The sequence below is a fragment of the Paractinoplanes atraurantiacus genome (assembly GCF_900215205.1).
In the GTDB taxonomy this organism is placed as follows: Bacteria; Actinomycetota; Actinomycetes; order Mycobacteriales; family Micromonosporaceae; genus Actinoplanes; species Actinoplanes atraurantiacus.
The window spans coordinates 114,498-172,168 of record NZ_OBDY01000014.1; the positions used below are offsets into that span (position 1 = coordinate 114,498).

The following is a 57,671-nucleotide window of genomic DNA, read 5'->3' on the forward strand; positions in this document are numbered from 1 at the left end:
GGCCGCGGCCACGGTGTTCTCGACCTGTTTGGCCGCGGCGGATTTCACCTTGTTGGTGGCTTCCCCGACGACCTTGGTGATGCGCTGCGGGATGCTGGAGAGCGCGGCGCGGGCCGCCTTCAACCGGCCGTACGTCTCGACCAGCCGCCGGCCGACGCCGATCGCCTTGACCGCGACCTTGGCCGCCTTGAACAGCTTGCCCCAGGGCACGGCCTGCAGCGCGGTGGAGATGCAGGCGACGATGTCGCCCTCGGTGACGCACGCCTTCGCGTCGTTGAAGCCGACCAGGTCGAGGATCAGGTTGACGATCTCGTCGCCGATCTGCTTCACGAAACCCTCGGCCTCGTCGACGAGTTTCTTCGCGCTCATCCACTCGGGGTTCTCGACCTCGACCGTCGTGGTGCCGTCGGGGTTGTTGGCCACGACCGTGGTGGCGGCGGCCTCCGGGTTGTTCATCCGGTACTCGGCCGCGGTCGCGCTGCCGAGGAACGGCACCGTGGCGCTGTCCGGGTCGAGCCCGCTCGGGTCGGTCCACACCGTCGGACGGGCATTGGTGTACGAGTACGTCGACACCGCCGGGTCCGTCGCCGGCTGGGCCGCCGGGTCGGCGGAGTCGAACCGGCCGGTGCTCGGGTCGTAGTTGCGGGCGCCCATCGCGTACCGGTCGCCCTGGCTGACGTCGCGGTAGGTGCCGGCGTACTGCACCGGGTTGGCCGGCGCGTCCGCGTCCAGCTTCCTGCCGCCGTCGGTCAGGCCGGTGCCGCGGGCCACCCCGAACGCGTCGTAGTCGTACGACCATTGCGGTGTGCCGTTGGCCGAGACCATGCCGGACACGCCGCCGAGCCAGTCGTGCAGGTAGGAGCTCGTCCCGCCGTTGCCGGCCACCATGGCCAGGGCCTGGCCGCCCGGGTTGTAGAGGTAGCCGCGGGAGACGTCGCCGTTCGCGCCGGTCTGGGTCTCGGCGGCCAGCAGGGGCCGGTCGCTGTTGATGTCCCAGAGCCAGTTCTGCACGACCTGCTGCGCGCCGCTGCCGGTGACCGCCTTGATCCGGTTGCCGACCGCGTCGTACGTGTAATCGGTGGTCTTCCCGTCGACCGTGGCCGAGGTCATCGTGTGGTCGAGGGCGTACGTGAACCGGTTGTTGCCGGCGCGGATCTGGTTGCCCTCGAGGTCGTACTCGAAGGACCGCTCGTTGCTGCGGCTGCCGGTGATCCGCTCATTGGTGAGCTGGTCGGCCGCGTCGTACGTGTAGGACGTCGTGGTGTTCTCGCCCGGCGCCACCACCTTCTTGGTGGTGCGATTACCGACCAGGTCGTACGTGTAATCCGTGCGCTCGGCCGACGAGCCGGCGCAGGACTGGGCGCCGAAGCACTCGGCGGTGAGCCGGTTGGCCGCGTCGTAGTTGTACGCGGTGGCCTCGGTGACCGTCGGCTGGCCCGGCTGCCCCTTGGTCTCGGTGATCCGCGTCGGGTTGCCGACCTTGTCGAGCTGCAGGTCGAAGGCGGACAGGACGGTGTCGCCCTTGCCGGCCGCGATCCGCGTCATCCGCCCGGCCCGGTCGTAGCCGCGTTCCTCGACCACCCCGGTCGACGCCGGGTACGTGGTCTTGATCAGGTTGTCCGAGACGTCGTACCCGAACTCGTACCGGGACGAGCTGCCGCCCTTGGCGCTGGTCAGCGACGTGATCCGGTCACCGTCGTCGTACTCGGCGGAGATCTTCGTGCCGTCCGGGTAGCTGCGGCTGATGATCCGGTCGTCGCCGTCGTAGGTGTAGCCGAACTCCTGGTCGCCGCGGATCACCTTGGTGAGCCGGTCGGTGTTGTCGTACTCGCGCACCTGGGTGCCGCTGGGATCGGTGGCGGCGGTGAGCTTGTTCTTGGCGTCGTAGCCGAACGTGCTGATCGGCCCGTTGTCGCCCAGCTGCTTGCTGATCAGCCGGCCCAGGTTGTCGTAGCCGTAGAAGATGGTCTTGGCCGGGATGTTCGGGTCGGGCCGGTTGGGCTCGACCATCCGCGCGGTGATCTCCTGGACGAGTTGGGAGTTCGCGTCGTACACGTACTCCCGGCGCCGGCCCAGTTGGTCGGTGGTGGCGACCGTACGGCCGGCCTTGTCGTATTCGGTGTACGCCGACCGGTTCAGCGGATCGGTGCGGCGCTCCAGCTGGCCGTTCGCCCGGTACTGGTAGGTCAGCGCCTGCCCGTTGGCCGCGTCGGGGCCGATGACCGAGGTGAGCCAGTCGTTGTCGTTGTAGCCCAGCCGCGTGGTGCGATTGTTCGCGTCGGTGCTGGCGATCAGCCGGTCGTTCGCGTCGTACGTGCTCTTGCTGACGTTGCCGAGCGGATCGGTGACCGTCTCGAGGTTGCCGGCGCGGTCGTAGCCGTACTTGGTGGTGTAGTCGCTCGCGTTGGTGCCCTCGACGTTGCCACGCGGCTCGGTGATCTCGATCGGCCGGCCGTCGTCGTCGTACTTCCAGGTGACCACGCCGCCGGTCGGGGTGGTCTGCTTGACCGGGTTGCCGGCGTCGTCGTACTCGATGCCCGCGTTGACCCCACCGCTCTCCGCCGTGCTGCCGGTGCGCCGGTTGGCGCCGTCGAACGAGCTGGTGAGCTCCTCACCGTTCTCGTTCGTCATCCCGACGACGTTGCCGGCGTTGTCGTAGCGCACGCTGGTCCTGCGGTCGAGCTGGTCGACCTGCCCGTTCGGCCGGTCCAGGGCGTCGAAGGCGGTGTCCACCTTGGCCCGCTTGCCGTCCGAGCCGTACGGCCGGTCGGCCTGCACCAGGTTGCCGTTGAAGTCGTAGTGGAAGCGGCTGGTGTACAGCTCGGCCTGCGCCGGGTTGGCGTTACCCAACGGCGCCACTTCGAGAGAGACCCGGCCCGTCGAGTCGTACGTCCAACTGGTTGTCAGGTTGAGTTCGCCCGGGTTGACCGTGACCGACTTGCGCCGGCCGGCGGGGGTGTAGGCGGCCGCGCTGGTGTTGCCGACCTGGTCCTTGACCAGCACCGGACGGCCGGCCTTGTCGTAGGTGGTGTGCGTCGATCCGGAGAGCGGATCGGTCACCACGACGACCTGGCCGAGTTCGTCGAGAGTCTTCTTGTACGGCGCCTGCTTGCCCGGCTGCCGCACCTCGACGACGGTGTTCTCCTCGTCGTAGGTGTACCGCGTGCGGTAGGCGTCGGGGTTGGCCCCGGAGACCGTGCCCCGCGGGTCGACCACCGAGGTCATCCGGCCCGTCCGGTCGTACGCCATGACGGTCTTGCGCCCCGTCGGCGAGATCTCGGCGGTGCGGTTGCCGTCGGTGTCGTACTCGTACGTGGTGGCCTTGTCGCGGGGGTCGGTCTTCTTGACCACGTTGCCGCGGCTGTCGTACTCGTACCGGTAGCCCTTGGCCTGCTCGGGATCGCGCTGGCTGGTGAGCTCGTTGAACTCGTTGTACGTGTAGATCCACTTGTTGTCGCGGCCGTCGGTGAACTCGGTGAGGTTGCCGCGGCCGTCGAACTGGCTGCTCTGGGTGAAGGAGAAGGGCTCCGGAGCCGTACGCGACCGCGGGTTGCCCGCCGCGTCGAAGGCGGTCTCCTCCTGGTTGCCCTTCGGGTCGACCACCAGGCTCTTCTGCAGCTTGCCGTCGTACCGGGTGTTGACCACGTCGTTGTTGCCGTTGCGCGACCACAGCAGCACGTTGTCGCGGTAGCCGTCGACCACGACCACGCCGTCCGGGTCGGTGGTGGTCGCCTCCTGGCTGCCGGCGTTCCACGCGAACGTGGTCACCGCGTTCTCGGCGTCGGTCTGCCGGCCCACCCGCCCGGCGGCGTCGTACTCGTTGAACACCTGCCGGTTGCCGCGGGCGTCGACCACGGTGGCGAGCCGCCCGGCGGCGTCATAGCCGTACGTGGTGGTGTAGCGGCGCGCGTCCTGCACCTTGAGCAGCCGGGTGCCTTCGTAGTCGAACTGCACCACCCGGTTGTCGGGCATCGTCACCTTGGTGACCAGCCGCAGATCGGCCCGCGCGTCGAAGTCGACGACCCGGCCGCTGGCATCGGTGACCTTGTCGATGACGCCCTGCGCCGTGTACGCGAGGGTCACCCCGTGCCCGCGGGCGTTCTTGATCGAGATGAGCTTGCCCTCGGCGTCGAACCGCAGCACCCGCTTGTCCGGCGGCACCAGCTGCCATCCGCCGTCGACCTTGGTGAGCCGAGCGCGCACGCCGGCCGGCGCCTCGTAGCTGCCGTCGGCGCCGCCGGTGTAGACCGCCTCGGAGCCGTCCTCCGCGCGGACCCGGGCCGCGCCGCCGTCGGCCGAGACGATCCGGATGTCGTACGTGGACGACCAGCCCGGCCCGAACATGCCCGGTGCCGTATTGCCCGACGAGTAGTAGCGGGCCAGCCGGAACGGGATGCCGTACGAGGGCATGCCGAAGTCCTGCTCGACCCGCTGGAACGTGCCCGTGCCCGTGTTGACCATCTGGCCGCGGAAGGCCTGCGCCCGTACGGTGCCGCCCAGCACGGTCGCGCAGCCGCAGCCCACGGCCTGCGACGCGGGCACGGCCGGCGGGTTCACCACGGTGCGCGGCTGCGCCGGCGCGGACTCGGCGCTCGACAGCTCGCCCTCGGCGGCCGCCACGGTGATCGTCACCGTGTACTTGCGCGCCGGGTCGAGCACCCAGCCCTCGGCCGCGCCGAAGGTCCGGCAGAAGGTGGCCGGGTACGAGCACCGGCTCAGATCGGCCCGGCCCTGGTCGGTGGAGCGCTGCTCGGTGCCGGCCTCGACGTCGCGCACGGTGGCCCACCAGCGCGCCCACGACGTCGGGTCACCGTCGGCCACCTGCGCGTCGAAGTACACGACGAGCGAGGTGTCGCCGAGCGTGAACCCGGGCCGCACGATGGGCGTGCCCGGCACCTCGGCTGCTACGGCTTTCGCGTCGGCTTGCACGGCTTTGGCGGTGGCCGTCCGCCGCAGGGCGCGGCCGTCGGTCTTCGCGGGCTTGCCCGCGGATTCCACGGCGGGCGGCACCGGCGGCGCCACCTCACCGGCCGGCCGGCCGTGGTTGGGCGTGGCCTCCTTGGGCAGCCCGCGATCCACCGGATCGGCCCCGGCCGGCGCCACCGGCGGCGGCGCGGCGGTCGCCGGCCCCGGCGGCGACACCGCGAGATAACTGGATATCAGGACTGAGGTCAGGGCTGCGGACAGCAGCCGCCGGCGCCTCGCGCGCATGAGCACTCCCCCGTGACTGTGCGTTAGCTGGCAGCCCACACGCTTCATCATGGATATAAATTCATCAATGGCTCAAACGGTTAAGCCCTGGATCGGCCGAACGGAGGAGGCGACGCACTACGCGAGCTTCTGAACCGTTTCACTCGTATGTGCCTATCTGACCGCGCCACTGAATCGTCAGTGGGAAAGCACTGACCCTGCCTACCGTCGCCGGCAAGACCACCGTCGGAAGGAAGTCAGATGCAGAACACTCGCCGGGCGCTCGTCGTCGGTCTCGGCATCGCGGGCATGGCCGCGGCCGTACGGCTGCGCTCGATCGGCTGGACCACGGTGGTCGTCGAACGCACGCCGCAGCGGCGCACCGGAGGCTACTTCGTCGGGCTGTTCCCGTCGGGTGAACGGGCCGCGCGGGACCTCGGCGTACTGTCCACCATGCACCTGCGCACCCCGGCCGACCACCGCACCTGGGCGGTCGACGGCAGCGGGGCCCGGCAGCGCAGTGTCGGCTTTCTCGACCAGCCTGGACATCCCGACGGCGTGCTGCGCGGCGACATCGAGGCCGCGCTGTGGGAAAAGCTCGACGGGCAAGCCGAGGTGCGCCTCGGCACCGAACCGGTGCACATCGAGCAGACAGCGCGGGCGGCCCGGGTCACCCTGCGCGACTCGGCCACCGGTGAGACCTACGAGCAGGAGTACGACCTCGTGGTCGGGGCCGACGGGCTGCGCTCGACCGTCCGGCGGCTGGTTTTCGGGCCGCACGAGCAGTTCATGCGCTCCCTGCACACGATCATCTGCGCCTTCTCCCTCGACCGGCAGGTGAGCGGCTACGGCGACCATGAGCAGATCGTGATCGCCGAGCCGCGCCGCGCGCTGTGGATCTTTCCGTTCCGCGACCACCCGCCGACGGCCCTGTTCACCTACCGCACCGATGACATCGACGCGCAGTTCCGCGGCGAGCGTGCCGACGTCCTCGCCGCCCGGTTCGCCGGCCTCGACGCCGGTGGCATCGTCACCCAGGCTCTCGGCGCCCTCCGCCACGCGCCGCAGGCGCTGTTCGACTCGGTGCACCAGGTGCGCATGCCGCGCTGGCATCGGGGCCGGGTCGTCCTCATCGGCGACGCCGCGTGGTGCCTGACCCTGTTCTCCGGCATGGGGGCCAGCTCCGGAATGATCGGCGCGGTCGCCCTCGGCGACGAACTGGCCCGGGCGCCCGAATCGATCGGGGACGCCCTCCGGGCGTACGACAAACGCATGCGCCCCCTGGTGCGCCGGCATCAAAGACTGGCGTATGTCAAAGCACAGCTCTTCGTTCCCTCGAGCGTCACCATCGCGAAGCTGCGGGCCGTGCTGCTCCGGATGGTGACGCGGCAACGGTTGCACGCGTGGCTGGGCCGCCCGTCGTGAACTGCCCCGCTAGGTCGCCTCGGGGTTCTTCTCCAGTTGCTCCGCCAGCTGCTGCCGCCGGCTGATGCCGAGCCGGGGATAGAGGCGATAGAGGTACGAGGCCACGGTGCGCGGTGACAATCGGAGCCGCTGGCCGATCTCGCGGTTGCTCAGGCCCCGTCCGGCCAGCGTGGCGATCTCCCGTTCACGGGCGGAGAGCACCGCGCCGACGGCGAACGGGGTCCCGTGGGTCTCGCCGGTGGCGCGCAGCTGCCGGTCGGCGGCCTCGGCCCAGGGCCGGGCGCCCATCCGGTCGAAAGCCGCCCGGGCGGCTCGCAGCGGCTCGCGGGCATCCAGGTAGCGGCGCTGACGGTGCAGCCACCGGCCACGGTGCAGGTGAAGCCGGGCCCGGGCCAGCTCGGCGGTGGAGGGCAGGGCCCGCAGCGCCTCGGTGTACCGGTGCGCGGCTTCCCCTTCGTCGGCGAGGACGGCGGCGGCGTACAGATCCGCCACCACCATCTGCTCGGACGGCAGGCGCCGCGCGAGTTCCGGCAGGTCGGCCAGGAGGCGCCGGGCCTCGGCCTCGGCTCCGGCGGCCACCGCCGCGTCGGCGAGATCGGGCACGATGCGCCATTTGCTCATCGGGTAGGGGCTGCCCGTGGGGAATTGCGAGGACAGGGCCTCGTACGCCTCGGACGCCCGGCCGTCGAAGAGCGACAGCATCCCGGTGGCCTGCCCTTCGAGCCCGGCCGCAAGCGGCAACGTGGCGATGTCCTGCTCGGTGCGCAGTTCCCGCAGCAGTAGGGCGGCCGTCTCGGTGTCGCCGCGGATGGCGGCCACCAGCGCCGCGACGCCGGTCAGGCCCAGCCAGATGTTCGACTCCCCCGAGCGCAGGGCCAGCTCGCGTCCCTCGGCGGCCTCGTCCGCGGCCACCGCGAGCTGTCCTAGATAGACACGAGGCCATGCGGCCATCAGCGACCGCGCGAGCAACCCCAGGCGTCCCTCTTCCCGCCAGCGAGCGGCGGCCCGGCCGAAATAGCGGACGCAGAGGGTGTCCTCGCCGAGGGCCAGGGCGGTGCTGCCGAGGTGGTGCAGCGCCCGGCCGTCCGCCGGGGCGCCGGGCCCGGCCGCGAGAAGCGGGAGCACCGCCGTTCCACGGCCGAACGGGTCGGCGTGCGCCGGCACGGCCAGGGTGATCGTGTTCTCCGGGCCGGTCCGCCATCGATCCAGCTCGGCGGTCACCTGCCGGCGGACCTCGCCGGGCGGGTTCTGGGTGCTGCATCGCATCGCCGCCCGCCACAACAGGTTCTCCGCCACATCGACGGCGCCGGCGTCGTGGGCGCGCGCGGCGGCGGCCACCATGTCGCCGATGCGCTGAGGCACCTCGCTCAGGTCGACCGCCGCCGCGTCCGAGACGACGAGCAGCCGGCCCCGGTCGACCGGCCCGGCCGCCCGCAGGTCGGCCCGGCCGAGCAGGCGGCGGGCGTGGTCCCGCTCGCTCAGTTGCTCGGCCAGCTCGACCGCCCGGATCAGCAAACCGGTGCCGCGGCCCCGATCGGCCGCCAGCGGCGCGGCCCGGCGCAGAGCGGTCAGGGCGGTCGTCACGTCGCCGTCGGCCAGGGCCTCGTCGGCCACGGCCTCCAGCCGTACGGACAAGGGGTCGTCGGGTCCGATGGTGGCGGCGGCCTCGTGCGGCATGGACCGCCGGGGATCGTCGTGCAGCGCGACGGCCAGGGCCCGGTGGACTCTCAGTTGCTCGGTGACGCCGGCCCGCCGGTAGACGGCCGGGCGGCTCAGCGGGTGCCGAAACGCCGGGCGCCGCCCGGTCAGCACGATCAGGTCGGTACCGAGGGCCTCCTGCACGACCTCCGGTGTCACCTCGGCCCCGGCCAGGGCGGCGGTGACCTCGAGCAGCACGTGCAGGGAGGCGTCCGGCTCGGCCGCCAGGGCCAGCAGGAACAGGCGGCACTCCCGCGAGCAGGTGTGCGGATGCGCGCTGAACGCCGTCTCCAGTCGCGGCGTCAGCGGCAACTGGTCGCCGTCGTCCAGCGCCGGGGTCAGCGCCTCGGGCAACTCCGAGAGCGCCAGCGGATTGCCCGCGGCCTCGGCCAGGACCAGATCCCGCAACCCGGACGGCAGGCCCGCCGCGCGCCGGTCGAGCAGCGCGGCGGCGGCGTCCGGGCCGAGCGGGACCAGGCGCAACCCCACGGCGCCGAACGAGTCGTAGTGATGCGGATCGCCGGTGCGCGCCGCGCCGACGACCAGCAGCGCGTGCCCCCGTGCTCGCCGGGCCACGAAGGCGAGCACGGCCCGGCTCTCCACGTCGACCCACTGGAGGTCGTCGATGAGCACCACGACCGGTGCCCGCCCGGCGGCCTCGGTGAGCAGCTCGAAGACGGCCAGCGCGACGCGGTGCACGTCGGCCGCGGCGTCGGGCGGCGCGACCTCGCCGCCGATCGGTTGCAGCAGCAAGTGCAGCGCGGCGAAGGGGAACCAGCGTTCGGCCTCGACTCCCGACGTCGACAGAACGGTGCAGCCGCGTGCCGCCGCCTCGACCTCCGTCCAGCCCATCAGGGTGGACCGCCCCGTCCCGGCCAGGCCGTGAAGGATCAGCGCCGATCCGCGCCCGGCCGCCGCGGCGTCCAGGGCCCGCGTCAGGCGCGACAGCTCCGCATCGCGCCCCACGATCTCGGCGGACGTGCCGCTCATCCCGCCTCACCATCCCGTCTGCCCTGGCCAGCGCCATGATACGAGGTGGGACGGCACACGCATTCGTCTGTCACTGGCACGGCACAACCCCGGCCTAGCGTTGCCGCATGGCCTCACCTTCGTCGCCGCGAACGGACTCCGGCGGCCCGGCGCGACCGGCGAGCGCCGCGGTCCGCCTGAGGCCGTTGGAGATCACCGTCCTGCGGCATCCGCTCGGCGTCCGCCTCCGCGGCGAAGTGGACCTGGCCACGGTGCCCCGACTGGAACCGGTGCTGGAACTGCTTCTCGACGCACCGGGCGACGTCGTGGTCGACCTCGGCGGCGTGACCTTCCTCGACGTGGGCGGCGGCCGTGCACTGGCCCGGACCGCCTTGCTCCTGCGGCCCACCGGCCGCCAAGTCCACCTGCGGGCGGCGAGCCCGTTCGTGTGCCGCGTCCTGTTCCTTCTCGGCTGGGCGGACTTGTTCGTACTGCCGGAGCCCGCATGACATCGCCGGTCCGCCGGTCTTCAGTAATCCGACTGGTTCTTCGGCGGCCCGGCGAGGCGCACCGTACCGGTCATGAAGGACGACGTTCCGCACTTCGGCATCCTGGGCCCGGTGGTGATCCGCCGGGGTCGCACCCGATACCCCTCCACGGGTTTCAGCAACGTCTGCTGATCGCGCTCCTGCTGGCCCGGGCCGGCGCGGCAGTTCCCCTCGACGACCTGATCAGCCTGCTCTGGGCCGAGAAGGAAACTCCGCCGAGCGCGGCCAATGTGGTCCACCGCCACATCGGCCGGATCCGGCGGCTGCTGGAGCCGGGTCTCGCGGTGCGCAAGCCGGGCCGGTTCCTGGTCGCGGCGGCGGGCGGTTATCGACTGATCGCCGCCTCGTCGGACCTGCGGCAGATGCGGACGCTGCGGGATCGGGCGCTCGGTGCCTGGCGTACGGGCCGGGCGCCGGACGCGGCCGGTCTCTTCGCGCAGGCGCTGGGTCTGCGCCGGGGCCGTACGGCGGCCGGCCTGGAACCGGCCTGCCTGACCCACCCGGACTTCACCGCGATCGAGGCGGAATGGCTCTCCGTGGTCCGGGAGGCGGCCGACTTCTTCCTCGGCCAGGGACAGAGCCACCGTGTTCTGCCGGCCTTGCGGCAAGCCGCGGACCTGGCGCCGCTGGACGAGTCGCTGCACTCGCGGCTGCTCCAGGCGCTGAGGGCGGACGGGCGTACGGCTCAGGCCGTCCAGGCGTACGAAGGAATTCGTCTCCGGCTCAGCGCCGAGATCGGGCAGGTCCTGCGATGGCTGGCCGGGCCCATCCCGGTCCTGACCGTCGACGGCGTTCCCGGCGTCGGCAAGACCACCCTGGCCCTCCACCTGCTGCACCGGCTCGCCGGCGAATTCCCGGACGGCAGGCTCCACGTCGATCTGCGAGGCTTCACACCGGGCGCCACGCCGCTGGAACCCGCCGAGGCCCTGCGCCTTCTGCTCGGACAGCTCGGCGTGGTCCGGATGCCGGTCGAACTCCACGGCCTCGCCGGCCTCTATCGCAGCCTGCTGGCCGCTAAGCGGATCCTGGTCGTGCTGGACAACGCCCACGACCCCGAACAGATCCGCCACCTGCTGCCCGGCACCCCGCGGTGCCCGGTCATCCTCACCAGTCGCCGCCGGCTGGGACTGGCACACACCGCCTGTTCCCTGAGCCTCGACCTGCCCACCCACGCGCAGGCCCGCGAGCTTCTCATCGGGCGGCTGGGCGCCACCCGGCTGACCGACGACCACATCGACCGGCTGGTCACCGCGTGCGGGCGGCTCCCCCTCGCCCTGTCCCTCGTCGCCCGCAGCGCCAGGCCCCGCCCGACGCTGCGCCAGGTCGCCCGGCTCGACCGGCTGCGGGCGAGCTTCGATCGCTCGTACTCGGATCTCAGCCCACCGGCCGCACGCACGCTACAGCTGTTGTCGCGCCACCCGAACGGCGACGTCACCGTGGCCGGCACGGCCGCGCTCACCGGCACACCCGGCCGGACGGCCCGCTCCGCTCTGGCCGAGCTGCACCGGTCCGGCCTGCTCACCGAGCTCGCGCCGGGACGGTTCGGGCTGCCCGACCTGCTCCACGCCTACGCCGCCGGCCTGACCGACACCGAAATGTTCACACACTCCCGGCAGCTACGTCGTCAAGTAGCCGATCAGCGGGGGCGGGAAGCCTGGGAGAGCGCGGCGTAACCGGCGTCGGACAACTCGACAGCGGCAGCCGCCACGTTCTCCTCCAGGTGCCGCTGCGACGACGTTCCCGGAATCGGCAGCATCACCGGCGAGCGGCGCAGCAGCCAGGCCAGCGCGAGCTGCGCCGGCGCGGCCCCCGTCCGGTGGGCGATCCGGTCCAGCGGGCCCCCGCCGAGCGCCAGTCGCCCGGTCGCCAGCGGATACCAGGGGATGAAGGCCATGCCCGCCGCCTCGGCGTACTGCAGGACGTCCTCGGAGTCACGGTCGCCCAGGTTGTAGAGGTTCTGCACGCTGACGATCGGTGCTGTCCGCTGAGCGGCCCGGATCTCGGCCACGCCGACCTGGGAGAGCCCGATGTGACGGATCTTGCCTTCCGTTCGCAGCTCTTCCAGGGCCCCGATCTGTTCGGCCAGCGGGACACGCGGGTCGATGCGATGCAACTGGTACAACGGGATCTGCTCGAGGCCCAGGTTGCGCAAACTCGACTCGATCTGTTTGCGGATGTACGCCGGGCGGGCGTCGCCACCCCACCGGTTCGGCCCCGACCGGGTCAGCCCGACCTTGGTGGCGATGACCAGATCATTCGGGTACGGATGGAGGGCTTCCCGCAGCAATTGCTCGGCCGCGTCCGGCCCGTACGAGTCGGCGGTGTCGAAAAAGTTCACGCCCAGTTCGACCGCCCGCCGCAGCAGCCGGACCGCGCCGGCCCTGTCCGCGGGGAAACCCCACACCCCCGGCCCGGTCAGCTGCATCGTGCCGAAGCCGAGACGCCGTACCGGCAGATCCCCGCCGAGGGTGAACGTTCCGGAGTCCAGCGCGCTCGCGTGCGTCATCTCCGGCCTCCCTCGAAGACGTCGACCGTCGGCATCAGGACACCGCGATGTCGGCGAGGCGGATGGAGACGACCAGCGGCTCGGGCAGCCGGACGCCGTTCTCGTCATGGGGATAGATCATCCGAGTGGTTGGGATGATCAGGCCCGAGACCTCGACGAAGTCCGACGTGTATTCGGCGGCGGGAGTATCACCGGCGATCTCCACGGTGTAGTCGCGGCGGCGAATGAGTCCGTCGTCATCGATGTACAGGGTCTGCTGCGTGCTGTGCGTGGCAATGCTCTCCGGATAGGTGATGAGCAGTCGCCGGAAGTCGCGCCCGTCCTCGGTCCAGCCGCTGATCTCCTCGGCCTGCACGCCGGGGAAGGTGAGCGAGATCGGCTCGGTGACGTACGTCCACATGGCGTACCCGGAGAAGTAAGCCAGCTGCAGACGGGTCCACGGCGTCGTGAACTCGTGACCGGCGAACGATGACCGCGGATCGAGCAACTCCTCCACGACCGCACCGCTCTCGTCCTCGACCGCGATGCGGCCCGGCGTGAAGTCGGTGTGGTGCCCCTCGGCGAAGAAAGGCTCCTGGCGGGTGTGCTCCCGGTGCAGGTCGACGGTGACCCGCACGTCGTCGAGCGCGCCCGGGTGGCCCTTCATGGCCCACAACGCGCCGCCGAAGAACTGTCGGGCACTGATCTTGTCCGCGCGTTCCCAGGCGGTACGGCCGCCGTACGCGGCAAGGACGTCATCCAGCAGGTCGGACATGGTCGTGCTCCTTCGGTCAGGGGTGAATCTTCGCCCAGCCTCACGCGCGACCGTGGCACGCGCATACGTCGTTCCACTGGTGCGCAGGTTGCTCAGTCGAGCGACGTATGCCGGCGGTCCCGCCCCTACCTAGCGTCGAGAACGTTCGAGCCACGCAACGATGGGAACCCGCCATGAGCACCCCCTACGACCTGATCGCGACGGTGCCGGCATTCACGGTCACCAGCACCGACGTACGCGACGGGGCCGAGATGAAGCCGGCTCAGGCCAGCGGCGTCTTCGGCGCCGGCGGCGACGACGTCTCCCCGCAGCTGAGCTGGTCCGGCTTTCCGGCCGAGACCAAGAGCTTCGTGGTGACCGTGTACGACCCGACCGCGCCGACCGGCAGCGGCTTCTGGCACTGGGCGGTGGCCGACATCCCGGCCACCGTGACCAGCCTGCCGACCGGGGCCGGCGCCGAGAGCGCCACCCTGCCCGGTGCGGCCTGGCAGCTCGCCAACGACGCCCGGCTTCGCCGCTACATCGGGGCGGCCCCGCCCGCCGGCAGCGGGCGGCACGACTACTTCATCGCCGTACACGCGGTGGACGTCGAGACGCTCGGCCTCGACCACGAGTCGACGCCCGCGTTCCTCGGCTTCAACCTGGCCGGGCACACCCTCGCCCGCGCCGTGATCACCCCCTACTTCAACGGCTGACGGGACTTGTGCCATGACTACCGAACCACGCATCGTGCTCGAGCCGGCCGCACAGGAGATCGCCGACAGCACCTCCAAGCCGCCGTTCCTCTACGAGCTCGGCCCGGACGGCGCCCGCAAGGTCCTCGACGACATCCAGTCGGCGCCGATCGGCAAACTTCCGGTCGACGAGGAGTGGATCACCGTCCCGGCCGCGGTGGGTGACGTCCGGGTGCGCCTGGTCCGCCCGGCCGGCGCCACCGGAACCCTGCCGGTGCTGCTCTACATGCACGGCGGAGGCTGGATCCTGGGCAACGCGATGACCCACGACCGGCTCGTACGGGAACTCGCCGCCGGCGCGAACGCCGCGGTCGCGTTCGTGGAGTACGACCGCTCGCCCGAGGCGCGTTATCCGGTCGCCATCGAGCAGGGCTACGCCACGGCGCAGTGGATCACGGCCGAGGGCGCGGCCAAGGGCCTGGACGCCGCACGGATGGCGGTGGCCGGCGACTCGGTCGGCGGCAACATGACCGCGGCCCTCGCGCTGATGGCCAAGGACCGCGGCGACGTCACCTTCATCCACCACTCGATGTACTACCCGGTCACCAGCGCCGCCCAGGACACCCCGTCGTACACCCAGTTCGCCGACGGCCCGTTCCTGACCGCCAAGGGCATGGCCTGGTTCTGGGACGCCTACACCACCGACCCGGCCCAGCGGGCCCACCGGTACGCCTCCCCGCTCAACGCCACGCTCGACCAGCTGGCCGGCCTGCCGCCGGCGTTCCTGCTGGTCGACGAGGCGGACGTCCTGCGCGACGAGGGCGAGCTGTACGCGGCCAAGCTGCGCGAGGCGGGGGTCGCGGTGACCACCGTCCGCTACGACGGCATCCACCACGACTTCATGATGCTGAACCCGCTCAGCGACACCCACGCCACCCGGGGCGCCGTCGCCCAGGCCATCGCCATGCTGCGCCTGGCCTTCGCCAACTGAATCCGTACCAGCCGAACGGGCCACCGGGGGTATTCACCCGGTGGCCCGTTCAGTTCGTTCGAAGTCAGGGGCGGCGCAAGCGGACCGGCTGAGCTCCGACGTGGACCCGGACCACCTGGTACGGCGGGATGCGGTCGTCGGCGCCGTTGAACAGGGGCGAGCGCGGCAGCTGGTTGAGGCTGACGTACAGGTAGCCGTCGGCGCCCAGCGACAGCGTGTCCGGCCACAGGGCGCCCGGCGTGTGCAGGACGGTCGACCACGTGCCGTCGGCGGCCAGCTTGACCACGGCGCTGTGCTCGTACGCGGTGACGTAGACAGCGCCGTCGGTGTCGGACTCCAGCCCGTCCGAGGCGCCCTTGTCGCCGTGGTCGGTCACCTGGGCCGCCACCAGGTCGTCGACCAGGCCCCGGTCGAGCAGCGCCGCCGTGGGCACGCTGTACAGCTTGCGGCTGGACAGGGGGCAGTAGTAGAGGCGGCTGCCGTCGGCGCTGATCGCGATGCCGTCCGATCCGACCACGTACCCCTCCCGGACCACACCCTGCACGATCGCCCGGAAGCCCGGCTCGGCGTGGGTGCTGACGTGCCCGCGCAGCTTGGCCCAGCTGTCGCCGGTGGCCAGGTCGACCACGATCAGCGAGCCTTCGGGCTGCGAGTCGGTGATGTACGCGTACCCGGCCTCCCCGCGCGAGAGGTCGAAGCGCACGTCGTTCAGGTAGGACGTCGGGGTGACGGCCGACGGCCGGATGATCCGTACGACCTCGTCGGTGGCCAGGTCGACCTCGACCAGTTTGGGCCCGGTGCCGCCCCACGGGGCGAACGCGAGGCTGCCGGTGTCGAGCAGCCACAGGTGTCCGGCGGGATCGACCACAACGCTCTGGACCGAGACCAGGTTCGCGTCGTTGAACTCCTGGCTGGGGTACGGAACCGGCTTTCCGTCGACGATCTCGGCCACGGTGTACGGGACCTGGTCGCCCCATCGCGGCACGGAGATGAACAGGCGGCCGGAGTCGGCCACGGTGACCCCGGTGAGCATGAGGTCGTCGAGTTCGGCGACGACCTCGGCGTCGGGCGCGACCCACGCGCCGAGGGGTGTTGCGGTCATGACGGTCTCCTCCCAAGAGCTGGCTTCTTTGCCTCCACCGTCCGCCCTCGCGGGGATTGCCGTATACGCCGAACCACTGGTCAAGCCGCCAGCAGATCGCGCAGGGACGTACGGCTGCTGACGCCGAGCTTCAGATAGACGTTGCGCAGGTGGGACCCGACCGTGCGGTGCGAGAGCATCAGCCGGGCCGCGATCTCCTTGTTGCTCAGACCCTCGACGGCGAGCTCCGCGACCTGCCGCTGCTGAGGGCTCAGTGAGGCGGCGATCCCCCGGTACGCCCGCTGGTTCGGGCGGCGCTCGGCCGGCCCGGACCCGGCCGCGGTGAGCTCGAATCGCGCCCAGATGGCGAATCCGGCCGCGCCCAGGCTCTCGAAGGTCTCCACAGCCGCGCGCAACAGCACCCGCGCTTCCAGGTAGCGGCGACGGCGGCGCAGCCACGCCCCGTGGTGGTACCGGGCCATCGCACGGTCGAACGGCGCGGAGGTGGCGGCGGCCCGGACGAGCCGGGCCTCGACGAGTGGGTCCTCGACCAGCAGGGCGGTCGCGTGCTCGACGACCGTGCCGGCCCGGTCGGAGGCCGGTTCGCCGTACGTCCCGAGGACCTTCGCCGCGTCGACGGTCTCCCCGGCCCGCGTCGCGCTGATCGCCAGTCCCAGCAGCGCGCGGCCGGTCGGGTCGGGGAACAGCGGCCGCCCGGCGGCGTCGAAGAGCCGCCGGAAGTATCGGTAGGCCGACTCGAAATCGTCCTGAGCCAGGGCGGCCAGCCCTTGCGCGTGGCACAGCATGACGAGCAGCCGGCCGTTCTCGCACAGGTCTACGGCCGCCCACACGGAATCGGCGAGCCTGCGGGCGGTCGCGCCGTCGCCGTGCAGGGCGGCCAGGGCCGCGCGCAGGGCGACCAGCTCGATCTCCAGCAGTGGGTGGTCGGCCCGTACGCACGCCTGCTCGGCCTCGTCCAGGATCGCCGCGGCCTCCGTCCAGCGGCCCAGGTCGAGCAGGCCGGCGACCAGCGGCATCCACATCTCGGGCGCGGTGGCGAGGGTACCGGCCGATCGCATCTCGGCCAGTGTGGACAGCCGCATCTCGACGGCGCCGGCCACGTCCCCGGCGGCGTCGGCCTGATGAGCCGGCAGCACCAGCTCGGGGAAGGCCGCCGACAGCGTGGCGAACTCGCTCCGATGCTCGGGCAGCCCGGAGAGGGTGGCGATGACCCCGGCCGTCGCGGCCACCTGGAAGTCATTCATGTCCTCCGGCGCCGCGCGCAGCCCGCTCAGGAGCCGGTCCATGGCCTGCCGCTGCCGGCCGGCGCGGGCCAGGGCCAGTGCCACCTCGATGTCGACGGCCATCCCGAGCGGCCCGCCGAGGGCGGCCAGCCGGGCCTCGGCGGCGAGCTGGGCGACCCAGGCGGTCTGCCCGACCCGCCCGGCGCCGCGGACGGCCCGGATCTGGCGGGCGCGGGCATCGGTCACGCTGGTGGAGAGCAGCGCCGACCATTCGTGGGCCACCGTGGACAGGAACGGCTGCGTCTGCTGGGCCTCGCCGGCGGCACGGGCCAGGGCGTCCGCCACGACGTCGTCGGGCCCGGTCGCCGTCGCGGCCCGGTGCACCGTCTGGATGAGGCAGCCGTCGGGCAGCAGCGCCGCGAAGGCGCGGTGGATCCGGGTCCGGTCGGCCCCGGAGTGGTGGTTGAAGACGGCGACCTTGACCAGCGGGTCGCAGAAGACCACCTCACCCACGTCCACGTCCTCGTACAGGATCCCGGCCCGGACGGCATCGGCCAGCGCCGCCTCGGCGCGCTCGGCGGGCAGGCCGGTCGCGGCCAGCAGCACCGCGCTTGTCTCGCCGCCGATCTGGGTGCCGGCGTAGTCGACCAGCCGGGCCGTGTCCGGCGGCAGCGCGTCGAGGACGGCGGCGTAGCGCTGCCGCAACGCGAGCGCCTGGGTGAACGGGAGGCGGCGGATGTTGTTGGTCCCGGTTCCGCCCATGATCCGGGCCAACTCGACCAGGGCGCCCGGGTTGCCGCGGGCCGTCCGCAGCAGGTCCAGGCGGCCCCGCCCGACCGGGGACTGCGGTTGCTCGGCCAGCAGTGTGGCGGCGTCCCGTTCGGACAGCGGCGGCAACCGGAACGCGGCCGGGAGCGTGTGCGCGGGGTCGGGCCGGCTCGAGGTGAGCACGACGACCGGCCGGCGGCGCAGCGGCTCGGCGAGAGCCTCGACGACGTGGCGGGAGACCGGGTCGAACATGTGCACGTCGTCGACGACGGCCAGCACCGGCCCGCGCCGGGCGGCCTCGCCGAGCAGCGCGGTCGCGCCGTCGAGCAGCCGCGAGCGCAGGCCGGCCGCGTCCTCGCCGTACAGGTTCAGCGCCCTCGCCGACGGCGCCAGCGAAGCCGGGAGCGGGCCCAGCCGCCGGCGCACCTGCCGGAGGATCTGATGCAGTCCGGACCCGGCGAACGGGTGCTCGTCGGGATAGCCGGCGGCCCGGAACACCTGATAGCCGTGGCCTTCGCCGGTCTCGGCGGCGTGCCGTAGGACGGCCGACTTGCCCATTCCGGGCGGCCCGACCACGGTGAGGGTCGCCCCGTACCGGCGCCGCGGATCCAGCAGGCCGGCCAGTGTCTCGCGGACCGCGTCCCGCCCGCGCAGTCCGCCGGTCATCGCGCCGGCACCATGTCGCGGAGCTGCCCACGCCGCACGACGCCGAGCTTCGGGAAGATGTGGTACAGGTGCGACATGATCGTGCGTGGTGACAGCCCCATCCGGTTCCCGATCTCCTGGTTGCTCAGGCCCTGGGCGGCCAACTGAGTGATCTGCCGTTGCTGCGCCGACAGCTGCGTGAAGGCGGCGGCGTCACCACCGGCCGGGCGGACGCCGGTCGCCCGCAAAAGTTCCTGCGCGGCGGCGGACACCGGGCCCTCGCCGATCCGGGTGAGGGCCTCGACCGCTTCGGCCAGGACCGGGCGGGCCTCGACGTACCGCCGGCGGCCGCGCAGCGCCCGCGCGTAGTGGACCTGGGCCACCGCGTACTCGTACGGGCGGTCCCGGCCCGACGGATCCGCCACCAGCGCACCCAGCCGGTCGACCGCTTCGGTCTCGGGTCCGAGCAGGGCGTACGCGTGTTCCAGCGCCCTTCGGTTCCGCGCCGCCGCGGTGTCGGCGGTGCGCGCCCAGGCCCGGATCCGGCTGCGGGCCGCCTCGGCCTGGCCGCACTCGACGGCCGAGTACGCCAGCTCGGCCAGCGGCCGCGGCGCGATCAGCCAGTGCACCGGGCGGCCGTCCGGGTCGAACATGGCCAGGAAGTGCCCGGTGGCGGTGGTGTGGTCGCCTTCGGCGGCCGCAAGCTGCCCGGCCGCCCGGTGGCCGAGACAGCGCGACATCCGGTCGGCGTAGGTGGACGGATCGCCGAACTGGCCGAGCCGCTCGCGCGCCTCCTCCAGCCGGCCGCGGCGTACCAGCAGGGTTATCCGCTGGGCGGCGGCGGCGTCGGTCATCCGCTCGAAGTGGGTGCCGGCCAGCACTTTGGTCGTCTGGTCGGACGCTGTCCCGGCCTCATCCCACAGTCCGGCCTCGAGCAGGGCTTCAATGAACGGAAAGACCACGCTGGGCGCCCAGAGCAGGGTGTCGGTGGCGAGCAGAACGGCCACCGCTCGCCGCAGGTGACCGACCGCGGTCGGCAGCTCGTCGAGCAACCAGGCCAGGCAGCCGACCTGGATCAGCCGGATCAGCTCGGCCGGGCCGTCGACCGGGCGCATCAGTGGGGACTCGGCCAGGGAACCGTACCGGCCGGGCCAGCCGGCCGGGTCGGCCACCGCCCACGCCAGGGCCAGCAACGGGTCGGACTCCCAGCCCGCGACTTCGGGTTCGCGAGCCAGCTCGACCACCCGCCGCAGAGCGGGCAGCTCGCCGGCGTCGCCGTTCACGAGGACGGCCCCAGCCGACAGCGAGGCCAAGGTCGAAACGACGAAGCGGTCGCGCAGGCCGACCGAGAGCAGCCGTTCGACGAGGCCGAAGGTTTGGGCCGGCGGATCGGTGACCAGGTTGGCGCCGATTCCGGCGGCCGCGGCGGCGATCGCGTGATGGTCGTCGGTCAGCGTCACGACCCGCTGGAACAGTTCCTCGCACCAGGACAGGTAACCGCCCCGGGCCGCTTCGGCCGCGGCGGCGGTGTACCGGACGATGGCGGCGCCGGACTCGGGGCTTGTCTCGGCGGCGATCTGCAGCATCTCGGCTGCGACGAAGTACCGCTGCTCGGCAGTCGCGCCCGCCGCGGCCCGCTCGAGGGCAACGGCCAGTTCCTCGTCGACCGCCCCGGCTGCGGCCTTGGCCAGGTGCCAGGTGCGGCGGCCGGACCCGGCCGGCAGCTGAGCGGCGATCCGGGCATGCGCCGACCGGCGGTCTGCCTCGTGGGCGCCGAGGTAGACGACCGTCGGCACCATCGGGCTGGGGAACTTCACCTCGTCGCCGTTGATGGCGAGCAGTCGCGCCTGCTCGGCGGGGCGGCAGTCGGCCAGGTCGGCGCCGGCTGCGGCCAAGACGATCTCCAGGCCCTCCTCGGTGCCGGCGGCCGCGTACAGCAGGACGCGCCGGGTCGCGACGGGCAAGTCCTCGACGGCGCCGGCGAAGGTCGTCGCGGCCCGGCCGGTGATCTGCAACCAGGCTCGGCCGGTTGACGGGATCCCGGCGCCGCGGGTCAGTTCGATCAGCGCGAGCGGGTTGCCCCCGGCCCGCCGGACGATCTCCTCGCGGAGCCGGCCGGCCGGTGGCAGCGGCTGCCGGTCGAGCAGCAGACCGGCCTCCACATCGTTGAGCGGCTGGACCAGGCACCGGGGCGCCCCGTACAGGCCCGGTGGCAGCGGCACCCGATCGGCGGCCGCGACAAGCAGGACGAAAGCCCGGGGCGGCAACCGGCGGGCGGCGAACAGCAGAACTGCGATCGCCTCGGCGTCCGCCCCGGTGACGTCATCCATGACGGCCAGGATCGGCGTGTTCCGGGCGGCCCGGTCGATCAGGTTCAGCGCGGCCATGCGAAGCGGCGCGGCCGGCAACTCGTCGAGGCCCGCACCGCCGTCGAGCACGCTCAGCACCGCGCGCAACCGGTCGTGCCCGGAGGCCGCGATCACCCGGCGGCCCGCTCGTTCGCCCACCGCCGCGCCGTACCGCAGCAACGCCGACCGGCCACCGCCCGGTTCGGCCGTCACCACCAGAACCGATTCTTCCTCCCCGGCCAGCAGCCGGTCGATCCGGTGCCGTTCGGCCCGGCGGCCCACCAGCGACTCGGGCCGGTCCTCCGCTCGTTGATGCTCTCTGTTCCGCGTAGCTGTCGACATGTGATCCCCCTCGGAGAATCACCCTTCGACATCCCGATCCGCACAGTCATGCGTCGGATGACCGTGAACCCAGGTCGCCGACGTGGCCCTCCTACGGGCCGGTACTGATAAATGACTGCCGTCTCCGTCCAACCGGCCGGGAGAGCGCTTCGCGCCGCTAATGTCGGCCACTGTGACAAGGCAGCCCGACGAGAGCCTGGTCGGGCGCTCGGCCGAGCGGACCCGGCTCGCCACCCTGCTGCGGCAGGCGGCAACCGGCGGGCGGGCCGTGCTCGTCGAGGGCGACGCCGGGATCGGGAAGACCGCGCTGGTACGCGAGGTCGCCGACCGAGCCCGGGCGCGCGGGTTCCGGGAGCTCGGTGCCCGGGGAGTGCACGGCGCGGACACCGCCGGATTCAGCGGGCTGCACCAGATGCTGCACCCGGTCCTCGACCAGATCGGCTCGCTGCCCGCCAACCAGAGTTCGGCGCTGCTGGTGGCGTTCGGGCACGAGGACGGGCCCGCCTCCGACCGGCTTCTGATCGGCCTGGCCACCTCGGGTTTGCTCGCCACGGCCGCCGGCGCGGGCCCGCTGCTGGTGGTGGTGGACGACCTGCACTGGCTGGACCGGTCGAGCGCCGACGTCGTCTCGTTCGTCGTACGACGGCTCGGTGCGGCGCCCGTCCTGCTGGTGGCGACCACCCGGACCGGCGAGACGTACGCCGACCGCAGCGACTCCTTCCCGGACGTGCTGAGGCTGGGGCCGCTCACGCCGGAGGACTCGGCGCGGCTGCTCGACCGGGTCGCCCCCGGCATCGGGGCGCGGGTCCGGCGGCGGATCCTGCACGCGTCGGCCGGGAACCCGCTGGCGTTGCACGAGCTTCCGACCGCGTTCGGCGACCGGGAGACGCTGGTTGACCAGGTGCCGATGACGGCCCGGCTCGAACAGGCCTTCCTGGCCGAGGTCACCCGGCTGCCGGAGCCGAGCCGCCAGGTTCTGCGCGTGGCGGCGGCCGGCCAGGATGCCCGGTTCGAGGAGTTGGTGGCCGCGGTCCGCGCGCTCGGGCACACCGAGGACGAGCTGCACGAGGTGGTCAAGGCTGGGCTGCTGCGGATCGAGGAGGGCCGGGTCTCGTTCCGCCACCCGCTGGTCGGGTCGGCGATCTACGGCGGTTCGCCGGCGCTGGACCGGTCCGGCGCGCACCGGGCACTCGCCTCGGTCACGGCCGATCCGGTCCGTGCGGCCTGGCATCGGGCGTCGGCCACGTACGGCTGGGACGAGGAGGTCGCCGCCGATCTGGAAGCCGGCGCTGAGGCCGCCCAGCGGCTGGGCGCCAACCCGGAGGCGATGATCACTTACCGGCGGGCGGCGGCCCTGTCCCCCGCCCTGCGCGACCGGGTCCGCAGGCTGGGCCGGGCCGCCGAGGCCGCCCGGCGCGGTGGCCTGACCGCCGAGGCGGTCGAGATGCTGCGCGAGGCGTCGCCGCTGGCCGAGGACCTGGCCGACGTCCGCGGACTGGCCCGTACGGAATGGCTGCTCAGCATGACCTCGGACGTGCCCGGTCGCGGCGCCCTCGACCTGGTCGCCCTGGCCGCCCGGCACGCCGGCCCCTCCGGCCGCGGCCATCCCGCCGAGCGGGCCGAGATCCTGCTGTGGGCCGCCATCAAGGCGTGGATCCTGCAGGAGGCCGATGAGGTGCGGACGGCCATCCGGCACGCCCTCGACGCGATCGAACCGGACGGCCGGGGTGCGCCGCACGAGATCGCCCTGACCCTGCTCGACCCGGGGCGGGGCATGGACGCCCTCCGCGCGGACCTGCCCGAGCTCGCCCCGCGAATCCTCGGCCTCTACCCGGAGATGATGAACGTGCTCGCCTTCGCGGCCGAGGGCGCGCTCGACCTGGAGACGGCCGAACGGTGCTGGACCGCCGTCGTGGAGTTCGACCAGGCCTCGGGCCGGATCGGCGACGAGGCGGTGACCCGCTGCGGCCGGGCCATGTCGCGCATCCTGTCGGGCGAGCTGGACACCGGGCTGGCCGACGCCGAGGAGTCGTTGCGGCTGTCCCGGGAGTTCGATCTGGAGATCGTGGGGGCCATGGCCGCCGCCGCGGTGGCGCTCGTGCGGGCGATCCGGGGCGAGACTGCCGGCGCGCGGGCCGCCCTGGCCGAGGTGCGGGCCTTCCCGGGTGGGGCGGACTTCGCCCGCGTACGGGCGGTCGCCTCGTGGGCCGAAGGACTGGTGGCCGGCTGGGAGGGCCGCCACGACGACGCTGTGGACGCGCTGGCGGGCACCGCGGTCAACGACCCGATCGAGATCTGGGCGGGCCCCGACCTGGCCGCGGCGGCCGCGCGGGCCGGGCGTCCCGGCGCCGCGCGGCAATGGTTCGACAAGGTCGCGGCCCATCCCGGCGCGGCCGAACGGCTCCGGCTGGTGTCCCGGCTCGAACAGGGCCCGGGAGCCCTTTGACGGCGTCCCGTCAGTGAAGCGACGCATGACTGAACTCGTCCCGGGCCGCATGGTGTGCAGATGGACACCCTGCGACTCCGCGAGGCCGAACTCGCCCTCCTCGACCGGGCCGTCGCCGGGACACGGACCGGCCCGCACGCCGTCCTGCTCACCGGAGACGCCGGGATCGGCCTGAGCACCCTGCTGCGACACGGCGGCGAGATCGCGCGGGACCGCGGCTTCCGAACCCTGACGGTGAACCCCTGCCGGCCCACGTTGGCCCGGGCGGCCGTGCACGCGCTCCTGGAAGCCGGCGCCGACTCGCTTCCGGGCGAGCTCACTGGGTCCCTACGATCCTGGTTGGACGACGAGCCGGGCGCTCCCGGCCCGACGGCGCTGCGGATGGCCGTGCTGGCGGTCGTGCGGCATCTGTGCCGCACCGGAGGGGTCGCGATCGTGATCGACGACGTCGGCGAGCGGGACGCCGAGGTGGTCTCCCTGCTGCTGTTCGCCGCGCGCCGGCTGCGCCGCGAGAAGCTGCTGCTGCTGTTCGCCGCGCACAGCCTGGCCGCCTTCGGGGCGGCGACCGCCGACCTCACTCACCATCACGTCCGGCCGCTGCCGGACGCCGCCTCGGCCATGCTCCTCGACGAGCAGCCGGAGGCCCCGGCCGGGTTCGTGCGCGCGAGTATCCTGCGGCACGGCGGCGGCAATCCCCTGGCGCTGATCGAGCTCGCCCGGCGGGCCACCGACGCCGGTACCCTGCCGGCCTTCCGGCTCCGGCCGGACGGTCCGCTCGCCCGCCGTTTCACACCGGGCCTGGCCGCCCTGCCCGGCTCGGTCAAAGCCCTTCTGCTGTACGCGGCGGCCGCCGACGAGGGCAGCGTGGCCGACGTGCTCGCCGGGTCCGGCGCCGGGCCGGCCGACGTGCAACGGGCCGAACGCGAGGGACTGGTCACGGTGGTCGCCGGGCGGATCCTGTTCCGTCACCCGATGGCCCGTACCGTCTGCTACTTCACCGCCTCGGCGGCACAGCGGCAGACCGCTCACGCCCGCCTCGCGGCCCGCCTCTCCCCCGGATCCGCCGGCCGCGACCGGCACCTGGCCTGGACCGTCCCGGCCGACGGCGACCGCATGGCCCAGGCTTGCGAACGGGCCGCCGCCGAAGCCTCGAACGCGGGCCACGGCCTGGAAGCGGCCGGCCTGCTGCAACGGGCGGCCGCGGGCAGCACCGACCGGCGGCAGGCGGCACACCGCTACGCGCTGGCGACCCGGGCCGCCCGCAGCGGTGGCGACCCCGTCTGGGCTCGGGAACTGTGGCGGCTGGCGACCGAACACGCCACCGGCCCGGCCGCCCGCGCCGACGCCTGGATCACGCTCGGCGACGTCTTCCCACTCGAGTCCGGCCGGAGCGCCGTCGAACAGGCGACCCGCACGCTCGCCACCGATCCCGGCCACGCTCGAACGCTGGCCGGCATCGCTGTCCGCGCGGTCCTGGCCGACGGCGACCCGGCCGTCCTCCCTCAGCTGCGCGCGCTGCTGCGCGAGATGCCCGGCCCGGCCGAACCGAGCCTCGACGAGGGAGAGTTGACGGTCGACCGTCTGCGCCGGGAGTTGCGGCGGGCCGGCCACGACCCGCTGCTGACGCCGGTCGCCTTGGCCGAGGTGCTGGCCGATCTGGGCCGGTTCGGCGAGGCGGCCGTCGTGCTGGCCGGGGCGCCCGGCAACCGGGCCGTCCTCGCGCAGCGGGCCGCCCTCGCCGTACGCCTCGGCGACCTGGCCTCGGCGCGGCTTCTGCTCGATCGGCTCGGTGGCGCCCGGCCCGGGGACGGCCGCCTGGTCCGGCACCTGGTGCACCGGGCCGCGGGCCGGGCCGCCATGGCCGCCGGCGACCAGGTCATCGCGTACGCCCACCTGCGCCGGCTGTTCGCTCCGGACGGCGCGCCCACGCATGTCGTGTTCGCGCCGTTGTCGGTTCTCGAGGTCGCGTCGGCGGCCCGGGCGGCGGGCCAGGAGGACGATGCCCGTACGCTGCTGACCGCCGCCCGCCGATACGCCGGAGTCCCGGCCCGGCACCGTGCCTGGGCCTGGGATGCGGCCATCGCGATCGTGTCACCCGGCGACGGCCCGGACCGGATCAAGGAGCTGCTGGACGAACCGGCCGGCCGCCCGTACGACCGGGTCGTCCTCACCGTTCACCACGCCGACCGGCTACGTATGCGACGGCGGACCGCGGTGGCCCGGACCCACCTGCTCGCCGCCCTCGACCGGTTCATCGCCCTCGGCGCCACCGCCGACGCCGACCTGGTGAGGGCCAAGCTGCGCGCCACCGGGGTGCGGATGACCGAGCCCGGCGACGACGCCTTCCACCGGTTGACCGCCCAGCAGCAACGGATCGCCCGCCTGGCCGCCGAAGGGCTCTCCAACCGCGCCATCGCCGAGCAGTTCCACGTGTCGCCGCGGACGGTCGGCTTCCACCTCTACCAGATCTATCCCAAACTCGGCGTGGGCGGCCGGGGCCAGCTGCGCGACGTGGTGCCGGCGCCGTGAGCAGGATCAGACCTGCTCCCCACCGTCCTCCCCGAGGGCCGCGACCAGCTGCGCCCGGCTGGTCACACCGAGCTTCGGGAACGCCTTGTAGAGGTGCGATCCGACGGTTCGCGGGGACAGGAACAGCCGGTCGGCGATCTCCTTGTTGCTCAGCCCGGTCGCGGCCAGCCGCACGATCTGGGCCTCCTGCGGGGTCAGGTCGGCCACCGCGCCGGCCGCCGGGCGCTCGTCCACGGCGGTCACGCCGGCCGCCCTCAGCTCGGCCGACGCCCGTTCGGTCAGGTCGGCCGCCCGGATGCGCCGAAACTCGTGGAACGCCGCTCGCAGCGGCTCGCGGGCCTCGATGATCCGGCGCCGGCGGCGCAGCCATTCGCCGTACGCGAGGCGGCCGCGAGCCAGCTCGAAGCCGTTGCCGGCGGCCTCGGCGGCCTTCAGCGACTGCCGGTACGCCTGCTCGGCCTCGTCGCCGTCGGTGAGCACGGCCCGGGCCCGGTGGACGATCGCCCACAGGTGATCCGAGCCCAGCGCCGCGGCCTGCGCCTCGGCCGCCGCGCAGCGCTCCCGGGCCGGTCCGGTCCGCTCGGCCCGAAATCCGGCCTCGGCCATGTCGGCGGTCGCCCACAGACCGGTGGTGGGGTGGGCGGCGGTCTCCGTCAGCTCACGCCAGGCGTCGGCGTACCGGCCGCCGGCCAGGGCCAGCACGCCGGCCGCCCACGCCTCACGGGCGGTGATGAGGGCGTACGGTTCGTGGTCACGCGCGCGGGCGCTGACCGCAAGACGGTCCTGAGCCGCCGACCGGTCGCCGCGCCAGGCCAGCGCCAGCGCCGCGACCGACGCCGCCACACCCGCGACCCTGGTCAGCCCGCTCTGCTGAGCGATCCGCAACGCCTGCTCAGCGTCGGCCAGCCCGGTCGTCAGCTCGCCGCGGAGCAGCCGCAGCATGCCACGGCCGCCGAGCGCGGTCGCCTCGTCGTCGAGCGCGTTGCCGGCCGGGTGGTAGCGCCAATGCAGCTCCCAGCTCTCCTGGGCAACGGCCAGGGCCTGTACGGACTCGGCACAGCGCGCGAGCAGCGGCAATCCGGGTCCGGTCGGGTGGTCGCCGGCCAGGATCTCCCGCCGGGCCGAGGCGAGCAGCTCGGGCAGTCGCTCCCGGACCGCACCGGCGTGGGCCGCCGGGTCGAGCATGGCCGGCAGGATCTCGTCGGCCGGGTCGAGCGCACCGGCCAGGAGACGGGCCGTGGCCGGCGACCCGTCGACCGTCCACCAGTAGTCGACGGCCGCCGTCAGCAGCTTCCCGCCGCCGGCGCCGGCCAGCCGGACGACCTCCTCCGTCCTGCGGACCGGAGTGCCGTACGTGATCCCGAGCGTTCGTTCGATCGCGGCCAGCGCGGCCCGGCCGGCGGGCTCCCCGGTAAGGGAAAAGGCCTCGGCGAGCAGCGCGTACGCCTCGTCCGGCAACCCCGCCTGGCGGGCCACCTCGGCGCCGGCGGCACAGCGGCGCGCCCGGTCCTCCGGCCCCGGTGACAGGTCGGCCGCCCGGCGCAGGGCCGCCACCGCCTCCCGCAGAGTGCCGCGCTGCTGCGCCAGACCCGAGGCGGCTTCCATCGCCCCGGCCACCGTCTCGTCCAGCCGCAGCGTGGCGGCCGCCCGGTGCCAGGCCGCCCGCACCGGGTCGGTCACCACATCGGCCAGGTGCCCGTGCGCGGCGGCCCGCTCGGCCAGCGACGCCGAGCTGTACACGGCCGACCGGACCAGTGGGTGATCGAAGGTCAGGCGCCCGAACCGTACGGCGAGGAGCCGTCCGCGTTCGAGCGGGCTCAGGTCGGCCGGTCCCGCCCCGGCCCGGGCCGCGGCCGCGACGACCTCCGGCAGCGTGCAGTGCTCATCTCCGGCGGCCGCGATGAGCAGCAACATCCGGCTGGCCGCCGGCAACGACGCCAGGTCGCCGATGAAGGCCCGTTGCAGGCGGCGGCTCACCGGCAATCGGGCCGGCAACCGGCCCGGGGTGGCGGCACGGCCCACGAAGCGCCGGGCCTCGGCCGCGAACTCCCGCACTGCCAGCGGGTTGCCGCCGGCCTCGGCCAGCACTTGGCGGCGCAGGTCCTCGCCGATCTCGGGGGCGGTGGCGCTGAGCAGCAACCCGGCCGCGTCGTCGTCGAGCGGCCCGAGCGTCAGCAGCGTCACCTCACGCCCCGCGAACAGCGGTGTACGCAGCATCCCGGGACGGGTGGTGGCCAGGATCGCGATCGGGGCGTTGCTCAACCGCCCGGCCACGAAGTCGATGGCGGCCAGGCTCTCCGGGTCGAGCCGGTACACGTCCTCGGCGACCACGAGCAGTCCCCCGGTGCCGGCCGCCTTCTCCAGCAAGCCGAGGGTGGCCAGGCCGACCAGCAGGGGGTCGGGAGGTGGACCGGCGGCGAGGCCGAGTGCGGTCAGCAGCGCCTCGTGCTGGCGCCGGGGCAGGCCGAGGGCGTCCTCGAGCAACGGGTGGAGCAGCTCGTGCAGACCGGCGTGCTCCCCGGGCCCCGAGTCGTCGCCGGTGCCGCCGGTGAGCAGCACCGGCAGGCCACGCCCACCCGCCTCGTCGGCGAGCGTCTCGGTCAGTGCCGTCTTGCCGACGCCGGTCTGGCCCTCGATCAGCACGGCCCGGCCACCGGGGCCCAGCCGGTCGAGGACGCCGGTCAGCACGCTCAGCTCGGCATCTCGCCCCATGATCGGCACGGCAGCAAGCGTAATCCGGGCGGCCCCGCACCTTGTTCAGTCATTCAACGGGTGCCCCCGCACGATCTTCTCCGGCAGATTGGTCGATGACGAAAAGGGGGTGCATCGTGTCTCGGACGCTCATCGGCCGCGAGCGGCAGATCGCGACGCTCTCCCATGCCCTGGACCGGCTCGACACCCCGGTGGCGATCCTCGGCGAGCCCGGCTCCGGACGTACGTCTCTGCTCGATCTCGTCGCCGACCGCGCCCGGCAGGCCGGTCACCTGGTCCTGCGCGGCCGCGACCTGGACGAGCTGCTACGGCCGGTCGCCGACCCGGCCCCAGCGACCGGCCTCGCGGTTCTCGCCCTCCTGCGGGCCGAGGCCCGGCGGCGGCCGGTGGTCCTGCTCGTCGACGACCTGCACCGGGCCGGGCCGGCGACCGCCCGGGTGCTGACCTTCCTGGCCCGCCGCCTCCGTGACGTCCCGATCCTGCTGGTGACCGCCGGTTCGGTGGCCGACGACGAACCGGACTGGCCGGCCGTTCCGGTAGCACTGGGCCCGCTGCCGGCCGAGGCGGCCGGAGAGCTGGTGGCCACGCTGCCGGAGACGTCGCGGGCCCGGGTCATCGACGCCGCACAGGGCAACCCGCTGGCGCTGCGGGAGTTCGCGCGGACCGGCGACGTCCCGCCGTACGAGCCGCTGCCGGTGACCCGGCGACTGGCCGCCAGCGTGCTTGCCGACACCGCGGGACTCCCGGCCGCCGCCCGGCGGTTCCTGCTGCTGGTGGCCGCGGCCGAGCAGCACCGGGTGCCCGAGCTGACCGCGGCCGCCCATCGCCTCGGGCTCGTCCCGGAAGACCTTGCACCGGCCGAGCGGGCCGGGCTGGTGTCCGTGTTCGGCGACCTCGTACGGATCCGCGGCCCGCTGCTGCGAACCGTCCTGTACGGCGCGGCCGACCCGGCCGAACGGCACCAGGCCCACGACGCCCTGGCCGCCACCACCCTCGACGCCACCGTGGCCACCTGGCACCGATCGGCCCGGCGTACCGCCGAGGACGAGACCGCCGCGGCCGGCCTCGAGTCGGCGGCCCGTCACGCGGCCGGCCAGGGTGCGCTGCCGGGCGCGGTCGGGCTGCTCCAGCGGGCGGCGGCCCTGTCACCGAGCCCGGCCGACCGCACCCGCCGGCTCGCCGGCGCAGCCGAATTGGCCCGGCAGGCGGGCCGCAACGCCGAGGCGCACACCCTGGTCGGCACCGCCGCTGCGGCGGGGCCGGCCCCGGCCGTACGTGCGCGGTTGACTCTGACCACGACCAAGCTGCTGTTCGCCGAGGGGGCCGGGCTCGAGCCGGCCAACGCCGCCCCGGAGCCGGCCCGCGACCCGCTGTCCGGCACCGGCCCGTCCACTTCCGCCGACGGGCTGCCCGCTCTCGCCGATCGCGTGGCTGCGGCGTGCGAACGCCTGCGGGCCGAGACGCCCGGCGACGACGTCGCCGATGAGCTGGCCGACTGCGCGCGGGCGGCCGAGGCCCAGCACGCTCCCGAGTTGGCCGGGCAGTGCTGGGACCTGGTCGGAGAAGCCCTGAACGCACGCCCGGGCGCGGTGGCCGATCGCGTCGCCCTGCTGGCCGAGGAGTCGGTGAGCCGTGTGATTCGCGGCCGGCTCGCCGACGCCGAGGCGCGCACTATCCGCGCCGCCCGGCTCGCAACCGAGCTCGGTCTGCCGGGCCTGAGGGCGCTGGCCGGCGCCGGCCTCGCGCTGACCGCGGCCTGGACCGCCGGCCCCGCGTCCTCTCCCGGCCCCGCCTCCTCCCCCGTCCCGGCCGCGACGGCCGCGCCGGCGCTGGTCACGGCCGTCAACGGCTGGGCCGGCGGCCTGGTGGCGCTGCGTGAGGGACGGTTCGGCGACGCCTGGAACGCGCTGCGGGCCCTCGACGGCCACCGCACCATCGCCTGGAACGCGGTCGGTGACCTGGCCTGGGCCGCCGCCGGAACCGGTGACCCGGCTCACCGGGCCGAAGCGGCCCGGCGGGTCGACCAGGCGGCCCGAGCGGCTGCCGCCCTGGACTCCGGCCACCTGTGGACGGTGGTGCTGCGCGGCCGGGCACTGCTCGACGACCGCGACCCCGAGCCGTGGTTCCAGCAGTCGGCGGCCGCGGGCCGCGCGGCCGGCGTCCCGCTCGAGCTGGCCCGCACCCTGCTCGCCTACGGAACCTGGCTACGCCTGCGGGGGCGCATGGTGGCCGCCCGCGAGCAGCTCACCGAGGCCCGCTTCCTGTTCGGCCGGGCCGGCGCCCGCCCGTGGGCCGCGCTGGCCGCTGCCGGGCTGCGCGGGGCCGGAGTCACCGCGAGCACACCGGCCGGCGCCCGTACCGCCCTCACCGCCCTCACCGCCCAGGAGCTGCGGGTAGCCCGGTTGGCGGCCGACGGCCTGACCAACAAGCAGATCGCCGTCCGGATCCACTGCGCCTCCCGGACGGTCGGCGCGTACCTCTACGACGCCTTCCCGAAGCTGGGCGTCACCCGCCGGTCCGGGCTGCGCGCCGCCCTGGCCGCGTACGAGACGTCAGCGGCCGGCCGCCCACAGCACGGCGAGCTGCGACCGCTGGGAGATGCCGAGCTTGCCGAAGATCTTCTGCAGGTGGTCGGCGACGGTGCGCGGCGAAAGGTGCAGCTGACCGGCGATCTCGTTGTTGGTCAGCCCGCGGGCGGCCAGCCCGGCGACCTGCGCCTCGCGCGTGGTCAACAGCCCGGTCGGGTCCTGCCGGGCACGCTGACCGGCCACGCCCGAACCCGCCAGGGCCAGCTCGTTCCCGGCGCGCGCCGCCCAGCTCTCGGCGCCGGCCTCGCGGAGCAGCTCCACGGCGGCGGTGAGCTGTTCACGGGCCTCGGCGACATGCCGGGCGCGGCGCAACCACTCACCGAACAGCAACCGCGTACGTCCGAGGTCGAACGCCGAACCGGCCCGGAGGCCGTGCTCGACAGCAGCCTCGAAGAGCTCTCGCGCCTGTCCATCGACGGCCAGCAGGGCCTGCGCCCGAGCCCGGGCGTGCTGAAGGCTCGTGGCACCCGGCAGCCCGGCGGCAGCGGTGGCGAGCATGGCGAGCCGCCGTTGCGCCGCCTCGGTACGCCCGGCCCGGACGGCCGCCTCGACGCTGTCGGCGGCCGCCCACAACTCGATCGGCTCGTTGACCGAGGTGCCCTCGAGAGCGGTGAGCGCGTCGGCGTACCGGCCCTCGTCCAGCGCGATCAGACCCTCCGCCCAGGCGGTGACAGCCTGAATGCGGGGCACCTCGGCGCCGGGGAACTCGCCCAGTTGCTCGATCGCCGACCGGGCGCGCGCCAGGTCACCGATCCGGGCGCTGCCCAGCGCGACGTCGGCGGCGGCCATCGCCCCGGTGATCCCGAGGTCGAAGTCGGCCGAAAGGCGCAGCGCCTGTTCGCCGTCGGCGAGCCCGCCGATCAGGTCGCCGGCGACGATCCGAGGAGAGGACCGGCCACAGATCGCGGTCGCCTCGTCGCCGAGCCGGCCCGCCGCGTGGTGGTGGTCGGCCGCGATCGTCCAGCATTCCACCGCGGTCGCGAGGTCCTGCTCGCCCTCGGCCGCGAACGCCAGGAAATTCATGATCACCGGGTCGATGGCGAGGATCCGCGGGGCCAGCGCGGACAGATCGCGGAAGGTGGCGCCCCCACCGGGAGCGATCAGCGCCATGCCGACCTGATGCAACTCGTCCCGGTCGCCGGGCGGGATCTCCTCCAGCGCCGCCCGGACCACCCGGCGGACCTCCTCCGGTTCCTGGAAGGTCCGCGAGTTGCTGGCCGCCCAGAGCAGGATCTCGATCTGGTCGGCGGGCCGCGCGCCCTCGGCCCGACCGAGCCGGGCGGCCAGGGCGACCAGGTCGAGCACGCTCGGACCGGCCAGGCTCCCGGTGACACTGAGCAGCCATTCGGCCCGGGCCAGGACGCGGATGTCGGTGGGGTCCTGGGCCAGCGGCAACGCCTCGCGGACCAGGTCGGCCGCCTCGGCCGACAGACCGCCGGCGCGGGCCGACTCGGTGGCCGCGGCCAGGCGGCGGACCCGGTTCGCGACGGCCGGCGACAGCGCGGCCGCCCGGCGGAAGGCGATCATGGCCTCGGGATGGGCGCCGTGCCGGCGGGCCTGATTCGCGGCCGCCTCGAGATCGGCCGCCACGTCTTCGTCGAATCCGAACGCCGCCGCGGCCCGGTGCAGCGCCGCCCGGCCGGGGTCGTGAGCCACGCTCGCGAGCGCGGTGTGCACGCCGGCCCGATCGGTCAGCGAGGCGCCTCCGTAGACGGCCGAGCTGACCAGCGGGTGGGAGAAGACGGCCCGGCCGCCGTCCATCCGCAGCAGGCCGCTGCGTTCGACCGGCTCGAGGTCGGCCGGCGACAGCCCGGCCGCGCCGAGGGCCGCCTCGAACTCGCCGGCGGCCAGATCCTCGCCCGCCGCGGCCAGCAGCAACACGCTCCGGCCGGCGACCGGCAACTGGTTGACCTCGGCCATGAAGGCCTGCTCGAGACGTTCGGTCATCGGCAACCGGTCGCTGTCGTCGAGGCTTCCACCGGCCGTCGCCGCGGCCAGTTCGCGCAATGCCAGCGGGTTGCCCGACGCCGCGGCCAGAAGCTTGCGCCGCGGGCGGGCGCCGAGCTCGGGCGCGACCCGGTCGAGCAGCGCCGAGGCGTCCTCCGGAGCGAGCGTGGACAGCCGGATGACCTCCGGGAACGCCCCGCCGCGATCAGGGTACGCGGCATCGGTCCGGGTCGTGGCCACCAGCAGCACAGGTGCCGCGGCGAGCCGGCGGGCCACGAAGGCGATGACGTCCGCGCTCGACCGGTCCAGCCAGTGCAGATCGTCCACCGTGATCAGGAGCGGGCCCGCCGCGGCGGCCTCCTCCAGCAGGCTCTGCACGGCCAGGCTGATCAGCAGCCGGTCGGGGGCCGGGCCCTCCTGCTCGCCGAACGCCACCAGCAGCGCCGCCCGCTGACTCTCGGGCAGGGCGGCCACCCGGTCCAGAACCGGGTGCAGCACCTGGTGGAGGCCGCCGAAGCCGGTGGCGCCCACGCCCTGGACCCCGCGCGCCGCCAGCTCCCGAAACCCTGATACCAGCGCGCGTGCCGACAAATCCTGTAAAAGGGACGTCTTGCCGATGCCGGGTGTGCCTTCGATCAGAACCGCCGTGCCCCGGTCGTGCACGCCCTCCAACAGAGTGCCGAGCTTTTCGCTCTCGATAGCTCGGCCGACCAGGGCTCCGGACTGCTGCGGCAAGATCACGGACGGAGTCTATTTCAGCGCTGAGCTGGCGTTAAGGTCCGAACGGACCACTGCTGTTGCCCGCGCAACAGTTGTCATTCGACTGATAACCGCCGCGAGTCTCCTCCCGCACAGTCGATCGTGTGGCCGGTCGGCGCCACGCGAGACGGAGGGGATGACCGTGGGGACGACCTTGCTGGGCCGGGACGACGAATGGGCGCGCCTGCGCACCGCCCTCGACGCCGGCTTCGAGATCGGTGTCGTGGCCGGCGCGGGCCAGGGCTTGTCGGCGTTCCTGACAGCGGCGGCCGAGGACGCCCTCGCCCGAGGCCACCACGTGGTGCACATGGCCGGTCACCGCGACGAGCATGACCACGAGGGCGCGGCGCTGCAACAGCTCATCTGGCCACTGCGCGCGGCCGTGGCCGGCATCCTGACCGACGACGACCGGTCGGCGGTGACGGCGGCGGCAACACTGCGCCCGCGGGCCGGCCAGGATTTGGCCGCGGCTCTCGCCGACGGCGCGCACCGCCTGCTGGCCGCGCCCGGGCGGACCGGGCCGCTGCTGATCGTGGTCGACGACCTGCACCTGTGCGACCCGCTGTCGGCCCGCGTCCTGCGCGACCTCGGCCGCCGCACGTACCGCAACCCGGTCGTGTTCCTTCTGGGCGTGCGCCGGCACCGGGCCGCCGACCTGCTGTGGCCGGGCATGTGCACGATCGAGCTCGGGCCACTCCCCGACGTCGACGCCGCGCGCCTGCTGGACCGCCAGGCGGTGGCTCTCTCCGGCCGTGCGCGCCTGCGCCTGCTGGACCGGGCCCGCGGCAAGCCGCGCGCCATCGTGGAGCTGGCCGCGGCATTCGACGGGGCACCGGCCTGGGCGGTCCTGCAACCGCCGCCGTCGCGGTCGGACCCGCTGCGCCAGCGCCACGCGGCCGACCTGGCCGGTCTCGACCCCGCCACGCTGGCCCTCGCCCGCCAGGTGAGCGCCCAACTGACCGACGAGGACGTCACAGCGGTACTCGCGGCGAGCGGGGTGCCCGAAGAGGTCCTGACTTCGGCTGTCGCGTCGGGACTGCTCGAGACCGACGGCCGTACGGTCCGATTCGCCGACCCGGCGGCCGGGGTCGCGGCCTACCTGTCCTGTTCGGCGCTGGAGCGAGCGGCCCTGCACGACAGGTTCGCCGCGGTACTGCCGGGCGCCCCGCACCGGACGGCCACGGCGCCCGAAACGACCACCGCCGGGCCGATCGCCGCCGCGCATCAGGCGGCCGCGGCGGCCGGGCCGAGCGAACCGATCGCCACCGCGCTGGAACGGGCCGCCGACCGGGTCACCGGCCCCGATCGCCGGGCCGACACGCTGGCCTGGGCGGCCGAGCTCTCACCGGATCCGGCCGACGCCGCCCGGCGGTACTCGGCCGCGGCTCTCACCGCCGGCCGTCCCGACTGGGTGCTGGAGCTGCACGCCGCCGCGGAAGCTCACGGTGGCGCCACCCGCGACGCCACGGTGCAAGCCGTGCTGGCCCTGTGCCGAAGCGGACGCACCGACGAGGCCGCCGACCTCGCAAACGACCCGGACGCGGCGTACATCCTGGACGTCTATCGCGGACGAGAGCCGGACGAGGCCGACTCGCGGCTCGGGTTCCCGGAACTGTTCCTTCCCCGCGCCGGTGCGCTGATCAACGCCGGGCGCTGGGCCGCCGCCGACGCCGTCCTCACCGAGGCCGAGAACCTGAGCCACGTATCCGGCCTGGCCGTACTGGCGGCGGAGGTCGCCACTCTGCGTGCGGTCCTGGCCGGGCTCCGCGGCGACCGCGCCGCTGCCCGCCTCCGCCCGGTCATGCGGCCCACCGGCCGGCTCGTCGCCTGGGTCCACGAGGCGCAGGGCCTGGCCGAGTTCGCGGACGGAAATCACGAGCGGGCCTACCAGCACTTCCGTGACTTCTTCGACCCCGGCGGACACGGCCGGCACCTCGACCCGTACGGCCGAATGTTGTCCTTCCTGGCTCTCACAGCCGTCTGGGCCGACCGCGTCGGCGACGCCGGCCGGGTGATGGACGCGGCCGGTGCGAGCGAGCAGGTCCGGGCCCTGCTCAACGGCGACCTCCGCCCAGCCGCACTCGACGCGGCCGGCCCGCTTGAAGGCGCGCTGGCGCACCTTCAGCACGGCATCCGGCTGCGGCGCGACCGGCGGATCCGGCCCGCCCGGGTCGAACTGTCGACAGCGCTGGCTGCCTTCGAGGACCTGGGCGCGGCCGGTTTCGCCGACACCGCCCGCAACGAATTGCGGGCGGCCGGGGCCGACCCCGCCAAGCCGGTCGCCGCGCCTGGGGCCACCGACCCGCTCGACCGCCTCAGCCCGCAACAGCGCAACGTCGTCCTGCTAGCCGCCCGCGGCCTGCGCAATCAGGAGATCGCGAGCCGCCTCAACCTCTCGATGCGGACGATCGGCACGCATCTCCACCACGCCTACCCGAAGCTCGGCGTCGGCGGCCGCCACGAGCTGGCCGCCATGCTCGACGCCGGCTGACCGTTGCCGGGCGCTCCGGGGACGCCCGCTGGGCCCTTCACCGGGGTCCAGCCGGTTCTTTCTGCACCACGACCTTGCCGACGCCCGAACCGGTGCCGACCAGGCGGTGCGCCTCGGTCAGGGTCGCCGCGTCCAGCGGCCCCAGCCGGGTGGTCAGGGTGCTGCGGATGTCCCCCGCATCGACCATGCGGGCGACCTCGTCGAGCAGACGGCCTTGACTGTCGTCGTCCGGGGCATAGGTCGGCCGGGTGAACATCAGTTCCCAATGCCAGGCGATGCTCTTCGCCTTCAACGGCTGAATGTCGTCGACCTCGTCGATCGCCACGACGTGGCCGAACGGTTTGAGGACCCGCGCGTACTCGCCGACGTTGCTGGCGGAGTGCGGCGAGAACACGTATTCGACGCCGTCCGGATGCGACTTGAGCACCTGTCGAGCCAGCCCCTGATGGTGGTCGACAACCTCATCGGCCCCCATCTCGCGGGCCCAGCGTTGCGAGTCGGCGCGGGACGCCGTGCCGATGATCGTGAGTTCGGTACGGGACCGGGCGAGTTGGGTGACCATCGATCCGACACCACCGGCCGCGCCGACCACCAGGAGAGTGCCGGTGCTTTCCGCGGTGAGGCCGAGGTGCTCGAAAAGCGACTCCCAGGCGGTGATAGTGGTCAACGGAAGCGCCGCAGCCTGAGCCATGTCGAGGCCGGCCGGTTTGTGACCGACGATCCGTTCGTCAACCACCTGCAGTTCGGCGTTGCTGCCCTGGCGGCGCACGTTGCCGGCGTAGTAGACCTCGTCGCCGGGGCGGAATCGGGTGACCTTCGGCCCGACCGCTTCGACCACCCCGGCGGCGTCGTAGCCGAGGATCCGAGGTTCGCCGTCGTGCGATCCGCCGCGGCTCTTGACGTCGACCGGGTTGACGGAGACGGCCTCGATCCGCACCAGCAGGTCGTGGGCACCCGGCTCCGGATCGGGCACTTCGACGTCGACAAGCTTGTGGGAGGTGGACAGTATTACGGCTCGCATCGAGGTTCCCTTCGTTGATCCTCAGATGCAGGCCACGATTCCCTTGCTCACTGACGGCGGTATCCGTTGTTCGACTGGCCTACGGTCACGACGGACCCGTCGTACGGATCATCCGGCCGCAGCACGCAGCAGCGTCAGCACCTCGTCGTCCAGCTCTTTCGCGACCGCGAGAGCTCGTTCATCGCCGTACGGCCTCAGATAGCTGACCATGGTGTCGTACGCCAGATTGACCTGGTCGCCGGCCTGCCAGATCAGGATCGTGACGGGGGCGTACGAGCCGGCGTGCGGCACGTACCGGGTCATCCCGCTCATCGTGACCGGATTGCCGGCGATGATCCTTTCCAGCCGGTACGGCGTGATGTCGGGGTTCTTGCGCAGCGCCGTATCAAGGCCGATGTGCATGAAGCGAGTCAGCCCGGACGGGCCCGCCATCGCCCGCACCGCTTCCTCGAAATCCGGGTACGTCCGCGCCTGCGCCCAGGTCTTGGCCTGGACAGCGATATCGGCCTGCCCGATACCGGCGTTCACGTCGGCCAGCACCTCGTCGATCGGCCGGTCCGAGGTCAGCACAACACGTTCTACGCCGACCTGGATCCGATTCTCCTGAGCCATTTCTTGCTCCCTTCGCTGGTCTGTTTCGCAAGGACGTCCGGGCGGCCGGTCAGGCCGGGTCGACGCGGAGGGTCGCCGGTCGTGCCGTGCGGCTGACCAGATTGCGTACGAACCGGGGCTGGTCGGCGTACTTGGTCCGGTAGGCGCTGTCGACGTCGTCGAGGACCTGCTCGTTCTTGACCGGAGTCAGGGTGACCCGCACCGGCCGCCCGTCGACGATTACGGCCAGCCCTTCCGGACCGACCGCCCGCCGATACCAGGCTGCTGACGGGCCGTGCGAGGAGCGGATGTACGAGATCCCGACGACATCGACGGCCCAGATCGGAGTTCGGTGGACCGAACCGTCGGCGGCGACGGTCTGCACGGTCACGGTGTCGGTGTCACGCAGGTGGGCGTGCAACGCGGTAGACATGCCAATGACGATGCCCGGCCTTCCAGCCTGAAGGCATGCGTCGTTCGACTAGGTATCAGCATGTTTCGCAGCACCCCGCGTTTGCTCACGCACGAACGGGCAACCGCGCTCTGCCCGTAGCGGCGCGGCATCAGGTCGCCTTCGTTGCCACCGATGGGCATGGACATGGTCCACTCCAGCCGATTCCTTCAGCCGCGCAGAAGCACCTTGATTGCCGCCGGCTGCAGCCGCAGCTGAGGAATGTCTGAGGCACGCGCTGGCCAGGCCGTCGCGTGGGCTGGCATCGCACCGGTCGACCTACCCACTTCCGAGTCGGCGCACCGGGAGCTCCTCAGCTACCCGGCTGACGGACTGCGGCGCCCGGATCGGTGCTCTGCTCAAGGGCCGTCCACCACTCCTCCAGCTCATCGACCCGGCTCTGGAGTGCGGCGTTAGCCGCCCGGGCCGTCGCCAGCTCCTCGGTCAGCGCACCGATCGGCCCGGAGGCGGTCAGGGCGTCGAGCCAGCCCGCAACCAGCCGATCCTCAGCGGCGACCCGTCGGAGCGCGGAGGCGACCACCTCCGGTGACAGCTCAGCCACGAACTCTCTCGGGAGCGTGAGCAGGCGAGCGACCTCGCCGAGGCTCCGCGCGGCGTTCATCTGGCGCCGAAGGCGCTCGGCGGACGGCACCGCCGGTTCGGCCGGTGTCGCAGCCGCCGCGATCGGCTTGGTGGGAGAAGGAGTGGGCTTCGACGCAGGCGCGGGCGTAGGTGCCGGCTCCGGTTCCGGCTCGGCCTCTGACGGGAGTTCGGGAAGGTCGTCCCCCACCCAGGTGTAGGCCAGAGTGTCGCCCTTCTGACGTCGGACGACATTTGGCCACTTGGGCAGAACCGCCAGCGCGCGGGGCCCGTGCCGGGCCCAGGTCTCGTTCCGGAGACCGAGCTCGGCCAGACGCTCCCGGATCTCTCGCACCTTCAGCGGGACCGACGACTCGGCCAACAGGCGGAGAATCACCGCGAGGGGCTCTTGGGCAAAGATGGCGTGGAACAGCCGGGAGTCGGACAGGGCCAGGAAACGCAGCGAGCCCCTCGCCGCGACGTGAACGCCGGCGCCCCGCGGGACAAGCTCTTCCTCGCCGGTGTCATCCCATTTGACCTGATAGTTTGCCCCGTCATCCGCGACGATCGATCCGGCTCGGGCACGGCGTACACCGAACGAATCGGACACCTGGACAAGACCCTGATCTGCGCTCACGAATGCGACTGTAATGGCTATCGCCATGGCCGGGGCGCCGGCCGGAGCCAGCCGATCCTGGCCGGGCTCATCGCCCGTGTGCGCCCAGCACCGGCTTCGCGGAACGACTCTGAGAGGAGATGAACGCACACCGATCCGACTCAACTGACCAATCCAGCACCCTCACGACGATGCCTGGCACTCGGCTCGCCCGGACGCCCGGCACTCAGCGCCACCAACGGCCCCAACTCCGAGCCGCCTAGTAGGAATCCAGACTACTGGACAGCAGAAAGGGCCCAGGGTCAGGGTATATAGCCTGACCCTGGGCCCTTTCTGGATTGTCGGGCTGACAGGATTTGAACCTGCGACCCCTTGACCCCCAGGCCGTTGATGTTGGCGCTTCTGCACGTCAAACGTGATGCGCGCCGTTCAGATCTACGTCAAACGTGTGGGCCCACGCACAGGCGCGCATACCGTGTGGTCCCCAGGTGGTCCCCTGCGACCCATCCTCGCGGAGCCCTGTGACTGCTGAACCGCCGTCTCGATCTGATAGACAATGACGGTGTCGCACCACGAATCACTCATCCAGCAGATGAGGTCTGAGTTCCACGCTGGCCTTGTAGCGGAAGGCACCCTCACGGTTGACGCTCGAGGCGTCGCCTCGATCGCCGACCGCGCCAATCGGCTGTCGGTCGCGGTCGGCGCCGAGATCGCCACGTCCCTCCTCGTAGATACCGAGGCCGAGCGCGCTGCCGGCCAGACACTCGGGGGTTCATTCGAGGAGGCCACGGCGAACTACCTTGGGGCGACATTTCCCGCCTTCTGGATGTTGCGCCCCGGGAAGTGGGAAGTACGGAAGATCGGCAACACCCGACGCTCGGCCATAGCGGCCTACGAGCCCTACCAGCACCTGGCCGACCTAGCGGAGGCAATCGAGCGGGATCCGACGCTCATCTCCGTGCTCGGTAACGCGTACGCGATCTCGCCTGACATCGTCGTTACTCGGCAGCCTGAGCCCGACGACCACATTAATGAAGGATCTCTACTAGTCGATGACCAGTTCGCACGTTTGACAGCGATCCGCGCAGACATGCAGGGACTGCCAATCCTTCATGCTGTAGTGTCATGCAAGTGGACCCTCCGGTCGGATAGAGCGCAGAACGCTCGATCGGAGGCGCTCAACCTCATCCGTAACCGAAAGGGCCGCTTGCCCCACATCGTAGTTGTCACGGCGGAGCCAACGCCCTCTCGGCTGTCGTCCCTAGCTCTTGGAACGGGTGACGTGGACTGTGTCTACCACATTGCTCTGCCTGAGCTCCTAGATGCGATGGAAAAGCACGGCAATGATGACAACCTCGAATTACTTGAGACGATGATTAAGGGACGCCGGCTCAAGGACATCTCAGATCTCCCGCTTGATCTGACGATCTAGGGCGGCGCCCGCGCTCAACTCCAAGAAGGAACGTCCACCGCCCGCGTTCGGACATGAGATCCACGATCTAGCGCCTCTCCACTAGGATTCGCGGTATGACAGACGACCAGCAGGCCAACTCTACCGATCCTGAGGACCTCGAAGACAGCCAACCTGAGGACAGCTCGCAGGTTGTCGATCTTGATACCGAAGTTGACGAAGTGGACAGCGACCCCGTTCACGCCGAAGACGCTCTTCGGTACTTCGGAGCAGATTTCGATGTCGACGGCCTTGTGAAGAGGTTGAACAACGAAACTTTCATCATTCCAACCTTCGAGCCGATCAACTCGGAGGAAATGGCTGGTTTTGAAGGCTTCCAGAGAGGGCTCGTCTGGAAGAAGCCCCAGATGGATCGCTTTATCGAGTCCATTCTTCTGGGATATCCTGTACCTGGAGTATTCTTAGTCGAACTCAGCGATCGCCGGTATCTAGTACTGGACGGTCAGCAGAGAATGACAACCCTCCAAGCCTTTAAGACGGGCTACTGGCGAACGCCGCGGGGCCGCAGCAAATTTTCGCTGAGATACGTGGGTGACGAGTTCAAAGGAAGCACCTACGAGAATCTTGACCCTAAGGCGCAACGACTTTTCGATAACACCTTCATCCAAGCCACGATCGTTGTGCCGAAGGGGCCGGACGGCAAGAGAGGGGTGTATTCCCTTTTTGAGCGCATCAATAGTGGGGGCACAAACCTCAAACCTCAGCAGATCAGGGTCGCACTATACGCCGGAACAACGGTCAACTTCATCCGGGACCTTAACCAAGATGAGAACTGGCGTGAAGTGTTCGGCCCACACAATAAGGACCTCAAAGATCATGAGTTGATCCTAAGGGCACTTTCGCTAATGCCAGTGGCGCGCGGAACCAAGTCCTTCCGGCCGCCGATGGCGAGGTATCTTAATGACTACCTCGAAATCTATCAAGATCAGCTTCCCCCAGATGCTGAAGGGGTGCGCTCCCGTTTTGAGCGTGCCGCTCAATTACTAAATGAGGCACGAGGACGCGCTGCGCTGCGCCTTAGGGGGACTCAAATCAACGCGGCCCACACGGATGCTGTGCTTGTAGGACTGATGACCGCATTGACTCAGGCGGATCTTGACGCTGACAACGTACGCGAAGCCCTAGAAACGCTAACTTCAAACGACGACTACCTTAACGCCGTATCGGAAAGTACGTCCCACAGCGACCAGGTGAGTCTTCGGATAAAGCTCGCAACCCGTGCCTTCATGGGAGAATCCCTTGCCGACGAGCAAGGATAAGGCACGAGTAGCGGTCCTGCGAATAAAGTCCGAGCTGGACGCCGCCTATCTGCGCTACAGGCAGGCGTTGGTCGACTTGGACTTCAGCTTGCAAGAGGACCTGCACAAGTATATGTGTATCCGCCTTTCGGGGTATCTTGAGCAGCTGCTTTTCGAGGCGGTCAGCGGCTTCTTAGCCGATTCGCACAACGAGGCAGTGCGCAATTTCGGCATATCCTTCTTTAAGAAGGCGCCTAACCTTTCTCCGGGCGCTTTGGAAACCCTGATTAGCCGCTTCGGCGAGACGTGGTCACAGGAACTAGCGGAGTTCTTGAATGCGCACGAGAGGCGCAACTCCTTAGGCGCACTCGTCGAAATACGTAATAAAACAGCACATGGGCAAAGTTATCGGGGGGGTCAGCTCAGTGTCTCCACGTACAAGGCGGTCGTGGACGATATTCATGCTTGGGTTCTAGAGCGAATGCTTACTTGACATTCCAGTCGTCTTGACAATCGCTCAGGCTCGTCCAGGGCGCCGGGCCGGACGCGGCCAGCTAATCCGCGCCCGGCCCCTGCCCTCGCTGGGGCCGGGCCTCCGGAGGCGCAGACTGGACGCCGGCCTGGAACGGCCAGGCCCGCTGCCGCAGTGAGAGGGGGCCGCGAGACCCTTTTCCGCTGCCGTCGAGCACTCATTCCCGAACCGCACGACCCCCAGGCCGTTGGAGTAGACGTTTGCGCACGTCATGCGCGACGCACGTCGTTCAAGCGACTGTCAAGTGTGGAGGCCCGCGCACTCACGTGCACACCGTGTGGTCCCCAGGTTGTCCCCAGCTGTAGCTTCCGAATCTCGGGCGCTCGTTCGGTGCACCTAGTATCAGACAGCTAGCAGTCGCTGTACTTTCGTGCAGACGAGAGGTATGCCCAACAGGGTCTAACATGCTCCTCGTGACTCTGATTCTCAGCGTGCACAGTCGCGAGAGCATCTGGCTGCTGGCTGACCGCCGGCTGTCCTTTGGTCGCGCACGACCACCGATCGACGACGCAATGAAGATTGTAGAGCTTCGAACAGAAGACGGCGTTGGACTGATCGCGTACGCGGGCCTAGGCGCCACCTCCAGGGGTACGCAGCCATCAGAGTGGATTAGTGCCGTCCTTCGAGGACGAGGCGGGCTCGGGTTTGAGCGGACACTCGGCTTGCTTTCCGATGCCTCCAATGCGCAACTTCCGAGACATCTATATTCCACTCCCGGAGGTCAGCACTTCATCGTCATCCCCGCATTCGTTCGCGGCATAGGACGAAGGTTCTATAGCATTGACAATGTTGTGGAACGATCAACGCGACGGCACTGGTACCGATTTACGAGTTGGCAAACGGACAGCAATCCTGGATCGCCTGCGCCGCGTGTCGGCCTAGCTGGATCGGGAGGCATGTATCTACTAAGCAAGAGGAACGACTGGATGAGACCGCTATTTAGGCTAGTAAAAGCGCACGATAAAGGCAGGGCTTCAGATTTGGCGGTCGCCAATTATCTGGCTGGCCTCAACCATGACGCGCATCATGCGGTCACGGACGGCACTGTTGGCCCTCGCGCTGTAGTCGCATGGAGGCGCCGACTGGACGGCCGTCAAGATCGTTCAGCCGGCGGCCACCAGTTTTATCTCGGCAATGAATACGACAGAGCCCCGCAGACAATACCAGCGATTGTCAACGGACTAGATCTTCAGGCAATAGTCAACATCATGACGCAAGGACTCCAACCCCACTTTGAGGCTTTCAGGGCGACTGGCTATACGGAATTCAACCCGGACCTTACCGAAATTGACCGTCGGATCTCCTCGCTACCGTCTGATCCAGACGAAAAACTTCGATAAATAACGCAATCGCTACATTACACCGCGGCGTTGACGGAAAGAGGTACATCGGAAACTCGGATGATCTGCCCCGCTCCAATGAACCGACGTATCACTAACATTCCGGCGTCATGCGCCTCTTGACCGGCATGACTGGCGGAAGCATCCGCAATAACCCACGGGGTGAGATTCAACTCGAATGCGTCCACAGCGGTTTTGAGTACACAACTTTCCGTAGCGATTCCGCAAATATAGAGATCTGTCCATCCTCGCTCTTTGACGAGTTGCGCTCCCTCCGGAGAGAACAGACTGTAGATTCTTTTATCGAGCGTGATGGAATGTTCTGCCAAGGCTGCGAGATCGGGAACAATATCGGTTTCCGGCGACTCTTGAAGTTTTTCCCAATGAATCATGCGCTCGAATGGACTGCCGGGATAGTTGAGATAGCGGGTAAATACCACCGCGCCACTCTCTTGTTGCCAATGCTCAACCAATCCGGCGATTACGGGAACCACCGGAGCAGAGGGTGGCCGGATGAATCCGTTCTGAACGTCAACTACCACTAGAACTGATGAACTGGGAATCACGGCCTACCTCCGGCACTGTGGCGAAGTGTTTCGATGGCTTGCGCGAGGTTGCTTTCAAGATCACAGGTGGCGAGGATTGCGTTTCTCATAGAGCGATGCTGTTCGGTCTCTTGTGGTCGCGCGTTGGTAATTCTCGACCGTGCTCCCCTAACAAAGCGCCAACCATACTCGTCCGGCACGAACGGATCGGATCCACGTTCGATCAGCCTATTGAGGTGGTCGGAGTATGCCCACAATGACTGAACCGCTAGCTCACAGTGCACCAGATCATCCTCGGCTAATGAGCGCTGATTCGCAACGGGGTAGTACACCACGCCCGACCATGAAGCGTAGCCCATGGAGATCCCCTTGATACCAAAAGGGATCATGTCAGCATGCTCGAAACCCTCGGCGAGTAAAGCGCGCTCGACCAATTCAGCCCTGTGAAGAGACTGCCCAGGGTCGATATCGCGTTCTAGAAGAATCTTCGGAATAGCCAGTATGCGCAAGGCCGTATCAAGCGCATCCCCATCCCACGGTGCCTCATTGACCCAATACGCACTCAAAACGTACGCCGCCTCAGCGCGTTCACCGCCACCAAGGTCGCGTATCCGCCGAGTTGCCCAAGCCATGTTGTCCTTGTACGACTGCACACGCCAGACACTAAGCGCTGCAATGTTGGGTAATACTAGTTCTTCAACCAGGTGAAATATTGCTACGCCGAACGGCCATACATGTAGATCGCATCTCCCACTTATGACGTCTACAGGCGCCACTCGGCAATCCAGCCAATGCTCGATACCGGGCACGGCATCCGGCCGGGCCCTGAGCTGGGCAGCCTGCTCGACGCCGACAAATGCCGGGATGAATTTATGCGACGTGACAACAAGGCGGCTAGCGTTTCGCCCGTCAGTCTCGACCGAGCCGAACAGTTCTTGCGGCGTTGCCTCGTAAGCTAGGCAATACAACCGACGGTAAGCATCATCGCGGACCTGTACGCGCCCAGTCTCGTGCCTATAGATGGCCTTTTCAAGCGACTCGATGTCGGGGCAGCCCGGCAGGTGCGCCTGCCAGATTCGGTGCAACTCGCGCGCCGCCCTGCGTCGCGAGGTCCATCCACGAGCCTCGCGCTTGGCGGTCAGTACAAGGTTGGGCTGAAGGCGCCGGCCGGACGCTGCTCTGTCCGTGGACATGTTCCCTGTCCCCCTGTGTCCGCCTCTGTCGTCTGCCGCCGCGGGCACTCCGTCGCCATGGTTGAGGCATGACCACGACGACGTACCGACCTCAGGTGGTGACTACTCGCTTCGGCCCCGGCGCCGCTGGCGGGATGCCGTTTTCGCGTGCCAGTTTGCGAACGTAAGCGGCCGTGAACGGCGAAAGCCGTTCGACCTCAGACGGCCCGATTCCCGCCCGCAGGGCCGCCAAGACGGCCTCGATCGCTTCGCGTCGAGCCTCCTCGTGGGCACTTTCCGTTCGTTCGTAGCGCCGCGTTGCAGCAGCTAGAGCGCTTCGTTCATCGGCCATAACCAACACAATACCGCCACCCTCTTGCGCAACCGGTCCGCGTACCGCTACCTTGAAGCGCAATACGGAAGCGCTTGAAGCAAGCGCATTCGTTCGTTGAGAATTCCACAGAGGCAGCGTTGACCGGATCTGCAAAGCAAACGGTCAGGTGCTTTAGCCGGCCCGTCGGGAGACGGCGTTGTGAGCGGTGCCAGCAGTACAGCGGCAGGGCTTGCCGTGAGCAGTAGTTACTTCGCATTGAGCCGCATGGCGGTCGACCCCGGTAGGTCCCGGGCGAGCGAGGCGAGCGAGATCGGAAGCCCACGTTTGATCTTCTGAGTTTGGCTGGGTGGCTGGCAGCCACCGGGGTTCGAGGCCCCGGCACCCGCGTAGCGCGAAGCGTTCAAGAGCACCCCGTTAGGCGTTGTGCTCCGCTTCGCGAAGGAGCCATCAGTGACCAAGTTTTCCCTGATCAAGGCCATCGTGAAGCTGTACTTCCTCGGCGCCCTCGCGGTGTCATTCACGCACATCATCGAGGCCAGTCACAAGCTCGACCTGCACGGCTGGCAGTCCTGGACGACCCCATTCGCGGTCGACGGCATCGCCGTCATCGGCATGGTCATGCGCAGCGAAGCGTTCTCCAGCTCGACCCGCCGGCTCGGCTTCCGAGTCCAACTCACCGCCGGCGCGCTGAGCCTGGCGTGCAACGTCTTCGCTGGTAACACGCTCGGCGAGCGGATCTACGGCGTGCTGATCGTCGCGCTGTTCGTGCTCTCCGAGTGGCTGTCCGACCGGATCGAGAGCCGCGAGGTCGAAGAGGCCCGGGAGCAGGCCGCGAAGCGGTCCGCCGCGGCAGCGAAGGCCAGCGCAACGCGCAAGGCCAACCGGCAGGCCACCGAACGGATCGTCAAGAGCGGCAAGCGCCGGATGCGCAAGGAACTCGACGACATCCTCACCAGCGCCTGAACCACCCATCAACACCAATTGCCGGTGCGGCCCCAGTGCTTCTGCTGGGGCCGCACCGGCCCTGTCTCAGGAGGAACCCCGTTGGAGCACATCAACTACGACGACGAGCCGAGCCCTGCGGAGCTGGCCGCGATCGAGGCCGAACAGCCGCGGATCGACGCCGAGGTGGCGTGGCTCGACGCCGAGATCAGCATCCTGACCGCCGACGAGCGCGGCGGCCCGACGGCTCTGGACTGGCGCCGGCTGCGCCGCGCCGAGGCCCGGGTGATCCGCGAAACGTTCGCCTACCTCGCCGGTCGCTCGTACCGCCCGACCCCGCGCCGCGCGGCCTGATGGCCCGCGTCCGGGCCGCGTTCCATGACCCGGACGGCGACCGGTACGGCATCCCCACCTTTTGGTGGCGGGGTGCTCCGGCCGGGTACGCCACGCGCCGGCAGCTTCGTGAACGCGGCTTGTGCCCCGGCGGTCAGCCGGTCGCCGCGCAAGTCCTGTGGGCCGGTGTCGGCGGCACCCGGGCCGCCTACCTCTACCGGCTCGACCTGGCCCGGCCCAAGCGCACCGCCACCCCGGCCGTGTGGGCCGCGCTCGGCAAGGCGATGCAGGCGCGCCGGACCTGTCCCACCTGCCGCTTGGTGCGGCCCTACGTGATCCCGCGCTCGCTCGGCGAGTGCCTTTCCTGCGCATCCTCGGAGGTCGCTGCATGACCGCATCCACGCTGGCGCCGAGCGCCTACCCGCCCGACGTCGCCGACCTGATCCCACAGGCCCGCGACCTCGCCGCCGAGCTGGGCGAGATCCCGTCCCAGAACCACCTCAAGAAAGCTTTGCGGGTGGGCACGCCCAAGGCCCGCGCGGTCCTCGCCGCGCTCACCGCCCCGCCCGCGCCGGCCCCGGACAAGGCTCCGGCAGACCCGCTGGATGAGCCCGCCGAGCCCGCCCCGGACCCGGTTCCGGTGATCGATCTCGCCGAGGTCATAGCCGCGCACGGCATCGTCGACGAGCCGCCCGCGGACACGACGGAACCGCAGGCCAAACCGGTCGTGGACCCGGTTCCAACCGCGGTCACCGAGCAGCAGCCACTCACGCCGTACGCCCGACCCGGCACCTTGCCCAAGCCGGACGTGCTGACTGAGGCCGAGATCAAGCGCGGCCCTTGGCCCGACCCGAACGAACCGGTCACGCCGACCGTGGCACGGCGCAAGCCGGTTGTCTGGCCGGTGTTGCTGCTGTGCCTGCCCGCGTTCGCCGCGATCTGGGGCGGCTGGGTCGAGATGGGCCGGCTGACCGGTTTCGGCATGGTCACGCTGCTGCCCGGCATCTCGGACTTCCAGCTCAACACCGCGATCACGCTACCGATCGGCGTCGAGACCTACGCCGCGTACGCCCTCTACGCGTGGCTGTCCGGCCGCGCGGTCGGCGAGGCCCGCACGTTCGCCAAGCGGTCCGCGATCGCCTCGCTGATCGTCGGCGGGCTCGGGCAGATCGTCTACCACCTGATGGCCGCCGCCGGCTGGACCACGGCCCCGTGGCCGGTCACCGCGGCGGTCGCGTGCATCCCGGTCGCCGTGCTCGGCATGGGCGCGGCCCTGGCTCACCTGATGCACGCCGATCACTGATTTCGCCCGGCGGCACGGCTCCCAACCGCCAAGTGAAGTGCCGTGCCGCCGGTCACCCCTTCGATCCCGCTGGAACCGTCAGGAGGCGCCCAGTATGGCAGCCGACACCACCTCCGATCGCCCGCTCGTGGAGACCACGTTCGCCGCGTGCGGGCACACCGCCCGCCTGCCGCAGACCACCCGCCCGGCGTCGTGTCCGACCGGGTGCGACTCGATGCGGCCCGACAGCCAGCGGCCGGCGCCCCGGCCGCGGCCCCGGTCATGATCCGCCGCCGGCCGATCGACCCGGGCACGGCCCGGCTGCTCGCCGCGGTCGCCTCCGAGTCGCGGCCCTACACCGACCCGGGCGCCCGATACCCCACCGCCGCGGACTACCAGCACTCGATCGCTGAGGGTGTCGCCCGCCGACGGCAGGCCGCGGCCTGACAGCGCTCCGCCGGAACCGTTGCGGCACAACGGTTTCGTGCGGTGGCTGCCAGGAGGCAGTCAGCCCACCTCTGCGAAGGAGGCCACCCGTCGTGGCCGGCGAAACCACCATCACGGTCGTCGGGAACCTGACCGACGATCCCGAGCTGCGGTTCACCCCGTCGGGGGCCGCGGTCGCGAAGTTCCGGATCGCCTCGACCCCGCGCTACCTCGACCGGGAGTCCGGCGAGTGGCGTGACGGCGAGCCGCTGTTCCTGTCCTGCAACATCTGGCGCGATCCGGCGGAGAACGTCGCCGAGTCGCTTCAGCGCGGCGCCCGCGTCATCGTGCAGGGCCGCCTCCGGCAGCGCTCGTACGAGACCACCGAGGGCGAGAAACGCACGGTCTATGAGCTGGAGGTCGACGAGGTCGGCCCGAGCCTGCGCTACGCCCGCGCCAAGGTCATGCGGATGACCCGCACGGCCGAGCCGGGCAAGGCCGGCGCGGCGAGTGCGCCGCGCGGCGGCTCGGCGGACGACCCGTGGTCCGTGCCCGCCTCGGCGGCGCGCAAGACGGCTGCGGTCGGTGCCGCGGCTGACGACGAACCCCCGTTCTAGCCTCACGATCGGAGAGCGATGAAGACCCCTCTTCAACCCGAGCAATGGCGTGTGCTGGGAGCCCTGATCACCCGGTGCGGTGAGCGGGCGCGGCTCGGCGACGTGCTCAAGCAGCAGGACGCAAGCCCGGAGGCCGTGTGCGACCTGGCCGAGCGTGGCCTGATCGTCGCCAAGCTGCACGGTGACGAGGTCGAGCGCCTCACGCCGGGCCTGATTAAGACCTACCGGCAGCGCATCTATCTGACCATGTCCCGGCAGGGCGAGAGCTACGCCAACGACGACCCGCATCGGGTGCTGCGCTCGCCCGGCCGATCCCGTATGGGTCTGAGCCTGTCCTACATGCTCGGCATGATCGCCATGGACGAGTTGACCGATCTGGTCCGCTGGGGCCTGTTGGAGGCCGTGACTGTGGACGACACGATCGACCTCGCCGACGCGCGTCAGCGCTGGCCCGGCAGCTCGTACGTGATCCTGCCCGGCGGCGCCGAGGTGCACACCCACGACGTGATCATCCGGACCACCCGGGCCGGGCAGCTCTACGTCGAGCGCTACTGACCCACCCGCGGCGCCGTACGGGCTGACGCCCGCGGCGCCGCGCATCCCTTGTCCGCTCTTCCCTGGCGCATGTCGCGCCCTCCTGCTTCGCCTCGCCCCGGCGACGTGCCGAGGGCGGGGGCCGCGGTGCGCCGGGCGACCCCGTCCGGCGTGCCCTTTACTCTCGTGAAAGGACAGTGATGGCTCGCCGCCTCATGCCCGACGTCGACATCAAGGACGACGAGGATCTGCTTCAGCTACTCGAAGGCATCCGCACGCTCGGTATCGCCGCCCACGACGAGGTGGACGAGCTGGCCGGGATGATCCGGATGAAGATCGAGCGCTACGGCCGGCGTAACGGCCTGTCCCGGATGCGCGCGAAGTTCTGGGGCCGGCAGGTCGCCCGGCCGCTCGTGCGCGCCGCGGACGAGTTCCTGACCGTGGCCGCCTACGCTCGGGTGTGCCGCAACCGCTTCGAGGCGTTCCTGGTCGCGCTCGACGACGAACAGCCCGGCGCCACCGACTTCACCGTCCGCGGGCGCACCAACAACGGCCGGAGGGCCGCCTGATGGCCGGCCAGAGCAGCCGCCGCACGGGCGGCATGGACGCGGCCCGCGGCGGCTACTACGAGGTCAAGGGCAACCCGGCCCCGTACGTGATCCCGCCGGTCGCCGCGGTCGTCAACCTCATCATGGCCGGGGTGCTGTCGCGGCTGTGGGGTGCCTACGCTCAGCCCACCGCGTGGGAGGTCGCCTGGCGTTCCGCGCTGATCATGGCCTGTTCGGCCGCGATCATCTGGTGCACCTGGGCGGTGGGCCGCGCCCGGCAGCTCCCGCTACGGATGGCGTCGATGCTGATGTCGATCGCGGCCTGCGGGGGCCTGTTCGTGCTGACTTTCAGCCGCTGGTCCTTCGACAAGATCATGAGCTACCTGCTGATCATGTTCACCGCCTCGATCATGCTCGCGGTCACCAAGCTGCTGCACGGCAAGGGCGACGACGCCCGCGCCCACGCGTTCGGTGAGCTGGGCGAGCGGGTGCGCGAGTTGCAGGACATCGGCAAGACCGGCAAGCCGAAGGTGGTCGACGGGCGGGTCATCACGCACACCGAGATGCTGCCCGGCGCCGACTTCGGCAGCCTGGCCAAGCCCGACGTGCGCACGGCCATCGCCTCGCATCACGACGTGCCGGTCGGCGGGGTGCGGATGATCCGTGACCGCAACACCCCGCGTACCGGCCGGATCGAGATCTCCCCGGTCGACATGCTCGAACACCCGCCGGCGTGGCCCGGCCTGTCGGCGCCGGGCGGCTCGATCGCCGATCCGCTGCGGATCGCGGTATACCAGACCGGATCGGTGATTCCGCTGATCCTGCCCGGCGACCCGAGGCAGGACCGCAACGCGATCGGCGTGTTGGTGGCGCTCGGTCAGTCCGGCTCGGGCAAGACGGCCCTGCAGGTCGCTCTGGCCTGTGAGGCCCGGTCGCGGCGTGATGCCGAGGTCGTCTACATCGATGGCCGCAAGGGCCTGCAATTGCCGAAGGCGTTCCGGGACGCGATGCACGTGTTCATCCACGACGCGGCCGAGGGTGAGCGCTACCTGGACGGGCTGATTCCGTTGGTGGCCAAGCGGGCCGCGCAGATTGGCGGCCACGGTCATGATCAGTGGGTGAGCGGGTGCGGCAAGTGCCCGAAGTTCATGGTCGTGATCGTGGACGAGGCGTCGAAGTTCATCGAGTCCGAGGACACCATGGTCGAGCTGGCCGAGTCGGTGCGCTCGGTCGGCATGTATGTGCAACTCGGCCAGCAGCGGGCGACCGGTGACCGGCTGCCGACCTCGGTGCGCTCGACCATCGGCGGCGCGATCTGCATGGGTGTCAAGAACGTCGGGGAGGCGGCCCGGCTGCTCTCGGAGGAGACCATCGAGGCCGGCGCCGATCCGAGCTGGGCGAACCGCAAGCCCGGCGCGCTTTACGCCGAGCTGCCAGGCACCGACTCCGACGATTGGTCCCTGCCGGGCCGCACCTACAAGATCGACAGGGACGAGGTCGTGGCCGAACTGCTCACCTACCTGGCCTCGATCGGCGAGGCGCCCACTGCGGCCGGCACGCCGGCCCCGGCCCCGGTGCCCGCTTCGGCGGCGCCGGCTGGCCGCGGGGACGACGATGATGATCCGGACGCCGATGCGGACACCGAGTGCGCGCCGCCGCCGGTCGATCCGGAGTGCCCGCCGGATGAGGACCCGCACGAGCCGATCACGGTGCCGAACCGGCGCCGGGTGCCGCTCGACCTCGAACCCGAGGACGGCCGGCAGTACACCCCGGCTGAGATCCGCGGCATGGCCCGTCACATGATCCTGACCGCCCAGCGCAACGGGCAGACGACCGTACGGCCGTCCAACTTCGCCGCGCTGGTGGACAGGGTCGGCGACGAAGGGCTCAAGCCCCCAACCCTGTCGAAGATCCTCGGTGAGTTCTGCCAGGGACCGGCGCCACTACTGCGCCGCACCGAGCGGGGTGTCTACGAGATCGTGGCCGAGCCCGAGGGCTCCCCTGCCCTGGTTGGGGTCGCCGCATGACCGGCTCGGCGCTTGCCGCCCGGTTGCGCCGGGCCGCCGCGTGGCGGCCCGGCCAGTCGGCCACACGGGTGGTCACGATGCGGTGCCGGTACTGCCGCAAGATGCGCCCGGCGCGTCAGTTCCGCCGCGGCGCGCTCGGCTGTCGCGGCTGCGTCGGCAACGGCTGACACCCCCGGATCGGAGCCCGCTGACGCGGGCACTGCCTGATGATCCGCGCTGACGCGCGGGGCGCCCCGCGCGCGCCTCGCGCGGCCCGCGCGCTATACACAGCGTCACACCCGCGGGTGCGTCTTCACACACTTCACGCACTTCACGCACCCGCCTGAAAGCGCATCTACGCGTGCGCGTACGCGCGCCCGCGCGCGCGATCCCCGTGAAATCCGTGAACTCCGTGAAGTTGCACGCACAGTAAGGAATCCCTTATGCCCTGGATGTCTGATGCCCGGCGCGGCGCCGCCTACGAATTCGGCCGCCGCTTCATGGGCTGGTTCCTCGCCGCAGAGATCATCCGATGGTTCACCCGGCGCGCCCTGCCAGTCCTGCTGATCATCGTTTCGCTGGCTGTAGCGGTCTGGTTCGCGGTCCGCACCGCGGCCTGGTGGATGCCGCGCATCCTCGCCCTGGCCGCCATCGCGGGCGGCCTGGCCGTCCTGATCCGGCTCGCCTACCGCTACCGCTGGGAACTACGGGCCAGCCTCCCCTGGACCGCGGTCGCGGCCGCGGTGGTCGCGATGGCCGGGCTGCTCAGCGCCGCGGTGTGGTGGCTGCGATGACCGCCCGGCCGTGGCTGCTGGACGTGTGCTGCTGCCAGGGCGGCGCTTCCGCCGGCTACGCCGCGGCCGGGTTCGAGGTGACCGGCGTCGACAACACCCCGCAACCGCGCTACCCGTTCCGCTTCGTCCTGGCCGATGCCCTGGACTACCTGCGGGAACTGATCCGCACGGGCGAGATCCGGCAGTACGCGGCCGTGGCCGGTTCGCCGCCCTGCCAGGCCCACACCCGCGCCTGGAAGATCCGTAGCCGTGAGCATCCCGACCTGATCGACAGCATGCGGTCGCTGATGATCGCCTCCGGGCTGCCGTGGGTCATCGAGAACGTGCCCGGCGCCCCGCTCCGAAGCCCGATCGTGTTGTGCGGGGCCATGTTCGGGCTGCACACCTACCGCCACCGCCTGTTCGAATCGAACATCCGGCTGACCGCCCCGGACCACCCGCCGCACACCGCGGCCACCGTCAAGATGGGCCGGCCGATCGCCGAGGGCGACTGGTACCACGCCGTCGGGAACTTCTCCAACGTGCCCTACGTACGCCGCGACATGGGCGCCCCGTGGATGAACCGCGACGGCCTGCGCGAATCCATCCCGCCCGTCTACGCGCAGCACATCGGCCAGCAGCTACGCCGTCACCTGGCCGCCCAGCGGTGGCCCCTCCTGCAACGGACTGCCTCATGACCTCTGGCGACAGTGGACACGTCGATGTCCTGCGCGACGAATTCAAGACGCTCAAAGACGAGCAGCGCGACCGCATCCGCGCCCGGGACAACTTGATCTATTCCGTCATCGTCGCGGTGGCCGCGGTAGCCGGCGGTGCGCGCATCGCCGGACCAGCGGTGCCGCTGCTGCTGCCGCCGATCACCCTGGCGCTGGGCTGGACATACCTGGTCAATGACCAGAAAGTCACCGCGATCGGCCGCTACCTGCATAACGACCTCGGGCCGCGGCTAGCCTCGCTAGTCGGCGGTGATGTCCTTCGCTGGGAGACAGCCCACCGCGGCGACCGGCGGCGCCAGCAGCGCAAACGCATCCAACTCGGCGTCGACCTGCTGGTCTTCGTGCTACCGGGCATCGTGGCGCTTAGCTGGTACTGGACGACCGGACCGGACCACCCGATTCTGCTGGTCGCCTCGATCGCTGAGGCCATCGCGGTGACGCTCGCCGCGTGGCAGATCATCGGCTACGCCGAACGATGAGCGGCTACGCCGCGCCGATCACCATTCCCCGGCGCTACGCGCCGCCGCGGCAAGGGCTAGAGCAGTTCCGGTCCGGCGGGCAGGGTGTACCGGAACCGGGTCGGCCGTAGGTGTTCGTCGGCCGCCTGCCAGTCGCGCCACAGGTGGCGGATTCCGTCAGAGGTGATGTAGCCGCCGAGGCCGTCGGGGATGTAGTTGATCTCGCTGACGACGAACAGGTCGCACGGTGCGGGCTCTCGCGAGTGGTCGACCTCGCCGGAGGTGAGCTCGACCTCGGTGGCGGTCTGTGTGGTGCCTTTGACCTCGACATGCCGTTCCTCCGGATCGCCGTCTCGGGTCAACAGCAGGTCGTACGGCCGGGTCTTGCCGACATCCGTGACGGTCCACCCTTCCGCCTGGTAGAGCGCGGTCGCCTGAGCCACGGCATGTTCTTCTAAGGCACGGCGCAGTTTGGCGTCGGAGATGTAGCCCGCGCCGCGGGCTGAGCGTCGGGTGCGGGTGCTGCCCGCCTTGGTGGGTTTCTCGCCGTCGCCGGGCGCCCGTAGCCCCGGTCGCGGGCCGGCCGGGACCTCGTCGAGACCGGGGATGACCTTCAACAGTTCGGCGGGGAACTTGACCAGGTAGCCCTGCGCGGCGCGGATCGGCCGCTTGTCCGAAAACGCAAACGGCAGGTACAAGGTCCCCGGGTAAGTCTCGGACAGCTTTTCGAAGACATCGCGGAGCTCGTCCTCCACCTGGCGTAGGACGGACTGATCGACCGGCTGGTGTAGGGCGGTGTAGCCCCGCAGCGGGGTGAGCCAGCTGGGCTGACGTGGTGGTGTCTGCTTGGCCCGCCCGGACGTGCCTCGCGCCCGCCACACGATGGTGGATGCGGTCACCGCCCCGGCGGCCTGGCTGAAGCCGACCAATGCAGGGCGGCCGATCAGGGTCTTGTGCCAGTGCAGGACCACGTCGCCGGGTTCGACGTAGCGGACTAGGTCATAGGTCCATTTCGCGGTGCCGGCGCCGTCGCGCTGCGGCGCGTGCAGGTTCTCGCCCAAGTCGGGACGGTCGGTGATCTCCAGCCAGTACCGCTGTGCGGGATCGCCCGCCCACCACTCATTGAGCGCCATGACCAACGTTTCTACACGGTCGCTCTCGCCGGCTTTCTCAGTGCCCGTCGCCCACCCACGGCGCCGACGGAAGCGTGTGCCGTCAGCGCCCTGGCGGCTGCGGCATCAACGCCCAATTGCCTAGGTGGGCGGGGACGGCGTCCTTCATCGCCTGCACCATCCGGCGAGCCTCCGCCTCGTCATCGAAGTAGTACGTGACCTCGCGGCCACCCGAGCCGCCTTCCCGCCCAACCACCTGCCACCCGGTCGGCGTACGCAGCAGGTACACGTCGCGCCGACCGGCTCGATATGACCGGTTGAACCAGTGTTCGACGCGCCCCATCACAGAAGGAACTTAGAACAAGTGTTCGATTGCCTCAAGGTTGGTCCGGTCTAACCACGATGTGGGCCGGCACACCGTGCGGCCATTGGATCGGCGCCGAGGGCCGCTACTGCTACACCGCCGAGAACGTGCGGCCCTACCTGGTGGGGCCACGTTGCCCCGTCCATACCCCGGCCGCCGTCGCCGGTCAGCCCGAGGCGCCATCGGATTACCTAGTCAAGGAGCGTGCTCCGATGCCCGACCCTTCCCTACTCTCCGCGGCGCTCGCGCTCGCCGGCGAGGGCATTCCGGTGTTCTGGCTCGGCCGCAGCAAACGGCCCGTGGCCAACTGCCCGGCCTGCCCGAAAGCCGAGACCGACCCCACCCACGACCCACAAGCCTGCGACTGCCTGACTTGCCACGGCTTCTACGCCGCGACCTGCGACCCGGACCGCATCCGCGCTATGCACACCGCCATCCCCGGCGGGCTGCTCGCCCTGCGCACCGGGACGATCAGCGGCCGGGTCGTGCTCGACATCGACCCGCGCAACGGCGGCGCCGTTCTGCCCGACCTGATGCCGCCGACCCGGTGCGCCCGCTCCGGCTCCGGCGGCTGGCACCTGCACTACCGCCACCCCGGCGGCCGACTCGCCGGCAAGCTGCACGGGCACCCGGGCATCGACATCAAGTCCGATGGCGGCTACGTCGTCGGCCCGCCCTCGACCCACCCCAGCACCGGTCAGCCCTACAGGTGGGTGGGCGACCGGGCCGAGGTTGAGATGCCTCCGCCGCTGATCGCCGCGTGCCGGCCGGCCGAGGCGCCGTCGGCCGGCAGCCCGGTTACGACCTTGACCCCGACGACCAACGGGCGGGGCATCTCATCCCCGGCCGCCCTGCTCGCCGCGCACCTCGACGCCATCGCCCGCGCCCCTGAGGGTCGGCGCCGGAACACCCTGTACGGCGTTGCCCGCGGCGTGGCTCGCATGGTCGCCGCCGGAGCACTGACCGCCACCGACGCCCACATGACGCTCTACCA

Annotated in this window: 43 protein-coding genes and 2 pseudogenes (2 of these 45 cut by a window edge); 27 read left to right on the forward strand and 18 right to left on the reverse strand. The window is 71.0% G+C overall.

Going from position 1 to position 57,671, the window contains the following annotated elements; genetic code table 11:
* A protein-coding gene (locus CRP55_RS28325; RefSeq protein ID WP_245923416.1) for a polymorphic toxin-type HINT domain-containing protein crosses the window boundary here: on the reverse strand, positions 1 to 5,211 show its 5' portion. It extends 954 nt beyond the left edge of the window; only the first 5,211 of its 6,165 coding nucleotides appear in the window; the start codon lies at positions 5,209 to 5,211; its stop codon lies beyond the left edge, outside the window.
* A 240-nt stretch (positions 5,212 to 5,451) separates the two neighbouring features.
* Between CRP55_RS28325 and CRP55_RS28330 the strand changes: the two genes are divergently transcribed.
* Positions 5,452 to 6,615 (forward strand): FAD-dependent monooxygenase, encoded by a 1,164-nt coding sequence (locus CRP55_RS28330; RefSeq protein WP_097323191.1) that lies wholly within the window; start codon positions 5,452 to 5,454, stop codon positions 6,613 to 6,615.
* A 9-nt stretch (positions 6,616 to 6,624) separates the two neighbouring features.
* On the opposite strand, the gene CRP55_RS28335 is transcribed toward CRP55_RS28330, so the two are convergent.
* Positions 6,625 to 9,303, reverse strand: coding sequence for an AAA family ATPase (locus tag CRP55_RS28335; protein ID WP_218854720.1), 2,679 nt, complete (start codon positions 9,301 to 9,303; stop codon positions 6,625 to 6,627).
* A 107-nt stretch (positions 9,304 to 9,410) separates the two neighbouring features.
* On the opposite strand from CRP55_RS28335, the gene CRP55_RS28340 reads away from it, so the two are divergent.
* Both CRP55_RS28340 and CRP55_RS28345 read left to right on the forward strand, forming a co-directional pair.
* Complete coding sequence (locus CRP55_RS28340) at positions 9,411 to 9,791, forward strand: STAS domain-containing protein (protein WP_097323192.1); 381 nt, start codon at positions 9,411 to 9,413, stop codon at positions 9,789 to 9,791.
* Positions 9,788 to 11,503 carry an AfsR/SARP family transcriptional regulator gene (locus CRP55_RS28345; RefSeq protein WP_097323193.1) on the forward strand — a complete coding sequence of 572 codons (1,716 nt, stop codon included), beginning with the start codon at positions 9,788 to 9,790 and terminating at the stop codon, positions 11,501 to 11,503. The genes CRP55_RS28340 and CRP55_RS28345 overlap by 4 nt, the downstream gene beginning before the upstream one ends.
* On the opposite strand, the gene CRP55_RS28350 is transcribed toward CRP55_RS28345, so the two are convergent.
* Together CRP55_RS28350 and CRP55_RS28355 are read right to left on the reverse strand one after the other, a co-directional pair.
* Complete coding sequence (locus tag CRP55_RS28350; protein ID WP_097323194.1) at positions 11,467 to 12,336, reverse strand: aldo/keto reductase; 870 nt, start codon at positions 12,334 to 12,336, stop codon at positions 11,467 to 11,469. The genes CRP55_RS28345 and CRP55_RS28350 overlap by 37 nt on opposite strands.
* Before the next feature lie 34 nt (positions 12,337 to 12,370).
* Positions 12,371 to 13,090, reverse strand: coding sequence for a hypothetical protein (locus tag CRP55_RS28355; protein WP_097323195.1), 720 nt, complete (start codon positions 13,088 to 13,090; stop codon positions 12,371 to 12,373).
* A gap of 173 nt (positions 13,091 to 13,263) precedes the next feature.
* On the opposite strand from CRP55_RS28355, the gene CRP55_RS28360 reads away from it, so the two are divergent.
* A complete protein-coding gene (locus CRP55_RS28360; RefSeq protein WP_097323196.1) occupies positions 13,264 to 13,785 on the forward strand; it encodes a YbhB/YbcL family Raf kinase inhibitor-like protein in 522 nt (173 codons plus the stop codon).
* Positions 13,786 to 13,798: 13 nt separating this feature from the next.
* Positions 13,799 to 14,755 (forward strand): alpha/beta hydrolase, encoded by a 957-nt coding sequence (locus tag CRP55_RS28365; RefSeq protein WP_097323197.1) that lies wholly within the window; start codon positions 13,799 to 13,801, stop codon positions 14,753 to 14,755.
* A gap of 64 nt (positions 14,756 to 14,819) precedes the next feature.
* Here the strand turns inward: CRP55_RS28365 and CRP55_RS28370 are convergent, their stop codons facing one another.
* The 3 genes from CRP55_RS28370 to CRP55_RS28380 form a co-directional block, all read right to left on the reverse strand.
* Positions 14,820 to 15,857: an L-dopachrome tautomerase-related protein gene (locus tag CRP55_RS28370; RefSeq protein ID WP_097323198.1), complete on the reverse strand. Its 1,038-nt coding sequence runs from the start codon at positions 15,855 to 15,857 to the stop codon at positions 14,820 to 14,822.
* An 80-nt stretch (positions 15,858 to 15,937) separates the two neighbouring features.
* Positions 15,938 to 18,514 (reverse strand): AAA family ATPase, encoded by a 2,577-nt coding sequence (locus tag CRP55_RS28375; protein WP_097323199.1) that lies wholly within the window; start codon positions 18,512 to 18,514, stop codon positions 15,938 to 15,940.
* Positions 18,511 to 21,183, reverse strand: coding sequence for a helix-turn-helix transcriptional regulator (locus CRP55_RS28380; RefSeq protein ID WP_097323200.1), 2,673 nt, complete (start codon positions 21,181 to 21,183; stop codon positions 18,511 to 18,513). The genes CRP55_RS28375 and CRP55_RS28380 overlap by 4 nt, the downstream gene beginning before the upstream one ends.
* A 172-nt stretch (positions 21,184 to 21,355) precedes the next feature.
* Between CRP55_RS28380 and CRP55_RS28385 the strand changes: the two genes are divergently transcribed.
* Entirely contained in the window at positions 21,356 to 23,629 is a 2,274-nt protein-coding gene (locus tag CRP55_RS28385; RefSeq protein WP_179855365.1) for an ATP-binding protein, read from the forward strand.
* A gap of 60 nt (positions 23,630 to 23,689) precedes the next feature.
* Entirely contained in the window at positions 23,690 to 26,158 is a 2,469-nt protein-coding gene (locus CRP55_RS28390) for a helix-turn-helix transcriptional regulator (protein WP_097323202.1), read from the forward strand.
* A gap of 6 nt (positions 26,159 to 26,164) precedes the next feature.
* Here CRP55_RS28390 and CRP55_RS28395 read toward each other — a convergent pair whose 3' ends face one another.
* The gene (locus tag CRP55_RS28395) at positions 26,165 to 28,870 is read right to left on the reverse strand and encodes a helix-turn-helix transcriptional regulator (RefSeq protein WP_245923431.1); all 2,706 of its coding nucleotides are present in this window, start codon (positions 28,868 to 28,870) and stop codon (positions 26,165 to 26,167) included.
* Between the two features lie 95 nt (positions 28,871 to 28,965).
* Here CRP55_RS28395 and CRP55_RS56635 point away from each other — a divergent pair.
* Positions 28,966 to 29,298 (forward strand): annotated as a pseudogene (locus CRP55_RS56635) (ATP-binding protein); the annotation flags it as partial.
* Between the two features lie 717 nt (positions 29,299 to 30,015).
* On the opposite strand, the gene CRP55_RS52305 reads toward CRP55_RS56635, so the two are convergent.
* Positions 30,016 to 30,933 (reverse strand): hypothetical protein, encoded by a 918-nt coding sequence (locus CRP55_RS52305; protein ID WP_143234943.1) that lies wholly within the window; start codon positions 30,931 to 30,933, stop codon positions 30,016 to 30,018.
* Positions 30,934 to 31,092: 159 nt separating this feature from the next.
* Here CRP55_RS52305 and CRP55_RS56290 point away from each other — a divergent pair.
* Positions 31,093 to 31,329 (forward strand): annotated as a pseudogene (locus CRP55_RS56290) (LuxR C-terminal-related transcriptional regulator); the annotation flags it as partial.
* Between the two features lie 93 nt (positions 31,330 to 31,422).
* On the opposite strand, the gene CRP55_RS52315 reads toward CRP55_RS56290, so the two are convergent.
* Positions 31,423 to 34,146, reverse strand: coding sequence for an ATP-binding protein (locus tag CRP55_RS52315; protein WP_143234945.1), 2,724 nt, complete (start codon positions 34,144 to 34,146; stop codon positions 31,423 to 31,425).
* 160 nt (positions 34,147 to 34,306) lie between these two features.
* Here CRP55_RS52315 and CRP55_RS55745 point away from each other — a divergent pair, with 160 nt between their 5' ends.
* Positions 34,307 to 36,655 carry a helix-turn-helix transcriptional regulator gene (locus CRP55_RS55745; RefSeq protein ID WP_179855366.1) on the forward strand — a complete coding sequence of 783 codons (2,349 nt, stop codon included), beginning with the start codon at positions 34,307 to 34,309 and terminating at the stop codon, positions 36,653 to 36,655.
* Between the two features lie 37 nt (positions 36,656 to 36,692).
* Here CRP55_RS55745 and CRP55_RS28415 read toward each other — a convergent pair whose 3' ends face one another.
* The 4 genes from CRP55_RS28415 to CRP55_RS28430 form a co-directional block, all read right to left on the reverse strand.
* Positions 36,693 to 37,676 carry a zinc-binding alcohol dehydrogenase family protein gene (locus tag CRP55_RS28415; RefSeq protein ID WP_097323206.1) on the reverse strand — a complete coding sequence of 328 codons (984 nt, stop codon included), beginning with the start codon at positions 37,674 to 37,676 and terminating at the stop codon, positions 36,693 to 36,695.
* A 108-nt stretch (positions 37,677 to 37,784) separates the two neighbouring features.
* Entirely contained in the window at positions 37,785 to 38,288 is a 504-nt protein-coding gene (locus tag CRP55_RS28420; protein ID WP_143234947.1) for a DUF302 domain-containing protein, read from the reverse strand.
* A gap of 49 nt (positions 38,289 to 38,337) precedes the next feature.
* Positions 38,338 to 38,700 carry a DUF2255 family protein gene (locus CRP55_RS28425; RefSeq protein ID WP_097323208.1) on the reverse strand — a complete coding sequence of 121 codons (363 nt, stop codon included), beginning with the start codon at positions 38,698 to 38,700 and terminating at the stop codon, positions 38,338 to 38,340.
* A gap of 331 nt (positions 38,701 to 39,031) precedes the next feature.
* Positions 39,032 to 39,934: a hypothetical protein gene (locus CRP55_RS28430; protein WP_143234949.1), complete on the reverse strand. Its 903-nt coding sequence runs from the start codon at positions 39,932 to 39,934 to the stop codon at positions 39,032 to 39,034.
* Positions 39,935 to 40,475: 541 nt separating this feature from the next.
* Between CRP55_RS28430 and CRP55_RS28435 the strand changes: the two genes are divergently transcribed.
* The 3 genes from CRP55_RS28435 to CRP55_RS28445 all read left to right on the forward strand — a co-directional run bounded on the left by CRP55_RS28435 (position 40,476) and on the right by CRP55_RS28445 (position 43,115).
* The gene (locus CRP55_RS28435; protein ID WP_218854721.1) at positions 40,476 to 41,345 is read left to right on the forward strand and encodes an NgoMIV family type II restriction endonuclease; all 870 of its coding nucleotides are present in this window, start codon (positions 40,476 to 40,478) and stop codon (positions 41,343 to 41,345) included.
* A 95-nt stretch (positions 41,346 to 41,440) separates the two neighbouring features.
* Complete coding sequence (locus CRP55_RS28440; protein ID WP_097323211.1) at positions 41,441 to 42,643, forward strand: DUF262 domain-containing protein; 1,203 nt, start codon at positions 41,441 to 41,443, stop codon at positions 42,641 to 42,643.
* Positions 42,624 to 43,115, forward strand: a complete 492-nt coding sequence (locus CRP55_RS28445) for a HEPN domain-containing protein (protein ID WP_097323212.1) — start codon at positions 42,624 to 42,626, stop codon at positions 43,113 to 43,115. The genes CRP55_RS28440 and CRP55_RS28445 overlap by 20 nt, the downstream gene beginning before the upstream one ends.
* 1,396 nt (positions 43,116 to 44,511) lie before the next feature.
* Here the strand turns inward: CRP55_RS28445 and CRP55_RS28450 are convergent.
* Positions 44,512 to 45,060 (reverse strand): cysteine hydrolase family protein, encoded by a 549-nt coding sequence (locus CRP55_RS28450; RefSeq protein ID WP_097323213.1) that lies wholly within the window; start codon positions 45,058 to 45,060, stop codon positions 44,512 to 44,514.
* Complete coding sequence (locus CRP55_RS28455; RefSeq protein ID WP_097323214.1) at positions 45,057 to 46,232, reverse strand: hypothetical protein; 1,176 nt, start codon at positions 46,230 to 46,232, stop codon at positions 45,057 to 45,059. Before CRP55_RS28455 ends, CRP55_RS28450 begins: the two co-directional genes overlap by 4 nt.
* A gap of 736 nt (positions 46,233 to 46,968) precedes the next feature.
* Between CRP55_RS28455 and CRP55_RS28460 the strand changes: the two genes are divergently transcribed.
* The 13 genes from CRP55_RS28460 to CRP55_RS28515 all read left to right on the forward strand — a co-directional run bounded on the left by CRP55_RS28460 (position 46,969) and on the right by CRP55_RS28515 (position 55,222).
* Positions 46,969 to 47,508, forward strand: a complete 540-nt coding sequence (locus CRP55_RS28460) for a DUF2637 domain-containing protein (protein WP_143234951.1) — start codon at positions 46,969 to 46,971, stop codon at positions 47,506 to 47,508.
* 81 nt (positions 47,509 to 47,589) lie between these two features.
* Complete coding sequence (locus CRP55_RS28465; protein ID WP_097323216.1) at positions 47,590 to 47,841, forward strand: DUF6284 family protein; 252 nt, start codon at positions 47,590 to 47,592, stop codon at positions 47,839 to 47,841.
* Complete coding sequence (locus CRP55_RS28470; RefSeq protein ID WP_097323217.1) at positions 47,841 to 48,212, forward strand: RRQRL motif-containing zinc-binding protein; 372 nt, start codon at positions 47,841 to 47,843, stop codon at positions 48,210 to 48,212. The genes CRP55_RS28465 and CRP55_RS28470 overlap by 1 nt, the downstream gene beginning before the upstream one ends.
* Positions 48,209 to 49,123, forward strand: a complete 915-nt coding sequence (locus CRP55_RS28475; RefSeq protein WP_097323218.1) for an ABC transporter permease — start codon at positions 48,209 to 48,211, stop codon at positions 49,121 to 49,123. Before CRP55_RS28470 ends, CRP55_RS28475 begins: the two co-directional genes overlap by 4 nt.
* 147 nt (positions 49,124 to 49,270) lie before the next feature.
* Entirely contained in the window at positions 49,271 to 49,549 is a 279-nt protein-coding gene (locus CRP55_RS28480; RefSeq protein ID WP_143234953.1) for a hypothetical protein, read from the forward strand.
* A 92-nt stretch (positions 49,550 to 49,641) separates the two neighbouring features.
* Positions 49,642 to 50,145, forward strand: coding sequence for a single-stranded DNA-binding protein (locus tag CRP55_RS28485; RefSeq protein ID WP_097323220.1), 504 nt, complete (start codon positions 49,642 to 49,644; stop codon positions 50,143 to 50,145).
* Positions 50,146 to 50,163: 18 nt separating this feature from the next.
* Positions 50,164 to 50,700: a hypothetical protein gene (locus CRP55_RS28490; protein ID WP_143234955.1), complete on the forward strand. Its 537-nt coding sequence runs from the start codon at positions 50,164 to 50,166 to the stop codon at positions 50,698 to 50,700.
* 179 nt (positions 50,701 to 50,879) lie between these two features.
* Positions 50,880 to 51,248 carry a hypothetical protein gene (locus CRP55_RS28495; RefSeq protein ID WP_179855367.1) on the forward strand — a complete coding sequence of 123 codons (369 nt, stop codon included), beginning with the start codon at positions 50,880 to 50,882 and terminating at the stop codon, positions 51,246 to 51,248.
* Positions 51,248 to 53,254 carry a hypothetical protein gene (locus CRP55_RS28500; protein ID WP_245923418.1) on the forward strand — a complete coding sequence of 669 codons (2,007 nt, stop codon included), beginning with the start codon at positions 51,248 to 51,250 and terminating at the stop codon, positions 53,252 to 53,254. Before CRP55_RS28495 ends, CRP55_RS28500 begins: the two co-directional genes overlap by 1 nt.
* Entirely contained in the window at positions 53,251 to 53,421 is a 171-nt protein-coding gene (locus CRP55_RS53270) for a hypothetical protein (protein ID WP_179855368.1), read from the forward strand. Before CRP55_RS28500 ends, CRP55_RS53270 begins: the two co-directional genes overlap by 4 nt.
* A gap of 264 nt (positions 53,422 to 53,685) precedes the next feature.
* Entirely contained in the window at positions 53,686 to 54,027 is a 342-nt protein-coding gene (locus CRP55_RS28505) for a hypothetical protein (protein WP_245923419.1), read from the forward strand.
* Positions 54,024 to 54,704 carry a DNA cytosine methyltransferase gene (locus CRP55_RS28510; RefSeq protein WP_097323224.1) on the forward strand — a complete coding sequence of 227 codons (681 nt, stop codon included), beginning with the start codon at positions 54,024 to 54,026 and terminating at the stop codon, positions 54,702 to 54,704. Before CRP55_RS28505 ends, CRP55_RS28510 begins: the two co-directional genes overlap by 4 nt.
* The gene (locus CRP55_RS28515) at positions 54,701 to 55,222 is read left to right on the forward strand and encodes a hypothetical protein (protein ID WP_097323225.1); all 522 of its coding nucleotides are present in this window, start codon (positions 54,701 to 54,703) and stop codon (positions 55,220 to 55,222) included. The genes CRP55_RS28510 and CRP55_RS28515 overlap by 4 nt, the downstream gene beginning before the upstream one ends.
* A gap of 56 nt (positions 55,223 to 55,278) precedes the next feature.
* Here the strand turns inward: CRP55_RS28515 and CRP55_RS28520 are convergent, their stop codons facing one another.
* Both CRP55_RS28520 and CRP55_RS28525 read right to left on the reverse strand, forming a co-directional pair.
* Positions 55,279 to 56,334, reverse strand: coding sequence for a protein NO VEIN domain-containing protein (locus CRP55_RS28520; RefSeq protein WP_097323226.1), 1,056 nt, complete (start codon positions 56,332 to 56,334; stop codon positions 55,279 to 55,281).
* An 82-nt stretch (positions 56,335 to 56,416) separates the two neighbouring features.
* Positions 56,417 to 56,659, reverse strand: a complete 243-nt coding sequence (locus tag CRP55_RS28525; protein ID WP_143234957.1) for a hypothetical protein — start codon at positions 56,657 to 56,659, stop codon at positions 56,417 to 56,419.
* A gap of 230 nt (positions 56,660 to 56,889) precedes the next feature.
* Here CRP55_RS28525 and CRP55_RS28530 point away from each other — a divergent pair, with 230 nt between their 5' ends.
* A protein-coding gene (locus CRP55_RS28530; protein ID WP_097323228.1) for a bifunctional DNA primase/polymerase crosses the window boundary here: on the forward strand, positions 56,890 to 57,671 show its 5' portion. It continues 100 nt past the right edge of the window; 782 of the gene's 882 nt are visible here — the first part of the coding sequence; the start codon lies at positions 56,890 to 56,892; the stop codon falls past the right edge of the window.

What these genes read in the sequence shown, in the direction of transcription:
- CRP55_RS28330 (WP_097323191.1), top strand. Translation starts at nt 5,452, where the DNA reads ATGCAGAACACTCGCCGGGCGCTCGTCGTCGGTCTCGGCATCGCGGGC.
- CRP55_RS28335 (WP_218854720.1), bottom strand. Translation starts at nt 9,303, where the DNA reads ATGAGCGGCACGTCCGCCGAGATCGTGGGGCGCGATGCGGAGCTGTCG.
- CRP55_RS28340 (WP_097323192.1), top strand. Translation starts at nt 9,411, where the DNA reads ATGGCCTCACCTTCGTCGCCGCGAACGGACTCCGGCGGCCCGGCGCGA.
- CRP55_RS28345 (WP_097323193.1), top strand. Translation starts at nt 9,788, where the DNA reads ATGACATCGCCGGTCCGCCGGTCTTCAGTAATCCGACTGGTTCTTCGG.
- CRP55_RS28350 (WP_097323194.1), bottom strand. Translation starts at nt 12,336, where the DNA reads ATGACGCACGCGAGCGCGCTGGACTCCGGAACGTTCACCCTCGGCGGG.
- CRP55_RS28355 (WP_097323195.1), bottom strand. Translation starts at nt 13,090, where the DNA reads ATGTCCGACCTGCTGGATGACGTCCTTGCCGCGTACGGCGGCCGTACC.
- CRP55_RS28360 (WP_097323196.1), top strand. Translation starts at nt 13,264, where the DNA reads ATGAGCACCCCCTACGACCTGATCGCGACGGTGCCGGCATTCACGGTC.
- CRP55_RS28365 (WP_097323197.1), top strand. Translation starts at nt 13,799, where the DNA reads ATGACTACCGAACCACGCATCGTGCTCGAGCCGGCCGCACAGGAGATC.
- CRP55_RS28370 (WP_097323198.1), bottom strand. Translation starts at nt 15,857, where the DNA reads ATGACCGCAACACCCCTCGGCGCGTGGGTCGCGCCCGACGCCGAGGTC.
- CRP55_RS28375 (WP_097323199.1), bottom strand. Translation starts at nt 18,514, where the DNA reads ATGACCGGCGGACTGCGCGGGCGGGACGCGGTCCGCGAGACACTGGCC.
- CRP55_RS28380 (WP_097323200.1), bottom strand. Translation starts at nt 21,183, where the DNA reads ATGTCGACAGCTACGCGGAACAGAGAGCATCAACGAGCGGAGGACCGG.
- CRP55_RS28390 (WP_097323202.1), top strand. Translation starts at nt 23,690, where the DNA reads ATGGACACCCTGCGACTCCGCGAGGCCGAACTCGCCCTCCTCGACCGG.
- CRP55_RS28395 (WP_245923431.1), bottom strand. Translation starts at nt 28,870, where the DNA reads ATGGGGCGAGATGCCGAGCTGAGCGTGCTGACCGGCGTCCTCGACCGG.
- CRP55_RS28415 (WP_097323206.1), bottom strand. Translation starts at nt 37,676, where the DNA reads ATGCGAGCCGTAATACTGTCCACCTCCCACAAGCTTGTCGACGTCGAA.
- CRP55_RS28420 (WP_143234947.1), bottom strand. Translation starts at nt 38,288, where the DNA reads ATGGCTCAGGAGAATCGGATCCAGGTCGGCGTAGAACGTGTTGTGCTG.
- CRP55_RS28425 (WP_097323208.1), bottom strand. Translation starts at nt 38,700, where the DNA reads ATGTCTACCGCGTTGCACGCCCACCTGCGTGACACCGACACCGTGACC.
- CRP55_RS28440 (WP_097323211.1), top strand. Translation starts at nt 41,441, where the DNA reads ATGACAGACGACCAGCAGGCCAACTCTACCGATCCTGAGGACCTCGAA.
- CRP55_RS28455 (WP_097323214.1), bottom strand. Translation starts at nt 46,232, where the DNA reads ATGTCCACGGACAGAGCAGCGTCCGGCCGGCGCCTTCAGCCCAACCTT.
- CRP55_RS28470 (WP_097323217.1), top strand. Translation starts at nt 47,841, where the DNA reads ATGGCCCGCGTCCGGGCCGCGTTCCATGACCCGGACGGCGACCGGTAC.
- CRP55_RS28475 (WP_097323218.1), top strand. Translation starts at nt 48,209, where the DNA reads ATGACCGCATCCACGCTGGCGCCGAGCGCCTACCCGCCCGACGTCGCC.
- CRP55_RS28490 (WP_143234955.1), top strand. Translation starts at nt 50,164, where the DNA reads ATGAAGACCCCTCTTCAACCCGAGCAATGGCGTGTGCTGGGAGCCCTG.
- CRP55_RS28495 (WP_179855367.1), top strand. Translation starts at nt 50,880, where the DNA reads ATGGCTCGCCGCCTCATGCCCGACGTCGACATCAAGGACGACGAGGAT.
- CRP55_RS28500 (WP_245923418.1), top strand. Translation starts at nt 51,248, where the DNA reads ATGGCCGGCCAGAGCAGCCGCCGCACGGGCGGCATGGACGCGGCCCGC.
- CRP55_RS53270 (WP_179855368.1), top strand. Translation starts at nt 53,251, where the DNA reads ATGACCGGCTCGGCGCTTGCCGCCCGGTTGCGCCGGGCCGCCGCGTGG.
- CRP55_RS28505 (WP_245923419.1), top strand. Translation starts at nt 53,686, where the DNA reads ATGTCTGATGCCCGGCGCGGCGCCGCCTACGAATTCGGCCGCCGCTTC.
- CRP55_RS28510 (WP_097323224.1), top strand. Translation starts at nt 54,024, where the DNA reads ATGACCGCCCGGCCGTGGCTGCTGGACGTGTGCTGCTGCCAGGGCGGC.
- CRP55_RS28515 (WP_097323225.1), top strand. Translation starts at nt 54,701, where the DNA reads ATGACCTCTGGCGACAGTGGACACGTCGATGTCCTGCGCGACGAATTC.
- CRP55_RS28520 (WP_097323226.1), bottom strand. Translation starts at nt 56,334, where the DNA reads ATGGCGCTCAATGAGTGGTGGGCGGGCGATCCCGCACAGCGGTACTGG.